Here is a 57,671-nt window from a genome sequence, read left to right as displayed (position 1 = left end):
CTGCTTGGCTCCCTGCTTCTCAGCCTGAACCTGCCATTGCTGCCACTCGGCATCGCCGTAGTTTTTGTTCAGAATGTATTTTGCGTTAAATTCATCCGCTAATTTCTTCAGGGAGGTTTGGACTTCCGCAATCGTTGCGGTTTCGTCATCCGTAAAGTTCACAACCGGATCCAGCGGCTCGAATTTATTGCCGTTCAGCAGCTTATCCTGAGCCTCCTGCTCCTTCTCCGTGTAGTTGAAGTACACGCTGCGCTTATCGGAATTGACATACAGACCTTGCAGCCACAGACCATAACGGTCCTCCAGCACGCTGATATCCACCAGCGGCACGTCGGTCAGCTCCGGATAGACGGCTTTATCGCCTTCCATCTTGAACGTCTCACCTTCCACGCCCATCGTTACCAGCGTTGCGCCGGACGGGCTCGTCAGGTAGTCGAGCAGCTTCAGGGCAGCTTCCTTGTTGTCGTTGTTTGCTACCGCGATGCTGAAGCCGTTCGTGATGCTCTCGATCGTCTTGCCGTTGCCGGTCGGTCCAACCGGATTTCCGTATCTCAGATCATAATTCGGGTTTTGATCCTTAACCTGGTTGTAGAACAGGTCCAAACGTCCGATCCAGTCATAGGTCACAAAAGATTTATTGCCTGACGTCATTTTCGCCGTCCAGGAATCGTCGGTGTCCGTCATGAATTCCGGATCCAGAAGTCCCTCGTTGTACAGCTTCTTCATGAAATCGAGCATTTCTTTGTGCTCTGGCTGTATCGTAGCGTATTTCCACACCTTGGCCGTCTCGTCGTAATACGTCGGATAGTTGGCTCCACCGATTCCCCAGCCGAAGGCCCAGTCGCGGAAAATGTGCTCCTTCGTCTTGGAGGCGTAAGGATAGGAATCCGGATAGGCTTCCTTCAACTTTTTCAGAGCCTGGTAAAACTCATCGGTATTCGTCCATTCCTTGATGCCCAGCTCATCGAAAATATCTTTGCGGTACAGGAAGCCGTGGTTGACGTCACGGTTAATGTTCGCAACCGGCCAAGTATAGATGTTTCCGGATTCGTCTCCGAAGGACGGAATGACCCATGGGTTCTCGTCCACATACATTTTTTTGAAGTTCGGCAGCATGTCGAGATATTCGTTAATGGCAACAACCGCTTTCTGTTTGCCGATCTTCTTCAGCTCCGGAGGCGTCAGCCCATGGATAATGTCCGGAAGCTTGCCGGATGCAACGGTTACTTTCAGTTTGTCTTGAAACGTAGCCGAGGAATAAGCCTGGAAATTCACTTTGATTCCGGTTCGCTTCTCGATTTCCTTGGCAAGCAAGGAATCGTTCAGGTTGGTTTTCTCGCTAACGACCATCCAGTTGATCGTTGTCGGTTTATCGACCAATGGAAGCGCGAGGCCGCCTGTATCTCCATATTGATCGGGATCTGCCGGTGCCGTTGGAGGTGCTGTGTCTCCGTCCGCTTCGGGAGCTGCCTCTTTATCTCCTCCGCTGCATGCGGCCAGGATCGAAATGATTAATGTAAATACGAGTGCCATGCGAAACCACTTATTTGTCATGTTCGTTCCTCCTCTTAATCCATCATTTTGAATGCGGCTGACTGAATCTGTGCGATCGCTACTCTACCCCCGTCATTTCCACTCATCTGTGTATGTTTGCTTACTTATCCAGTCTGCGCTGCTGATGCAAGTCGCTTCCTACCACTCCTCCTTGTTGGCGAAGATTCCCAGCTGAGCGCAGGGAATATTCTAAAATCATTCGGGCAGCCGATGCCGATCCCCGGTACGGATTTTTCTACCCATCCACATCATAAAAACGCTTCCACGATTCGTAAAGAAGCGTATTTCTGCGAGATGGTGTTTTTTCTCGATCAAGCGAATAAAAGGCCAAAAACCCGCATGATATCAGGCTTTTTGGGCAGGTGGAAAATGCTAAAGCGGTAGAAATAGATAAAAAAAGTGAGGAATTTCATAACGAAATCCCTCACGGAGTATGTTAAATTTCTTCTCTTCCTCATCGTATATTAGAGAAGCTGACGCCTTAGGCGTTATAAGAAAATGGGAGTGAATTCATTCATCCGTTTCGTCTTTCTTGGCTTTGGCACCCTTCTCCCGCAATTTCTTGCCTTCCTTGCCGTACAAATCCTTCAGGATTTTTTTGCCTGTCGGCGTCTGTGCAAGTCCGCCCTTCGCCGTTTCCCTGTGCTTGGACGGCATGGCTGTGCCGACTTCCAGCATCACGTCAATCACTTCATCCGATGGAATGACACTGCGTACTCCGGCAAGCGCCATATCCGATGCCGCCAGCGCGGTCACGGCGCCGAAGCCGTTGCGCACGATGCAAGGAATCTCGACCAGTCCGCCAACCGGGTCGCAGATGAGCCCTAAGGAATTTTTCAGTGCAAGTCCAACGGCATGAACCGCTTGCTCCGGCGTACCGCCCCGCAGCTCTGTCAGAGCGCCTGCCGCCATGCCGATGGCTGAGCCCACTTCGGCTTGACAGCCGCCCTCCGCACCGGAAATAAACGAATTGTTGGCGATCACGTAGCCGATCGCGCCTGCGCTGAACAGCCCCATCACCAGATGCTCGTCTTCCCAGCCGAAGCGCTCCTGCGTGCTGACGAATACGCCGGGGATAATACCGCAGGAGCCTGCTGTCGGCGTGGCCACGATGCGCCCCATGGAGGCATTCACTTCGGACACGGACAGGGCGTAGGCCAGTGCCGTGCAAGCGTCGGTACCGAGCGCAGGCACCCCGCTGCTCATATATTGATGGACGCGCACGGCATCCCCGCCGGTCAAGCCGCTTTTGGAAGGAACGGGTTCATGGATTCCCCGGTGCACCGCTTCCTTCATGATACCGTAATAATCGGCCATTTGTTTAAATGTCTCTTCCTTACTCTTGCCGGTTTCCTTGATCTGCTCATTCAGCATCAGCTGGCCGATCGTAACCTGGTCCTCCCGGCAGCATACGATGATTTGCTCCAGCGTAGAAAACTTCATGACTGCGCCTCCTCTACTGTCAAATCCGCAACGACGACGCGATGCACGCTCGGCAGCCCTTCGATATGCTTCATCAACTCAGCCGGGACCGCTTCATCCGACTCCACCACCGTCATGGCATCGCCGCCTCTTCCCTTGCGGTCCACGTCCATATAAGCAATGTTGACGCCGCCGGCCTCCAGGAGCCGGGTGATATGCGCGACCATGCCCGGCGTATCATCATGAAAGACCAGCAGCACCGGGTAATTCATCGTAAACTTGACGTCGAAACCGTTCACGCGCAGCATTTCAACACTGCCTCCGCCAATGGAAGCGCCTGCAATGACATCGGTATGATCGCCGTCCGTTAGCCTCAGCTCCACGGTATTCGGGTGAAAGGCCACATTCTGCGCCGTTTTGAAATTAAGTTCGATGCCTGCCGCCTCCGCAAGCTCGATCGAATTCCGGATACGCATATCATCCGTGGCAAAATCGAGCAATCCGCCTACGACAGCCAGATCGGTGCCGTGGCCGCGGTAGGTTTCAGCAAAAGAACCGTAGAACACAATTTCCGCTTGATCGGGGAATGCTCCAAATATGCGCCGCGCAGCCCTTCCGATCCGCACGGCCCCAGCGGTATGAGAGCTCGACGGCCCCACCATACTGGGCCCAATAATAGAAAACACATCTTTAAACCGCATGCGCGATTCCCCACTTTCAACTATTCTGCCCTCATTGTATCAGTCCGCCAGCCAACTTTCCAAGTGCTCTTGAATAAATTCGTCATCGTTCAAATGCGGATAATCGCGGTAGACTCTGTCAATCTCTTCAGATTGCCCGGGAGACAGCGTTTCATGCGGATTCAGGCACCATGTTCCTTGCAGCAGCCCCTGCCTGCGAAGCACCTCATGGATGCCCGGAATACAGCCTGCAAACTGATGTGCGGGATCGAAAAAGGCTGCATTGGAGTCGGTAATCTCCACATTGCGTGTGAGCCACTCCTTCGCGAATCGCTCCTCTGTACGCGCCTCCTTGATTTCTTCCAGCAGCTCTACCGCTTTCTTGGTCCAGACCGCCCAATGACCGAGCAGACCGCCGACGATAGGCTTGGTGACCGGCGTCCCATCCACTTGGAATTGATACGTCGTCAGCAAATCGTTGACGATATTATCATCATTCCCCGTATAGAGCGCAATGTCATCTCTGCGGCTCGAATAACAGACGGCACGGACGACGTCAATCGTCTGATAGCGGTTGAAGGGAGCCATCTTGATTGCAACGATATTCGGAATTTCGGCGAAGGCGCGCCAAAAGTCGAAGGAGAAGATGTTGCCCCCAACCGACGGCTGAAGGTAGAACCCGATCACCGGCATCCTCTGCGCAATCGTCTCCGTGCGCCTTAGAATGTCTTCTTCACTCCAGCCGCTTAAACCGCCCATGCTGAGGAGGACGGCGTCATAGCCGAGCTTGCGGGCGATCTCCGTTTCCTCTACAGCCTGCTCCGTGGGGCCGCAGACGCCGGCCACCATAATGAACGGCCGATCTAGATCCGCCTTGCGAACCTCTTCTGCCGCAAGTCGCAGCACGGGTTCATACAAGTCGATGCCCTTGTCGCGGATCTCGAATTGGGTTGAATGAACGCCGACGGCAACACCGCCCGCACCGGATGCCGCATAATAGCGCGTTAATGCCCGCTGGCGTCGTTCGTCCAGCTTTCGGTTCTCATCCAAAGCAAGCGGGTGAGCCGGTATGACAAGCCCTTCATGCAGAGCTTTAAGCTTCTCGGGGGCTAAACGTTGAGTTGCAGGAACCTGTCCGCTCATTAGAATTTCCCCTTTCTCTCTTGGAAGTGAGTCGGCTTATTCCAGCTCTCGCCGCCCGATTGCACCCATGCTGCGGTCCAGTCCAGCATCTGCAGCAGAGTCACCTTCGGATAACCGAACAGCTGGTGGGATTTCGCAGCATTGTTCAGGAGCGCGGTCTCGGATTCCGTACCCGTAAAGGTCACTTCCTTGCCCATCCGTGCCGCCAATTCCTGTGCCGCCCAGCGGATCGACATCGTCTCCGGTCCGGTAATGTTGATAGTTTCCGGAGGAGAGCTGCAGTGCAGGAGCGAACGGAGCGCCATCTCGTTGGCATCTCCTTGCCATATGATATTCGCATGCCCCATCGCCAGGTGAATCGGCCGGTCCTCGTGGATCGATCTGGCCAGCTCATGCAGAACGCCGTACCGCATGTCGATGGCATAATTCAGGCGGTAAATCGCCATCGGCGTACCATTCTGGTGGGAGAAATATTCAAAGACGCGCTCTCTGCCGAGACAGGACTGCGCATACTCTCCGACCGGCTCCGGCGCTACCGATTCGTTGACTCCGCCGCTGCCCACCGGCGAGAACGGGTACACATTTCCTGATGAAAATACGACCATTCTGGATTGCTTAAATTTCTCGGCCACCCGGCCCGGCAAGTACGAGTTCATCGCCCATGTAAAATATTCACGGCCGGTCGTGCCGAATTTATTGCCCGCCATGTAGATCACATTTGGAGCCTCGGGCAGTTGCTGCAGTTCCCCATCGTTCAGCAGGTCGCACGAAATCGTCTGAACGCCCGCCTCCTCCAGCTCACGTCTAGCCTCCTGGTTCGAGAACCGCGATACGCCGATGATCCGTTTGCCGCCACCGCCTTCCCGAACGGCGTTGGCCGCCAGCCTTGCAAGGCTGGGACCCATTTTCCCGCCGACGCCCAGCACAAGAATATCCCCCTCCAAAGATGCCAGATCGGCAACAAGCTGTGCTGAAGGCTCCGCCAGCTTCGCTTCTAATTCTGCAACGGTTAACATGAACAATCTCCTCCTCCGATTGATGATTCTTCTTCATCATACGGCCCCAATTGATATAAAGACAAATCTTTAAATCGTCTTTAAATAGGTAGACAGACCGAGTTTAGAGGAAGTTTTTCTTGCGAGATAAAGATGCTAAGCCTCGGATGTTTATACTTTCTTATCTCTAAAAAAAAGCTCCCTGGTCTCAGGGAGCAAACGAAACGTTCAGCACGATGTGTCGAAGCACGAGGAAGGCAATGATAAAGGAGGCTGCCAGCCCCAGCATCGTGAAGATGACAATTTTCTCAACGCGGGTAAATTTGACCTTCGTTTTATTCATCACGATCACCTCGCACTCCATTATAATACATATTTGATATCCTATTCCAGAAAGGTGGTTCTGAAGATTTGCCTTGCCCTTCCTCTGGATTTTATGATCGTTCTTTGACGTATTCGAATCTGCTCCTGCCGTTACTCGTCTTTCAATCGTTTTTCCTCGTCCTTGTCGCCTTCCGGATGCCCTTGCTCAGATGTCGGTCCGTTATTGAGCAGCTTTCGTATTCGGGCTGCCTCTTCCCGTTTCCGCTGCCCCGATCTTCGCACCAGCCATAGGATGAGCAGAACGAAGGCCGCGATGACCAATAAGGGAAGCGAGCCGGAAAGGATAACGATAACCCATTGGATGATGATGGTGATCACATCGATGCTGCCCTGAAAAGCTTGGGAAACCCGCTGTCCGAGCGGCGCTTGAATGGTGGACGCTTTGGGATCATCCTTTTTTTGGGGCGACTCGTAAAGCCTGATTTCTACCGTGGAGTAAGACACGTTTTGGTCAATGTAACGCATCCGGCCTTTCATCTGCTCGATTTCGGATTGAATGCGCTCCAGCTCGTTGGCAAAAGCGACAAGATCGGTCGTTTTGGTCGCTTTTTTCATGAAGGCGACGTACTGCTCCTCCATGATTTGCTTGGCCTTGAGCCTGGATTCCAAATCGATGTATTCCTCAGTCACGTCCTGCCCTTCGATGCTTCGCTGCAAGCTTTCATGCGCTATGTTCTCCAAACGGTCTATAAAGGAGGAGAAACCGTTCGCAGGAACTTTCACAATAAACGTGCCGCCTTTTTCGCTGCTGGACTGGGTTTCGCTGAAATTAACAATATAACCGCCGGAAAGCGTCACTGTGTTCCGGACTTCCGACTGCGCTTTTCCATAGTCCTGAATCTCCATCACGATATTCGCTTTGTACATCAGCTTTTGGTTAAGGCCGCTTGACAAATCCTGCGGGTTAAACCCTGCGCCGGAAGTCTGGGCAGGCGATGGCATATTCGGAAGCTCCGCATCCGCCGATGCCGGCTCCTCGGCGCTGTTCTTGCTCTTATCCGCCGTTTCGCTTTCGGCTTTCGCCGCACCTCCATCTGTTTTGTTTGAGGATTGATCCGTCGATGTTACTTGCTTTTCGACGGGCGCGGCACCTCCGGCGCTTTTGTCTTGAGAACCCGATGAGCAGCCGCTGACTAGCAATACGATAAGCATCAAAGCAGCAATCCATGAACCCCGCTTTCCCATACTTCAACCCCCTGTAGACAAATATATTCCATTTTATCTACTAACGGTTCCATCATCTGGAAGGTTGCAGACGCGCTAAAAAAACTCTCCAAGCGGGACCATACCGGAAAGGCGCCTCCTCCGTCGCATAACGGAAGAGGCGCCAGTGTTCCCAAAGTTATTTCACAACGCTACTCCAAAAACGTGAATCTGAATATCTGCCTTGGCCTTCCCCTCGGCACCTTCTCGATTCCGGCTATCTCAACCAAGTCGTTGTCGGTCCACAATTGGAGCAGCCGATGTGCACTGCGGACGGTAATGTCCAGCAGGTAAGCGAGCTCATGGACCTTGTATTCATATTTACCCGAACGAGCACGCTGGTTCAGCAGCTTGCTCAAGTAGGCGCTCGTCATCCCTGCGTCCTCTGCCCGCTTGATCAGCCCTGCATCCGTAAAGGACAGCACCTCCTGCACAGGGTCGGACATCTCCAGCGGTCCGATCAGCGTGCCATCCTCACGCACGATAAAGCAGGCGTTGCCGCCCACCTCCTTGGATTTCCGCATCGCGATTCGCGCATTGGTTCCCGCCGTGCTGGCCGACTGGCCAAAGCCCATGCCGATGCTGAGCGAAATACCGTAGGTTTTATTTACGTCTTTAGCCAAGGGGATCGTTTTATAGCCGCCGGTTTCCCGTTCAAAGATGCCGCGTGTCGTGAAGAACAAATACTCGTCCCCGCCCAGATGGGTCAGATAGCCGTCCAGCGATTCCACATAATCGAGCACCATCCGGTGAATGTCCAGCTTCAGCTTCTGCACCTCATGCTCATTATTCCGTCTTAACGCCTGAGTTCCAAAATCATCTATATTAATCATCCCGACCACGATCTGGCCTTCCCTGCTGCGGCGGGATGCCGTAGACAGCAAAGCCCGCTCCAGCGATACCACGATATCCTGATCGGAAGGCAGCAGCCACTCATTAGGGACCCCGAGCCTCGTCAGCTCATGGGCCACCGCTTCCACACCCGTGAACGCAACGGAGCACGCGCCAGATTCATATTGTAGACGGTGAAAAGCAATCAGGTTCTCCTTCGGGGCATAAGCCGGTCCATCGTAAATGGCGGCCTGTACGGCCGGGATACCCAGATCCCTTATCGTCCGGACCACCATCGTCTCGGTTAAAGTATCCACCGATATGCCGCCAGCCAGTCTTCCCCGCTGCCCGGCATGGAACAACGCTTTATATAAACCCGCGTCCGTGACGGGGACATAATGGACAGGGATCGAGAACTGTCCGAGCTCTTTCACCTTGCGCTGGGTCAGCGGATCCGAGAGGAACAACACCTCAACCTCGCCTCCGATCCGCTCAGCCAGTGCCGGCGCTTCGCCATCATCCTGAAAAACAAGCGGTACGGGGTCAAAGGAAGGAAAGGTTTCAATGATCTTCATAATTTTATCAACGATCGTCTGGGTTCCGATAATACCGATACGAATTTGCTGGACAGAGAGTTGCCTCCGCTCCGTCATGTTTCATTCACTCCCATCTTTCCCATTGCCGGGAAGCCGCTTATCGGCAAACCGGCATGGATACCTAAATCATACCCGCTATCGGAAATTTGGCAAGTGAAAGAACCAAAAGCGAAGCAACTCCCACTTTTGGTTCTCAACCGATTCGTCATTTCATTCCAGTTCTAATTACTGCCATTTCTCCGGCACTTTCGACTGATGGCCGTTCTTGATTTCAGAGAAGAGGCTGGCAGTGGAGCTGGTCTCCGATTGAGGTGTGGCAGGGACAGGTACAATCTGGCGAATGAGCGCCATAAGCTGGTTAATATCCTCTTTTGTAGCCGGTTGCTTATGGCTCTTCAAAGAGTATCCCAGATTTCCGCTGACCTCCAGCGTAGCCCACTCCACGTCCGAAATATTGGCGATTCCCGCCTGTCTTAGCCTCATCTCCAGCTTATCCACCGTGAGTCTCAGCTTGTCGAGGTTGGCCTCATGAAGTTTGCCGTGTTCAATGACCACCACCGATTTACCGGAGATTAACGTCTCCAGCCCGTCAGCCTTATACTCGATGTACTCCATAATAACCATAGAGAGAATGAGGACGGTAGCAACCCCGATCGTAACCCAATAGCCCTGACCGCTTAGAGGCTGTACGAGCAATGAACCAATCCCGATCATAATGACAACCTGCGTAATGGTCATCTGTGAGATGGATTTCCTGCCGCCGATCCGGAATAGGATGGTTCCGGCAACAATAATTCCCACCGCCTTCAAAATCATGATCCAGCTCACCCTTGGACCTCCCTTCCTTTTTAGGTATAGAGTTTCCCTTATTGGTACAATCTATCCATCTGCTGGTACACACCGTAAATAGGCTTCTGACTGCTCAGACTCCAAACCTCCTATAAAAACACACGGTGAAGGAATTAACGACTTATACGCCTGCTGCCTGCCTCTATAAACCCCCGCAAAAAAAGAGCCATTACGGCTCTTTAATCGACTTTCTTTCTTGGGCATATAACGATTCCATACATCATGCGTACGGTACAGTCCAGCCGGATGCTTGGATGCTGTCGGCCATATGCGATTATTCACCATGTGGCTACCAGCCTAAATCCAGGGTTTCCCCCGTCTCCGCATAGGTCTTAAGAATGCTCATGGTCATCCACCAGCCGTCCGCTGCCTTGGCACGGGACGGGTGATTTGGCGTGTATTGATCATTGACGAGCGTCAGCTTGGTACAGTTCCCTACCGGCTCGAGAGTGAATGTAATCCGAGACTCCAGCTCCTCATGATTGGCATAATACGACGGCCCCGGATGCTCGGACAGACTCAGTGTCTTCTGCGGCTCATAAGCCAGAACCTTCCCATAGACATGAACCGTCTCCTCCCCGTCATTCCCCGGACCCACATAAGCATAAGGCTCCCCGACTTCAAATGAAGATCTCAGTTCGCTCCCGAAAAAGGTGGCCCGCGTACCCTCCGGCGAAATTAAGACATCCCATACCTTCTCCGGCGAAGCACCGATATAGAACTCATATTGCAACGGCTCCATGCAGCTTCCTCCTACCCTCTATAAAATGCGCAGGAAGACCGACTTGTCCTCCTGTGATATGATGATGTTATCAAGCAGCTGTGATCCAAGTATTGTAAAAATGCGACAGGCTGCAACCTATGGAATCACTTCAAATCATTTCAAGCACAAGTCCCGTATGAGGCCAGTGATCAGTGGTCTATCGATCCAGCCTGTTACGGATAATTGGAGGTGTTTATATCCATGATTCAGCATCCTCATCAGTCCAGCCTTGGCATTTTGAACATGAAAAGGGCCGGAGAGAAGTTCCAGCTCCTGCGAGTTCCCCCATCCAGCGACCTTTCCTATTTCATCAAGCATTACTGGATCATTCATTGGGATTTAACCGGCCAGGAGCCTCATCTGCAGGATGTTGTTCCTAATCCTTGCGTAAACTTGGTCGTTCAGCCTCATCGAACCGCTTTTTACGGCGTATCCAGCACCAGGCATTCCCACCGTCTGGAGGGGAGGGGCCAAGTATTCGGAATCAAGTTCAGACCCGGCGGATTCTATCCGTTCGTGAACACATCCATGGACCGTCTGACGGATTCCTCCATAGGGACCATGGAGATTCTCCGAGTCGACCCCCATGCGCTGGAACAGCAGCTATTGACCGCAGAAGAACCGGAGCAAAAAGTCAGGTACATAGAGGAGCTTATCCGCCGTGTTCTCCCCGAAGAAGACGAAGAAATCGAACGGATTCATACCATCATCGATCACATTCATCACAACCGGGACATCATCCGGGTCGAGCAGGTTAGCGAATGGTTCCAGATGAGCCCGAGATCACTTCAGCGCCTGTTCAAGCAGTACGTCGGGGTAAGCCCTAAGTGGGTGATCCGCCTGTACCGGCTGCAAAATGCCGCCGAAATGCTTGAAGGCCTTGATCAACAGGATGTACTGCAATTGGCCATGGACATGGGCTATTACGACCAGTCGCATTTTATCCGGGATTTTAAAGCGGTGATCGGTAAAACGCCGGAAGTTTATATGAAGGAACGATAACCTGAAGGAGGTTAATGCATGTATACGATACAGGCGATCGGAATGGTCCATAACGAAAGAAAGGCGATTCAGGATGATTACTGGGGGGATGTCATCTCGGAGATCAAGCTGGGCGAAGCGTGGGATGAAAGCTCCCTGGATGGGATTGAAACGTTCAGCCACCTTGAAATCATCTATGTATTCCATCTCGTCCAGGACGACAGCATCCAGTACGCGGCGAGACATCCGCGAAATAATCCGAGCTTTCCCAAGGTCGGTATCTTCGCCCAGCGGGGCAAGAACCGGCCCAACAGATTAGGAGCCACCATGGTGGAGTTGGTAAGCAGAGAGGGCAGGTCCGTTTTCGTAAAAGGGCTGGATGCCATAGACGGGACTCCCGTCGTTGATATCAAACCTGTCATGGAGGAGTTTTTGCCGAAGACGCAGACCAAGCAGCCCGAATGGGCTACGGACATTATGTCCCGTTACTGGGAATAAGGATGAAGTACTTTATCCTATAACAAACAGCGCTGGCATGCCCTGTCCCTGAGTTCTAAGGACTGGCTTGGCCAGCGCTGTTTCTATGGAATCCATATCGATTAAGCTTACTCCTCGTGCATGACGAACTGAGCGATGTTCTTACTGTGGTCTCCGACACGTTCCAAGTTGCTCAGAATATCGAGATAGACCGCTCCAGAGTTCCCTGTGCACAGATTCTGGTTCAACCGCTGGATATGACTCTTGCGGAACCTAACTTCCATCTCGTCTAATTGCCGCTCATAGTCCAGCACCTCTTGAGCCGCGGCCACGTCATTATGCTCTAACGCAGTCAGCGCCCGTTCCACTGCCTTATCAGCCAGGGATAACATTTCCTTCAACTCACGCCCGGCTTCCTCTGAGAACTCAACCTTTTTATTGATGCTGAATTCGGAGAGCTCCACGATATTTTCCGCGTGATCGCCGATCCGCTCAATATCGTTCACCAGTTGGAACCAACCGGAGGCTTTTTCGGACTCCCCTTCCGGCAATCCGTTCTGCTGCTGGATTTTCACCATATAATCCGTAATCTTCCGATTCAATTCGTTGATAAGCTCTTCCTTCTGCAGGGCGAGTTCCCCTACCCGAGATTCCTTGGTAAAAAAGAAGGTAGATGCATCATTGAGTGTCTCGCGAGCATATTGCCCCATACGCAATATTTCATGCTGGGCTTGTCCAAAAGCAACCGCCGGCGTTGCCAGTAAACGCTCATCCAGATAGATCGCCTTGAATTCAATTTCCTGCAATTTGCCCGGAATGATCTTGGTTACGAACCATGCCAGCGCCGGAATTAGAGGCAGGAAGATCAGGGCATTGGTCGTATTGAAGATGCCGTGAGCGTACGCGATTTGCATACGGATATTAACGCCTTCACCCAGCCACGCCACCAGAGAATGCACGGGAATCAGCAGAATCATGAAGATAATGGCACCGATGACGTTAAAGATGACGTGCACCAAGGCTGTTCGCTTTGCGGCGACTGTTGCGCCAATCGAAGCAAGCACTGCCGTAATGGTGGTCCCGATGTTATCGCCAAACAGGATCGGTAGCGATCCTTGCAGGCTGATCATGCCTTCGTCTGCAATCGTCTGCAATATACCAATGGTCGCGCTTGAGCTTTGCACAATCACCGTGAACAAAGTACCAACAATAAGAGCCAGGATCGGTTGGTCCTTTAGCTGGATCATAAAATCCGTGAAGGCAGGAAGCTGACTAAGCGGCTTCACCCCACTGCCCATAGTCGACAACCCCAGGAACAGGGTACCAAAGCCAAAAATCACTTGGCCAATATATTGGAATCTTTTCTTGTTAAAGAAAAATAAAAAGAACGCTCCTACCGCAATAATGGGCAGTGCATATTCTTCAATTTTGATCCCCACGATAAATGCAGTCATGGTTGTGCCAATGTTGGCGCCCATAATAACGCCTATGGCTTGTCGAAGTGTCATCAGTCCCGCATTGACCAGTCCGATCGCCATCACGGTCGTTCCTGATGAGGATTGAATCAGAATCGTGACACCGACACCGACCAGCACGCCCAGCACCGGGTTGGACGTGTATTTCTCCAGCAACCCGCGCATTTTGTCTCCTGCTGACTTCTGCAGTCCGTCCGACATATACTTGATGCCGAACAGAAAAATGCCCAAGCCGCCTACAAACTTAAATAGGATATCCTGCCAATCCAAGAAAAAAATCCTCCTTTAGATGTCAACCTCGTAGTGTGGATATAAAAACCCTCTAATAATTTAGCATAATATCACAACAAGTTACACCTATCTAAGTATCGACATATTACGAGATCGGCAGACTTATTTCGACCGATGTCCCTCGCTCTTCCTCGCTCCGGATGACAATCCGGCCATTATGGCTCTCCATGATCCGGTGGACGATCATAATGCCAAGGCCATTGCCGTCCGGCTTGGTCGTATGAAATGGCTCCCCAATCCGCTGAAGCACATCGTCCGTCATGCCGGAGCCGTTATCCGTAAAGATCACGCGTTGATATCCTTCCTGCACATCCAGATGAATGTGAATGTTCCCGCCATGCGGCAAGGCTTCCATCGCATTCTTCAGAATATTAAGAAAAACTTGCTTAATCTGGTTCCGGTCGCATAGAATCGTAGCATTCTGCCCGATGTTTCGGGTCATCTCGATCCCGCTAAGCTCCGCCTGGATCGCAAACAAGTGGAGCACCTCATCCAGAATTTGGCCGCAGTCCTCAAGCTTAAAGACCGCAGCCTGGGGCTTGCCCAAAATCATAAATTCCCCTACCATCAGATTGGCCCGTTCCAGTTCGGACATGATCAGGTCATAGTGCCGAAGACAGCCCTCCTTATTCGCCAACTGGAGCATTCCCTTCACCGTGGTGAGCGGGTTACGCACTTCATGGGCGATGCTTACGGCAACCTGACCGGCAAACACCAGCTTTTCCGTATTCCGAAGCACTTCCTCCGTACGCTTCAACTCCGTAATATCACGAAGAAAACCTACCACCCGCATGAGCTGTCCCTCACGGTCGTAAGCAGGCTGAACATCCAGTATATAGTGATTCATGTTTCCGGATATCTCAAGCGAAAGCTCTTCTCCGATGCAGATTTGCTGCCTGTGTATCACACGCTCATAGTACTCACCAATCGGTTTAATACCAAACACCGAGCGACCCACATATTGGGTTCGTCTCCTATCACTGCCCCCGTCCGGGCACAGCAGGCTTAAGCTGGTTTCGTTCATCTCCAGAATCTGACCCTTTGCATCGGTAATGATCACGCCATAATGATTTGTTCCGAGAAGCACCTGATTCAAGGTTTGCAGCTGCGTGTTCTGTTTGCGGGTAACCATCTCCCGTTCCAGGGAATCGGCCATCGTGCACAACAAAGCATGCAAATGCGGGTGAACAAACTCCCTGTTCGTCATTAGAGAGATCGTTCCTAGGATCGCCTTCCCATCCTCGCCGTAAAAGGGAGCCGAATAACATGCCATACGGTGAAGAATGTGATGAAAATGGTCCTCTCCTATCAACGTAAACGGCCGTTCGTACCGGAGACACAGATCAATTGAGCTTGGACCGTCTTCTTGGGAATAGCCGTTGCCCTCGGTGATACCCAAATACCGGGCTGTTTCTATGATGGTCGGGTCCCCTTCCATATCAAGAATGAATCCCTCGTTATCCGTAATCGTAATCACGACAGGGTTCCCTGATCCGGAAGAAAGGAACTTATTCACGAAAACCTGTATCACTTCGATGTATTCTTTATATTTTGCACGTCTTGCGGCCAATACTTCGTCATTCAATCGATTCGTATGTGTTGGAACCAGCTCCGGGTTCATCCCCTTGTCTATACACTGCTGCTTCGTTTGCCGAATGATCTCCTGATCGGTTATTTCAACACATCGATTATCCAAAACCACATACCCCTTTTTATCATACTGCCACATTATTAATGTAACCTAACGTTTATTCTATCACTTTTATCGGCAAATGGAGCCTGCCAGTAATACTTAATGCGAATGTAAACATGGCAGCTTTCATCTTAACATTTATCAAGGTATACGGGATAAGCAGATATTTGGAAACATATTCTTATATTCTCCTCCTGTTGATGTAACAAATTTACAGCAAAGATCCGTTTAGGATGTAAAGGAGATGAGAATCCATGTTCAAACCCAATATGGCTTACTTGTTCCTCATGGCCGTTCTATTTCTTGTAACAGCCTGTTCCAGCAATCAAGCTGAAGCCCCGGCCCCATCATCTGATCCTCCGACAACTGCAGTGACGGACTACAACAGTACGGCGGAAAACGTATTTTCATTATATGTAGGAGAAGACATGAGTACCGAGGATTAGGTCACGAACATGCTTGCTCAATTGGAAGGCATGGACTGGACAGAATACAACCGCCTGAGCAATGGCAAAACATTGGAGACTCTTGAGCTGCTGTATACTCACCGGTCCCATATCAAACCCGAACATTACAGGAGCCTGTTTCTGGCAACCACCAATCTGGACGGTGCCTCTGCCGAGCAATATGCTGCCATCGCAGGAGAATGGTTTACCAGGGACACGGAGGGCGTAGTTCGAGCACTCGCTGATTTGAGTGACAACGATATTAGGCAAAGCGTCATATCCAGTATTGCTTACCATCTTGGTTATCAGAATGTTGCACAGGTGAAAGAAGAGCTCGAGCAATGGCAAACGAACAAGGAGCTGGATGATCCCGAGAAGAACCACATCGCCTCTCTTATAGCCGCACTCAACAATCCATAACACCCATCACACCCTTGCTCTGCGGGTCATTTGTTGCAAATAGCTAACACGGTTTCATAAGCCTTTATCTACAACATCTGTCAGAGATAATTGACAGCACCAAAAAAGAGCCGATCCAAGATGACATCTTGGTCGGCTCTTCGTATCGATCAAACGAGGGTACACCTTATTGGTTCAGCAGGAACTCTTCTCCGGCAATACCTGGGGATGTCATATGATAAGGGTCCAGAATGACCTGGATCTGTTCCTCTGTCAAAAGACCCTGCTCCAGAATAATCTCCCTGATGCTTTGGCCTGTCTTCTGCGCTTCCTTCACGAGTCTGGAGGCTACGTCATAACCCAGATGCGGGTTCAATGCCGTAATAATGCCGTAGCTGTTATCCACGAAGTACTTGCAGCGTTCCTTATTCGCCGTAAGATCGACCATCAGATTCTTGTAGAACACATCCATGCCGTTCTTCAGGATTTTGAGGGAATGCATCAAGTTGTTCGCTGCGACAGGAACCATGACGTTAAGCTCGAATTGCCCGGCTTCGCATGCCAAACTGATCGTATGGTCATTGCCGATAACCTGGAACGACACCTGGTTCATGACCTCGGCCATCACCGGATTGACCTTGCCCGGCATAATCGACGAACCCGGTTGTCTTGCAGGTACGTTCAATTCGTTCAAGCCCGCTCTCGGGCCGGAAGCCATCAAGCGGATATCGTTGCACATTTTCGAGAAGTTCACGGCACACACTTTGAGCGCAGCCGACAATTCCATATACGCATCGGTATTTTGGGTGGCATCGACCAAATCTTCAGCTTGCTTCAAGGAGAAGCCTGTCTGCTCAATTAAATGCTGGACGACACTGTGCATATAGTCCGGTGTTGCATTAAGCCCCGTACCCACCGCGGTCGCCCCCATATTAACGACTAACAAGCCTTGCGCGGCCCGCTCGATCCGGTTGATGTCACGAGTCAGAACATTGGCATAAGCCCCGAACTCTTGTCCGAGTCGAATCGGTACCGCATCCTGCAGATGCGTGCGCCCCATCTTGATGACATCATCAAATTCCTTGGCCTTCTCCTGAATGCCGGCAACCAAGGTCCGGAACACCTCAAGCAAATCCTGTGTCAGACGGTAAGACGCGATTCGGATCGCCGTCGGAATGGCATCGTTCGTGGACTGCGACATATTAACATGATTATTAGGATTGCAGTAGAAATACTCGGCCTTCTGTTTCCCCAAAATCTCCAGCGCTCGGTTCGCTAATACCTCATTCATATTCATATTGATCGAAGTGCCTGCTCCGCCCTGAATGGAATCGACAATGAATTCGGAACGGAGATTGCCCGCGATGATCTCGTCTGCCGCCTCTATTATGGCACTGCCTATCTTTTTCGGCAGCAGGCCAAGCTCCATGTTCGCCAGGGCTGCGGCTTTCTTAACTTCGCCCAGTGCAGATATCAATTCTGCATGGATGGGTACCCCGCTGATCGGAAAATTCTCTACCGCCCTAACCGTATTAATTCCGTAATAGGCTTCCACAGGAAGCTGTTTTTCCCCCAGAAAATCTTTTTCAATTCGATACTGCATATCCATGGACAACATCACCATCGCCTTTTGATTATTTTGTATCATGCTTGTCACCTGTTATCATCCAGCTTGCCCGGATATATACAGAATTCTGCCTTCCCACTTGAAATCCTCTATAGCTTACGCGTTTTGTTAGAGAATATTGAATAATATGTGCGAATGCGCAAAAAAAAGAGGCCTTACCTAAGTATAATTACCCAGAAAAGCCCCCCCTTACCCCATCGTGATGATTCTGTCTGTAGCCCATGATGGGGACACACCTGAACTAGAAGACGGCGGTCTTCCTATGCGGAGGGAAACCTACCGAGATGACGGCCCCTCCCTCCGTTCGATTCCCTGCCGTGATCAGACCTCCGCAGCGCTCCACAATGGCCCGAGCAATGGCCAGACCCAGACCGGACTCCCCATTCTTGCCCTTCACAAACCGGTGGAACAAATACGGCAGCAGTTCCTCGGATATGCCTTCGCCATCATCGGAAACGGTGAGGAATACCCGGCTATTTTGGATTCCGGCTTGAATGTATATATGCTTGCTCGCGTGCCTTGCTCCATTCGAAACGATGTTCAGCAGCGCTTGCAGCAGCTTATCCCGGTCAGCATACACCATTAACGATTCGTTATCGCCATAGGAAAGATGCACGAACAGTCCTTTTTTCACCAAGACCGGATTGACTCTTTCGATCGCTTCCTCCACCAGCTCCTTCAAATTGACCGCTGTTGCCTTAAAGATATCATCCTCGCTGTCCAGCTTCGCGAGCAGCGTCATCTCGGTCACGATATTGGTCATGCGGCTGCTCTCACTCATAATGATATCCAGCCCTTTGCGGATCTCCTCCCCTTCGAATACCCCGTCCCGAATTCCCTCCGCATACCCGGAGATGGACATAAGCGGCGACTTCAGCTCGTGGGATGCGTTCTGGAAGAATTGCTTCTGCACATGATTGTACCGCTCCAGCTCACCCGCCATTTCGTACACGGACTCTGCAACTACGCCGATCTCTCCGCTTGCCGACACCCGCTGAACTTCGGAGAACTGACGCTCTTTCACCTTCTTCAATTCCTCCCGCAGCAGCATGAGCGGCTTAATCAATCTCTTGGTGATGAACAAGCTTAAGATAACCATGATTACGCCTCCCACAGCAAATACGAGCATCAAACGCCCCATCAGCGCCTGCTCAATGGCCTTAATCTTGCTGATCGGAGTGATCAGTGTCATCGTCCCTTGAGGAACCGCCGTCACCTCGGTGAGGAATTGACCACTCCCCGCTGCGGATGAGTATGAAGCCACAAAGTCCGGACGAATCGCCTGACTTACCATGGATTGTGCGGAGGGAGTTACCGGACTCGAGCTGACCACATTCCCTTCGTTATCCTGGATGATTACGCCTACCTCCATAACCTGTGCCGAGGTCAAGCCGCTAACGGCCAAAGGCGCACTCTCGATAGGAATGCTCTGGGCGGCGGCAGTTTCGAGTTTAGCCGTCAGCTCAGCCCCTATGGTCTGCATGTCCTTTCTCTGCGTCCCGATAAAATGGTCCATCAGCACATAATGAATCACAACCGCCGTCACGGAAAGTACGAGTATTAACGACAAGGCAAACGCAAGATTGATCTGATGCACCAGCTTCATATCGATGATTCCTCCCCATCCACTCTCATTCGGTAACCATGCCCCCAGATGGCCTCGATCGGCAGCTGCTCCACCTTCTTGCGAAGCCGTTTAATGAGATGATCGACCGCACGGTCGCTTCCAAAATAGTCTTCGCCCCATACGGAGGTTAGCAGCTCATCCCTTGTAAACGCACGGTTCGGATGCTCGGCAAACACTTTCAGCATCTCGAATTCTTTGTTGGTCATATCCACTTCTTCCCCATCCCAGAACACGCGCCGCTCCTCGAGCATTAACTGAAGGCGTCCGTTGCTGAGCTCCGGAGAAGCCGCCGCAAGCCGCGGAACACGCTCCTCATGATGGAATTTGTACCATCGGTTCAGCTGTCGCTTGATTCGGGCAACCAACTCGCGGGGACTGAAGGGCTTGACCATGTAGTCATCGCTTCCCAGCTCAAGCCCCAGTATTTTATCCACTTCGCTATCCTTGGCAGAGATCATAATGATCGGGACCTCGGCCTCTGCACGGATCCGTCGGCACAATTCGAAGCCGTCCATACCGGGCAGCATAATATCCAGCACCCACATATCCGGCGGATTCGTTCTCCACATCTCCCAGCCCTCCTCTGCCGTGCCAAGGCCAACCGTCTTGTAGCCCTCCTTGCGCAAATAAGCTTCCACCAAATTTCGTATATGCTGATCATCGTCAACCACGGCGATGAGATAATTTTGGTTCATATATATAGACCTCCGGGCTTCATCTCCTCTCAGTATACCAAGCTGTAGGAAGATGAAGGGGATTGCCATTATTTTTCCACAAATACACCAATGTTCTGCCAATGCTGACTCGTACACTGGGTACTGTAAGACAAACCAACCCCACAAGGAGTGTTAATCGATGAAACACAAACTGTTTGGCAAGCTCGCCCTGTCCGCCGCCCTGCTTGGAACCGCAGCCGTCCCCGTACATGCATCAGGAGCTGACACAAGTGATGTACCAAAACAACCAGGCAAAAGCGCACCTATACAAGCCGCCACTACCATCTCCATTCTGCCGAACCCGCTGGAATTGGCAGAGAGATATGCACCGGAAACGGTACAGGATTGGAAAGAAACGCTTGAGAAGTACGGCAAGCTTGCCGGAGCCGAGGGAACCTTCTTCTTCTCGGAGGCTGCAGCTGTCGATGGAGACAACGGTGATGCACATCCGGTTACGGGAGATGGCGAATTCGGAATTACAATTGCCGTAGAGGCTACTCCGGCTGTTGATATCAACGAGTCCCCGGGCAGCGGGGATATCAAGGAATTCAAAGCGATCCAGATCAAGGAGTTTACTCCACTAGAAGGTACGGCAATAGAAGTAGCCGAAGCTGTTAAAACCGATCCTGGCATAGTGAAACACGACGTGATCCATAGCGAGGCAGCAGGTATGGAGGCAGTGAAGCTCAGCGATGCAGCAAATTTGGAAGGAGTAAAAATCAGCGATGAAGATCTGGCTTTCATCCATGCCAGAATCGACCTCTTCAAAGCCGTAGGTTCCAAGGACTCGGATGCCATTAAAGAAGCATTGGCGAAGCTGCTGGACCAATACAAGGAACAGATCGCTAAGCTGGAAGCTGAAGCGAAGTAAACTTATACGTCAGCAGCAGCTAGCATCGGTCGGCGAAAGCCAATCGTACTTAACAGAAAAACAAGCCCTGCCGGTGCCGCGGCAGGGCTTGTTTTGGCATAGACTTACGTTTTTTTGGCCATTGCCTTCATCAGCTTCATGGCCGAGCGCACGCGCGGCTTCTTTAAATGCTCCTCAACATAACGGTAATCCGTCAGAATTACCTTGGCATCCCGCAGTCCGTAAGCAAAATCGTCATCGAACAGCAGCCGGTACTCCCACACCCGCTTCTCCCAATGCGGGATATTCGCCAGCATCCATTCATCTTCCGCTCCGGGATGGACGTAGGTTTCACTGACTCCTTCAGGGAGTCTGTACAGCTTATCAATCAGCGATTGCTTGAAGCTCTCGTAGGTCTCTCCCTCAACAACGGGAAACGGATGAGAGAGCAGATAATCCGGGATCGGCACGCCAAACGTGTCAGCAAGGCCTGAAGCGAGCGCGACCGGACGCTCGATATTCGGCAGCGAGCTGAGCAGCGGATCCTCCGGGTAGATATAGCGGAATAGTCGCGCGGGGAGGCGCCAACGCGAAGTCTTCCACAGCATCTGCGGAATGAGGCTTCGCCCCGTTTCCATCCCGTACAGGCTGCCCATGTGATTATCCACATGGCTGATGCGGATGCCGGCCTTGCTCGCCAGCCTATACTGCGCCTCCAACTCTTTTAGCACGGCACCCGTCTCTGCCCCTCGTTCAAACTCCTGAACGGTCCGGTATTGATGGCCGCTGGCATCATGAAGGGAGGAATGCCCTGTTAAGCTGCTCCATCGCAGAGCCTCAAATTCGCTCGTCATGGTGAGGTGCAGCCCCACATTCGGTTGGCGTCGGCGTGCCGCCCAGGAGGCCGCCTCTTCAAAGCCGGGAGCCACGGTCATAATGGTTGCCGAAGAGACTTTGTTCTCCTCCAGCAGATGCCGGATCGCCTCATTCATGGCCTTGCTCTGCCCGAAATCGTCACAGTTGATGATCAGTCTTCGCTCCATGGTCGTGCCCGCCTCCTATGGTTTTTGAGAATTCGATTTTGGTGGCAAACGATAACAGGAAGGAAATCACCAGCAAACACAATGGAACGACACTAATCAAATACCTGAAGGTCAATTCCGGATCGCTCCCCGGATTGTCACCGCTTTCATACCCGAATATCATGCCTACCACAAAAAATGCCAGGGCAGAGATCAATCCGCTGGAACGCGTAATAAATCCGCTGACAGCCGTATAGATCCCCTCTCTGCGCAGCCCCGTCCGCTCCGCATCTTCGTCGATAATGTTGCCGCTAACCATGGCCGGCGTTACCAGAAATCCCGCAAGACCGAATCCTACGCCAATGCCTGCCAGAATCCCGCTGATCAGATCATAGCCAAACCACAGAGGGATAACGGATAACCCATATACCCCTAGCGACAAACGCCATGCCTTAACGCCGTCCATCCGGCGGATCATCCAGTACCAGACGAATACCAGCGGAATGACCGATACAAACACGGCTGCCAGCAGAATAGATACTTGATTATCCGGGATATTGAGCACATATTTTGCGTAAAAAGGGATCGTCGAGCTTATTAGTCCATTTACCGTTTGGGCGAATGAATTGGAGATGTTAAACACCCAGAACTTCTTGTTGCGCAAGGTTTCGCGGAATGCTTGGACGAGCTTGAGCGGCTCGCTGGCGCTGTACGCCTCCTGCTCCCGCACGCTCATCATGCAGAGGAACATAAACACGCCGAACAGCAGCGCGTACAGAATTGCCATACTCGAAAAACCCATGGCGTCATAAATAATCGGGGTCAGCGCGGTACCGATCAATAACGCCACAACCTGGTAGCCCTGCTGGATGGCCGAGGCTTTCGCCCGGATGCGGTCTCCGCGGAACAGCTCAGGGAACAGCGCTCCGTAATTGACCCATAATACGGTCGCTACCGCTTCATACAGGATAAGGGCAACTAAGAACCACATGAACAGTCCGTTCTCAGACAATCCTTCCGGCGGCGAGAACACCAGCACGAAGGTCAGCATAAACAGCGGAATGGCGCCGAATACCCACGGCCTGCGCCGCCCCAGCCGGGTCTTCGTACGGTCGGACCAATACCCCATCAGCGGATTGTTAACCGCATCCCAGATCAGGAATACGGTTCGTGCCAGGGATGCCAGCCCTATGCCAAGACCCAATGTATCCACGTAGAAAAAGATGTAAAAGGAACTGAACGCCTGGCTCGGAACCATCATGGCAAACATGCCAAGCGAATATGAATACGGCGAATTCACCCAACTGCGCTTCATCCGTTTCCCTCCATCCGTCATGGACGATTTTGTTGTACAGTATTCTGCGCATGGCACGAATATACCTGCTCCTGCCGGGGTTAGAGGGATTTCCATAATTGAGCTATGGCAAGCAGCCATACTGTGACTTCTACGATGGCGTGATCTTCCGAAGGGGTCAATGCCATGGAATCCCTCAAATCCCCATTCCCCCGCTTTACATTAACGACTAAGAAGCCCGGCGTTATCCGCCAGGCTTCTTGTTTACATTTCTTATTGAAGAACGATTTTGATTGCCTTGCCGATCGGCGGCAGGCTCTTGGTGAGCACCGGACTGTAGTAACCGATAATCTCTGCATCATCAGCCAAATCGCTTGCTTTCAGGGTTTTTCCGTCTTTATTCACGACAACCGTCTCAGGCGTCAAATTTAGGACCACTTCATTCGGCGATTGTTCCGTTAATCCCTTACCCTTAATCGTTACGCGCAGGCTGCCACCATCCGCATTGATGTCTGTGATGGCACCGGCTGTAGCGAGCTGCTCCGTCTCTTCCTTGTCCGACTTCACGCTGATTTCATAAGCATAGGTCTGCGGAGGCAGGCTCATGGTCATCGCCAGGCTGTGAACGGCTTCAATCTTCATCCCTTTCGCAAGATCCTTAAACTCGATCCCCTTGCCTTCTTCATCGCGGATAACGGTGTTCTGATCCACGTTCAGAACGATTCCTTCCGTTCCCGTTCCGTTTATGTGAATGGCTTGGCGATCTTCGTTATTGATAATTTCGGTGATTTTGCCAGTGACGGTTTCCTTCTTCACTTCTTCTTCGGACGAAATGCTCACTTTCGTGCCATCGGCTGAGACGTTAGCATGGAGCACTTCGCTGAAGAAGTTAGCCGGAACATAGAGGGTGCCCTTCACATTCGCCGGCGCAGCGCCGAGAGACTTATACATTTTGTTAACCGCATACTGGTCTTTGCCCGTTTGCACGAGAGTCCAGATCGGGGATCCCGGTTTAGTCAGCTCCGCAGATCGGTCCTGTTGATTCCAACCCAGTTCAAATCCGAGCGCCTCGGATACACTCCGCAGCGGAATCATGACCTGCTTCGCATCGGCGTTCATATAACCGGTGCCAGCCACTTCCTTACCGTTAACCAGAACACCATAATCCATTACAGCCGAAATTACGACCGGTTTCTGTTCCTGGCTGCCTCCAGTCAGGGGTGCTGCAGAAGCCGCTGCGCCACCGGAGACAGCGATGGCCGCAACCATCAGTGTCGCTGCTTGCTTCTTCCATTGTTTGTTCATGCTCATCATCCTTTCTAGGTGCCTTAAATTATCATGTACTACTATACTGACGGGTGTATTTGCCAAATGTTGCAATGAATTGATAAGTGAATGTGGAAGATAGCACGCAAAAAGGCCGTTCCGGGTTAGACTTATCAAGTCTTCCGAAACGGCCTCTATTATCTGACTTAGCGATGGATAAACAGTGGGTCAACAAAGCTTCTGCAGTATTCCTCCGCTATCTGCTCCGCGCTGTATCCCATATCACGCATGTATAGAATGATATCCGCGCGCGGCAGAGATGCGAGCATCACAGAGGTAAACTGAGGGTCAAGCGGCATCAGTACTCCCTGCTCCGCCGCACGCTCCAGCAGGCGCTTGATCTGAAACCGCAAAAACGTGAAGGGCGGGTTCTCACACATAATGTTCTTGGTGTCCTCCAGCCGGTCAGAGGTCAGCATTACCCTTAGCCACTCCAAGTCTTCATTGAAATGCAGAATGACCTTGGTCATCACCGTTCGCAGCCGATGAGCCACCGGTTCACCTTCGCTGCTCTGAAGGTAAACCTCCAGCCCCTCCATAAACCGATCGATCTTGGCTTCCATCAGCGTAAAGCAAATCTTGCTCTTGCTGGGGTAACGGCGGTACAAGGTGCCTTGCCCGATCCCGGCCGTTTTTGCCACTTGATGCATGGAGACGTCCTCGACTCCGTATTTATTAAATAAAGCCTGAGCCGTATCCAAAATCTTTTGACCCAACTCGTCATACTCTTTCGGCAATGCACGCATCCCTTTCTAATTTGAACACACGGGAACCTTATGCAGCAGACTGTTCTTCTTCAACGGGTGAAGTTGTGCGTTTAACAAATAACCCCAGTACTAAGGCGATGATTGCAAGAACAAGTCCGATTACGAAAGCATTATGAAGACCGGCAACCATGCTCTCTACCGGATTGAGATCCCCGGTTGTTTCAACGTAATTTTTAGCACCTGCTGTCATGATGCTGATAAAGAGCGCCATACCTACGGCTCCTGCTACCTGCTGCAGTGTATTCATGATGGCTGTTCCATGCGGATACAGCAAGCGCGGCAACTGATTCAAGGCTGTAGTCTGGGCCGGCATCATAACCATCGAAATCCCTATCATCATCATAACATGAAGGAAGATAACATAACCACCGGTCCATGAAGCGTCGATGCGCGAAAACAGGAAAATAGCGATACTCAAGAGAGCAAGACCAGGGATAATCAGAACCCTCGGTCCGAATTTATCGAACAGCTTCCCTGTAATCGGCGCCATCAATCCGTTGATGATACCACCAGGCATCATGACCAGGCCTGCCGCAAGCGCAGTTAAGCCCAGTGCGTTCTGCAGGAACAAAGGCAGCATGATCATGGTGGAGAACATGCTCATCATCAGTACCAACATTAGTACGGTCACGAGTGAGAACATCGGGAATTTGAAGGTACGCAGATCCAGCATCGGTTCCTTCATCTTCAGTTGGCGCCATACAAAGAACAGCAAGCTGATGGCCCCTGCCGCAATGCACCATATCACCTTCGGATCAGACCAGGTGCCTTCTCCGGCGCTGCTGAATCCATATACGATACCCCCGAAACCGATGGTAGACAGAATAATCGAAATATAATCGACCTTCGGCTTGGTCAGTACGGATACGTTCTTCAGGAAAACCGCAGCAAATATGATGGAGAACGCAGCCAATGGAATGACCAGATAGAACAACCAGCGCCAGTTCAGCGCGTCCACGATCAAGCCCGAAAGCGTCGGTCCGATCGCCGGGGCCGTCATGATGACAAGACCGATCATGCCCATGGCAGCTCCGCGATTCTGAGGCGGATAAATACTAAGTATGGTGTTCATCAGAACCGGCAGCATGAGCCCCGTTCCGACCGCTTGCAGGATACGCCCTACCAGCAGCACCCCGAATACCGGTGAGAAGCCGCAAATAATCGTACCTATAAGAAATAGCGTCATAGCGCCTATAAACATCTGTCTTGTCGTGAACCACAGCTGCAGCAGCGCCGTGACCGGCACCAGAATACCGACAACCAGCATATAGGATGTTGAAAGCCACTGAACCGTCGACTCTCCAATACCAAACTGCTCCATCAAGCTTGGGAAAGCGATGTTCAGCAGTGTCTCATTCAAGATGGAAACGAACGCGCCGATAATCAGTGCGGCAACAATCGGCCCTCTCTTTATTTTGCTTAAATCAATCTTGGCCGAACTTGGCCCCACTCCCATATCCAAGACCTTATCCTCCCTTATCTCTGTATACGGACAATTGTCCGGTAATGCGTTTTTTATTCTAACGGACAATTGTCCGCAGGTCAACTGAAAATTTTCATTAAATTTTCAAATTCGGCAATCCGAATGAAGTCCGCCGCATTGTCCGCTAGTATAAGCAGCAGAAACACGCAGGATATCAGGTATTTAGCCCATTATTAAAAACAGGACCTGCCCCCGCTCCACGACCAAGGACAGATCCTTTGATACATACACCTGCCGACTTCAGGGACCGTCAACGGGCGTTTCCCCTAACCTTATAAATGCAAGCGACGCTTTGTACATGTCATCTCAGCAAGCGCATCAGTTTTCTGGAGCGTTACGCGTTCAGCGCAATCTTCTCCTTGTATACTCTGGCCCAGCCCTCCAAATTGTTCGTAACGATCAAGAGCTCAGGGTATTGGGCAAGAGATGTCAGTACATCCTCATCGTCCGGCGTCCAGACAATGAGCTGGATACCCCGATTGCGCGCCTCCTCCATAAATGAAGGAGTCACGTACACATATTTGACGGACACATAACGAGCCCCGATCTTCTCCAGATATGGGAACACCGATGGCGTAGCTCCATATATCACAAGGCCCAGCTCAATGTCAGGATCCAGGGAGCGTGCCCGTTCAATGGAATAATGATCGAAGGAGGTGAGGAACACCTGCTTCTCCATGCCCGTATCCTTAATCACGTCAATGACCTTCTGTTCCAGGCCGGGGTAGGTATCCCCCATCTGTTTCAGCTCAATGTCAACGATCATCCGATCCTTTGCAAAACGCAGTGCTTCCTCCAGCGTGGGAATCACTTCTCCTGAACCTGCATCCAGCTTGCGTATTTCCTCCAGCGTGAAGTCATTAATTGGCCCTGTTCCGTTGGTCGTCCGGTTTACCGTCGCATCATGAATCACAACAGGCACGCCGTCCTTCGTCAGCTGGACATCCAGCTCCAGGTGCGAGAAGCCAAGCTCCAATGCTTTCTGAAAGCCCAGCATCGTGTTCTCCGGGTATTTCAGCGGATACCCTCTATGAGCCAATCCACGTACTTCCATGTGCAATTCCTCCATATCTAGTCGATTGATGGCCTCGATCACGCCAGTATCTTACGGTAACGGACTGACTTACGTAATCGGGGTGCTATTTATAGCTCTATAGGACTGTTCGCCATGAACTTTCCGATCCCTTCTGTCTGCAGCAGATCATAACCTTCGGGAGAATACAGAGAGACGGCATAGCGGTGCATCCTTGCCCACCGTTTCCATGCCGTCTTGAATACCGCATCATTCGGTTATGATGTTATTTAAACGTTGAATTCGCCATCGCGGCCACAATATGCTTCTGCATGACCGTAAAGACCAGCACGATCGGGATAATCGCCATGACGCTGGACGCCATAATGACATTGAAAAACATCGCTTCATTGCCGGCAATGGAATCCCGCAGCATCGCAATACCTACCGTAAGCACGCGCATGTCGTTGTTGTTGGTCATGATCAGCGGCCAGAAATACGAGTTCCAGGACGAGATGAAGATCAGCACGCCCATGGTGACGATCGTCGGCATCGCCATCGGGAACAACAGCCTGTAAAGAATGGAGAACCGACCGGCTCCATCCACGCGTGCCGCTTCCAGCACGTCGTTGTTAATCGATTTGAACGCCTGCCTGAGCAGGAATATCGCATAGGCGGACGCCCCGTGAGGTACGATAAGCGCCCAGAAGGTGTTCAGCCAATCGAGCTTGGACATCATGACGTACACGGGAACGAAAATCACCTGCTCCGGCACGATCAACGCGGCAAGCACTAACAGAAACAGCGCGTCCCGTCCCCAGAACTTCCCCTTCGCGAATGCATAAGCGGCCATGAGCGCCACGTTCAGCTGCAGAATAATGGTGCCGACCGCCATGAGCAAGGTATTGCCGAAGAACCGGGCGTAAGGGATAACCCGGAAGGCTTCGGCAAAGTTCTGCCAGGCAAAGGTTTCCGGCCAGAATGTAGGAACGGCCATCCGCATCTCGGACTGCGTCTTGAGCGCGCTGACCAGCAGCCAGTACACCGGAAAGAACATGACGAGGGTCACGATCACGGCTCCGATCACGCGGAGCGTCATCATGGCTTTCCGGTTCTTGGCGGATCCAGCCATATAATTATCCTTCATAGTGCACCTTCTTCCTGCTGACCACCCATTGTACCAATGTTAACAGCAATATGATTACAAACAGAATCATGACAAGCGCCGAGGCTCTTCCTGTTTTGAATTCATCAAAGGCCATCGTATAAATCCAGTACACAATCGCATTCGTTGCCTTGAGCGGACCGCCGCCCGTCATGACGTCGATCGACTGGAACACCTGCATGGAGGAGATAAAGCTGGTGATGACCAAAAACAGGGTCATAGGCGACAAGAGCGGCAGCGTAATGTTGCGGAACTGCCGCAGCTTGCTGGCTCCATCAATCGAAGCTGCCTCATAATACTCGGCCGGAATCCCGCGCATGCCTGCAATAAAGAGGATCATCGCAAAGCCGACGCCCTTCCAGACCGAAACGGCAACCAGCGCCGGCAGTGCCGTCGAAGGGTTGGTCAGCCATTCGACCGGCTCCATGCCGAACCAGGAAACAATGGAATTCAATAGCCCGTATTGTCCATTGTAAATCCATGTAAATACCATGGCCGCGACAACCATCGAGATGTAATAGGGCATAAAAATGACGCCGCGCATGAATCCGAACAACCGTGACGACGACACGTTGAGCAGCAACGCCAGCAGCAGTCCGATGACAAGCGTGAATACAACGTCCATCACGGTATACAAGAACGTGACCTTCAAGGAGTGATAGAAATCCGAGTTCGACAGCAAGCGCGTATAGTTATCGACGCCTACGAACTTCTTCACGGGCCGCGTCATGTTCCAGTTCGTAAAGCTAATGTACACGGAATAGCCTAGGGGATAATACAAAAACACGCCCATGAATAACAACGCCGGAACCGCGAACGAAAAGTCCTTCCACTTCTCGATCAACGTATGAGACATCCGTTTAGAGACCGAAGCGGTCGCCCGATTGGACGCCGCCTTTGTCACTTGTTTATTGGTCTCCATAGGCATCACTCATAGTCAGCCAGAATATCGTTGATCTTCTTGGCTGCATCCTGCATAAGTGGTGTCGGATCTTTTTTGTTCAGCACCATTTCCCCTACGACTTCTTTGTAAACTTCGCTGAATTCAGGGTAAGCCGGGTGCTGCAGGCGCGGCGTTACTTCGTCGAAATGCTCGTATACCGCTCTGTATTGCGGCCATCTTTCGAAATATTGATTGCCTTCCTCAGACTCGATTGCGGATTTTCTTGTCGGCAGGTATCCAACGGATTCAGCCCACTTAATGTTTTGCTCCGCCGAAGTCATGAACTCGATAAATTTCCAAGCCGCTTCTTTCTCCAGATCCTCGGCACCGTCCATCATGACGATCCCCGCGCCGCCAATGTTGGAGGTCCGCACTTTATCGCCAGGGATAAAGGATACGCCAACCTCAAAGTCCGCATTCTCGCGGTACATCTTGAGCAAAGCCGATGAATGCTGAACCATGGCGATCTCGCCGCCCAGGAACATTTGACGCATATTATCGGACGCGCCTTTCCCGAAGCCCATATGCATGTGGCCTTCATTTTGCCATTTGTAGAAGTTCTGAAGATAACGAAGCGACTCTTCATTCTCAACGGCCGAAGCACTCAGGTCCTCGGTCAGGATTTGTCCGCCGCCGTTAATGTTCCACGGATCGTAATACCACGTATCCCAGCCTGGAACGGAGAAGGCATAACGCGTCGTTTTGTCGCCTTCTTTTTTCGTTACCTTCGCATTAAAGTCATCGATCTCATCCCACTTCTGCGGCGGCTCTACACCCAGCTCGTCCAGCATCGTTTTGTTGTATACAAACACACTGGTACTAACGATCAGAGGGAACCCATATTGCTTGCCATTGTATGCATAGGCATTCAGCATCCCTTTGGCGAAATCGTCCATCTTCACTTCATCGCGCTTAATCCATGGGCCCAAATCAGAGAACACACCGCTGTCCGCAAAGTTAGGCAGGGACGCGACCTCAACATTCGTTACAGCCGGCACGTCATTCGCAGCCACTGCAGCCGATAGTTTTTTGTGAAGATCAGGATAGCCGCCCTGGAACACCGGCTCTACCGTAATATGCGGATACTTCTTCTGGAATTCTGCGATCATGTAGTTCAAGCCTTCCAGTTGAGCATCCGCGTGGGCATGCCAGTACTGGATTTTGACAGGTGTTGTATCATTCTTCATATCCATCGAAGCGGCTTCCACATCGTCGAGCGAAACCTCTCCTCCGGCACTTTCACTTCCACCGCCGCCTCCGCAAGCCGTGGTAATAACCATAAATATGGTCAGTAACATTAACAACCATGATTTCTTTTTCATAGATGATCAATTGTCCCCTTTCGAATCTACTCATCATTCATCTTCATCACTGCTGTCTATCCACTTCAACCCGTCTACCCCTTAAAAAGCGCACAAAAATAGAGACGTCAAAAAGAGCGCAACCTAAGAGCCACCACCTCCTATAAAAGCTAAAGTAGCTGCTACTCGGGTTATCTCATCGTCTCCACCCCTAGCAAATATGTAATTATAGTTAATCCATCACCGTACAGGGAACCTTACGTCCAAAAACGCGTATCTCCTGTAGATACGAGGTCTGCACCGTTTTCCAGCGCCTCATCGATTTCTTCCTCGCTTCGTAAAAAACCTCCCACAATAAGCGGACAGTGAATTTCCTTCTTCAGGTCGCGGATTACGCGGGGCATGAGTCCCGGCATTAATTCCACCTCATCCGGACGGGCTTGTCCGATCATTTTCACTGCGGTCCTTAAAGCTGTCGTATCAATGGCAAACACTCGCTGTATTGAGCTAATGCCCGCTTGGCGCGAAGCCAATACCGTATTCGTCTTCGTCGTAATGATCCCGTCGATCTTGTACGAATCGGCCAAATACTGCACCGCCGAATTATCCCGGCCAATGCCGCTTACCATCTCCAGATGAACAAACACTTTTTTGCCTGAGGAGTGAAGTCGATTCACGATATCCCTGAGTTTCAAGATATCGCCTGTCATCAGGTTCACCCGTTCCACCGTGCTGTTCACAGCCGCATCGATCTGTTCCAGCTTGGTAATCGAAGCGATTACGGGAAGACGCCGTGTCCTTTGTTCTGCCATAAGTGCGTGTCCCCCTTTTACCGAACACTCTTATGGTAAGGCGATAGGATCATGAGAGTATTAACGATATGTAAAATCTGTGTTAACGGCACTCATCAAGGCTTCGATACATCATGTATGCGCTTACCATTCAGTTAACAGATTCTGCTATGTCCCCTGGTTTGGTGGATTCCCCCCTAGACTTAGGATCATTCGGTTCAGCGAAGATCAGGATAGCGCTTTCAGAATAGCTTGCAAAGCTATTTAATATCTATCATAGAGGAATGATTTAGCCGTAGTCTATAGCGAATTTTGTATTATTTTGTCGAATTTAAAAGAATATCAATTCAATGTAACAAATATCATGGCGAAACCCCCGATTCTATGATAGCGCTACCACTCAAAGAGCCTGCGATCACTATCTGCAGATTTCGTGTGAAATGACTGCTCTTACTTGTTCCGAAGCTGTAATCGTCCGTCCTATTGGCACAACTGCACAGCTGGGGTGGATGCTCATTGGAAAACGGAATATGCTGCAGGCCGTCTTGAAAAAGCTAGGCCTGCAGCTTGCCGTGAGATTAAACCTCATACGGTATTTAGTTACTTCAGATAATACCGCCGCTTACCTCTCGAAGCGTGTAATGACGGACATCGGTATGAGAAAAGAAGTCAAAGACTCGTCGGAAAACGCGCTGTGCTCGGCGCCTCGAATGCTTATAAAAACAAGGGCCTTATTTGCTGAGGAGATGCACAATCATCTTAAGGGTTTCTGCCCTTGATGCCGTTCTGTCCGGACGGAAGGTATCGTCGCTGTAACCGTTCACGAAGCCTAATTGGACCGCCTTCAGAATCGGCTCTCTGGACCAGTCCCGTATCTCGTTCGCATCCTTAAAAGAAAGTACATCCTCGTATCCAGCCAGCGGGCCATGCACATACTCGTAAGCACGGATTATCATCGCAGCCAGTTCCGCACGGCTAATGGGACCTTGTGGATCAAAGATGCCGTCATTCCGTCCGCTGACGATGCCGGAAGAATAAGCCGCTGCCACATCGGCGGAATACCACCTATCCCCGCGAACGTCCCTGAATTGAGGAGAGACCAGGGCGGGCTCCAGTTGAAGGGATCGAACAAGTATGGAGGTCACCTCTGCACGACTGATTGGGCGCTCGGGCGCGAAGGTCGTATCCGAGGTTCCCTTCACCAAGGAAGCCGTCGCCGCCCCCTCAATATAAGGCGCTGCCCAGTGATCCTCCGGCACATCCGTGAACGTCATCTCGTATTCCAGCGCTTCATAAACAGCCTTCGCAATCTCTTGCACCACAGGATTTCCGATAGCCTGGGCTTCATCAAAACTGCTGGTCGTCGTGACCTCGGTCAGTACCGAAATCGCGATTTCCCTGCCGGGCAGTAGAAAATATCCGGCATCATGAGTCACATTGGCATTCTCCCCGGTTTTATGGGCAATCGGCGCATCGGGCAGAGCCGCACCGAACTTGGTGTCCACCTCCTGGGCTTTCATCCAGTCGATGATCTGATCACGAGAGTTATCCGACAAGAATTCGCCTGAATGAATGCTGGCAAGCAGATGGACCAAATCCTCCGCATTAATATAGTTGTCCTGCTCCGGCGTAGGGGCAGCCGCGAACATTTTGCGCCCCAGATGCATGACATCAAGGCCGAGTTCATCCATCAGGGCCTGGACCTTATTCAATCCAACCACGTCAATCAGTACGTTCGTAGCCGTATTATCCGACTGGGTGATCATCAGCCTTGCCAATCGTTCTATGGTTACATCCTGCGGAAAGTTTTCCTTTTGCAAGGAGCCTGTTCCGCCAACTACATCTTCCTGCTCAACTTTCACCTTCTGTTCCAAGGTTAACCTGCCGGCGTCCACTTCCTTCATCAAAGCCGATACAAGGGCCATCTTGATGGTGCTCGCAGGCATATAGGATTGGCGAGATCCCAGGAGCAGCTCCCGGTCGTCAGGCTTACCGCTTAGATCCTTCAAGCCTACGGATACCCTAATTCCCTTTTCTTCGGCTTCTTGAATGATGGGATTTACGACTAACGACAAGGCCGGCCATGCGTCCGCCGATACGGATTCAGCCGGCGTATCCAGCAAGAAGTTATACACCCCCTTGGCCGCGCGCTGGACAACCGGGTTGCCCAGTTCCTGGGCTTTGCCCGCATCCTCCGGCTTGGTGACTTTGGTTAATACCGTGACGGCAACCTCGCGTCCGGGTACGAGAAAATATCCGATGTCATGGCTCACATCGCCCAGTTCCCCCGTTTTGTGGGCAATCGGCTTGCCGGGCAGAGCTGCGCCGAATTTGGTCTTCACTTCCTGCGCCTTCATCCAGGCCAGGATCTGATCCCGCGATTGGGCGGATACGATCTCACCAGCATAGATTCTCTCCAGGAGCGTCAGCAACTCCTCCCCGTTGACATAATTATCAGCAGCAGGGGATTTTGCGGGCGTCATCATTTTCCGGCCCAGCTGCATGGTTTCAAATCCCTGTTCATCTATTAAAGTATTAATACGCTCGAACCCAAGGAGATCAATCAGGGCATTGGTTGCCGTATTATCGGATTGCGTAATCATCAGCCCCGCTAAACGCTCGATCGTGATCTCCTGAGGGAACTTTCCATCCTTGAGCGTACCGGCTCCGCCTACAACCTGCTCCGGTTTAACCTGGACGGTTTGCTCCAGCGCGTATTTCCCTGCTTCAATATCCTGCATCAGTGCTGTTACGATGGCCATTTTGATGGTGCTGGCCGCATAGTAAACATTCGATGATCCCGCCTGAATCTTCCCTCCGCCATATGTACCGCTAAGATCCTGGACTCCGACGTACAGCTCGATTCCGTCTTCCGCTGCGGCTTTCACAATGGGCTGGAGAACGGATTCCAACCGGCTCAGGTTGCCGCTTTGTCCCCCGGCTGCCCAAGCTCGGGGGACTTGCCCCAAGGAGACAAACCAAGTCGTCGTTATTAGGATAATGGCAAGCGTGCTTTTGAAAAAAACTCCGGTTAATCTGGACATGCCGAATCACTCCTCATCGACTTAAATGTTAACTATATTAACACAAAAAACATAATATTGAGGATTATTATATATTAATGTAAATAATATTAACACTACTTAAATATATTTAATGGAATTATATTAATAATTTCGATTTTGAGTCAGATATAATAACATGTAAATCTATAAACAAACAAAACCCGAATTCCGGAAAACAGAATTCGGGTCGGGAAAGATAGAGAGCTTATGGCTATTCGAATAACGGAACCTTCGGATCCTTCCCGTTACAGTGAACCAGCATCGCATGCAGTTGTCCTCGATGGTGATACAGATGGGCGACGATTTCAAGCAGCCATTCATACCTTGAATAGGTGACGCCCCAGTAGGAAGTCGTCTCTTGATGGAGCTCTTCTTCCGTCATGTCTCTGAATGCCTGCTCCAAATGTGAATAGCTGCTTAACAATTCGGCCTGTATATCCTTCAGGTTATTTAACGACACGCCCTCATAATAAGCGTCCATCTCCTCTTGCGTGGCCCCGCCCGATATGTAAAAATCAGCCCGGCAGATCACTGCAATATGCTTGAGCAGCTCTCCAACGGAATGCTTGTCTTCTGTCGGTTGAACGAGCAAATCCGATTCATCCAGCCTGTCGATAATCGCAACAACAGAGATGACAGCCACCTCGATTTGATGCAATGCATATGTACAATAGGAATTCATAGGTTCTCTCCAATCTAGAATGTATAAAACACGAATAGGTTCAAACTCGCTTCATCATTATAGAACATACGTTCCTAATATTTCAACAAAAAACAACCTGATCTTAAAAGCTAAGAGACAGGTTGTTACGCCATACATCGTATGACCGATCAGCCAACGAGATGAAATCCGGTTGCATTCTCAAGAACTGACGCCGCAACCGGTTTTTTCTCCAGACTTAAGTGCAGCATTGTCTGATTTAATTTCTTCATGGGTGTTGTCGCTCTCTTCTCGTTGCTAGATATAATCGTCCTTTATCGCGCCGTCCCGCTGATCCGGAATTTTCTCGGCGTCATCCCCGTAAAATTCTTGAATAATTGCGTATAATAACTCTGGCTGCAGAACTTGAACGTAAACGCGATTTCCGATATCGACTGATTCGTGTTGGCCAGCAAATGCTTGGACTCCTCAATCTTCCGCCGATTAATAAAGGTTGTAATGGGTACACCCGTCTCCCGCTTAAAACGGTCGGATAAGTAGCTCGGGTGGACTTTCAAATACTCCGCAACCCTCTGCAGGGACAGTTCCTCGAAAATATGCTCCCGGATGTAATAGATCGCCAGGTTCACAATGTGAGAGTACGACACGTCTTCCTTCTCGGAGCGAATCATCGACACAAACTGCACCAGCATCTCATATTCAAAATGAACCAGCCGCTCCACATCGGTCATTTTCTCAATTTCAAGGATCATCGTATCACTTAAATGAAAGGCAATCTCAGGGTCTACGCCGCCTTTGATGATCGCCCGGGTAAATAAGGTACAGGACGCAATCAGGGCATTCTTCTTCGACCGAAGCGGATACGTCGCAAGCACAGCCGCTTCCAGCTCGTTAATCTTACGAAGCATATCCATGGCTCTATTCTCATCGCCGAAGCGGATCGCTTCCAGCAGTTCGTGCTCATAATCAAACGGGGGATGGATAAAATTCTCGCGCAAATAATGCATACGGGAGGACAGATAAAACGGACGGTTTCCCGAGCGTGAAGGCCCTTTCATTATTTCCACACCACCTAAAAATATTGATAAAAACCTTGATATTTTAGTATAAGATAACCCCGATTGGCTCTAAAATTCAAGCATAACCTTGCTAGGAAGGAAGTGTAGAACATGACCTGGAATATATCAAATCCTGATTTGTCGCAGCAAGCCCTGCTGAATATGGAAAGTATTTTTGCACTTGGAAACGGTTACTTGGGTGTACGCGGCAATTTCGAAGAAGGCTACGGAGAGAGCATGTCCACCATCCGTGGTACCTATCTGAACGCTTTCCACGACGTGATTGAAATCCCTTACGGCGAGAAGCTCTTCGCCTTTCCTGATACACAGCAAAAACTCGTTAACAATATTGATGCCCAAACGGTCCTGATCTATCTAGGCGACGAAAAAGAACCTTTCCGCCTCGATCATGGAACGATCACTGCCCAGGAACGCCGCTTGCATATGGACAAGGGGTATTCGGAGCGAATCGTACAGTGGAAATCGCCCGAGGGCAAAGAGATCAAGCTGACCTTCCGCCGTCTGGTGTCCTTCGCGCACCGGGAGCTGTTCGCCATCGACGTACGAATCGAGCCGGTCAATTTCAACGGCCAGGTTCGCATACTTTCCACCGTGAACGGCAAGGTGAAGAACTACACCAATGCCAACGATCCCCGGGTAGGCGCAGGGCATGCGGAACGAATGACCGTCATCGATGCCGGTGTGAAGGGCAGCGATGCCTATGTCGTTGATGAGACGATGGCGTCCAAGCTGCGTGCCGCTTGCGTGACCCGTCACCGCTTGAATGACGATGCGGACATTAGGCTCGAAGCCGGAACCGGAGAGGTTACCTTCACGGCTGTCCTTCCATTGACCGGACCGATCCAGTTTACGAAATACAATCTGTATACCGACAGTCTTCGTCATGGGCAAGACATGATCGAGCGCGGCATTCAGCTGCAGGAGGAGTTGAAGGATACTACGTTCGAGGACTTGCTTGCCGAGCAGACCGAGTATCTGAACACCTACTGGAAATCGGCCGATGTGGTGATTCAGAACGATGACCAACTGCAAGAAGGTATCCGTTTCAATCTATTCCAGCTGCTGCAATCCGCCGGTCGGGACAAGCACAGCAACATTTCCGCCAAAGGACTGAGCGGCGAAGGGTATGAAGGCCATTATTTCTGGGACACGGAGATATACATGTTCCCTGTATTTCTAATGACGCAGCCGGACATTGCGCGCCAGCTGCTGCTGTATCGCTATTCCACGCTGGAGCAGGCGAGAGACAGAGCCCGGGAAATGGGGCACCGGCAAGGCGCACTGTTCCCGTGGCGCACGATCTCGGGAACGGAATGCTCCTCCTTCTTCCCTTCGGGAACGGCGCAATACCATATCAGCGCAGATATCGCCTACAGCTATATTCAGTATTATCTCGCCGAGCAGGACCGGGATTTTCTCTTGTCCTACGGGGCCGAGGTGCTGATCGAAACCGCCCGCCTTTGGGCCGACATCGGGCACTATTATAACGGGGCCTTCCATATTGATGAGGTTACGGGGCCGGATGAATATACCTGCTGCGTGAATAACAACTATTACACCAACGTCATGGCAAAGCATAACCTGAAGTGGGCTGCCAAGAGCTGCTCCATTCTGGAATCTTACGATCCTCAAGGCTTCAAATCCCTGTGTGACCGGCTTGGCGTAACCACGGTTGAAATTTCGGCTTGGGCGAAAGCGGCGGACGCCATGCTGCTCCCGTATGATGAAGCACTCGGCATTAACCCGCAGGACGATACGTTCCTCCGCAAAGCGGTATGGGATTTCGAGAACACGCCGGAGGACAAATATCCGCTGCTGCTGAACTACCATCCGCTCACCATTTACCGTTACCAAGTGTGCAAACAGGCGGATACGGTGCTCGCCCACTTCCTGCTGGAAGACGAGCAAAGCTTGGAAACGATTCAGCGTTCGTATGACTACTATGAAGGCATCACGACGCATGATTCGTCGCTGTCCTCCTGCATCTTCAGCATCATGGCCTCGAAGATCGGGAATATGGACAAGGCGTATGAGTATTTCATCGAGACAGCACGCCTGGACCTGGACAACACGCACGGCAACACGAAGGACGGCCTGCACATGGCCAACATGGGCGGCACCTGGATGTCGATCGTCTACGGTTTTGCCGGCATGCGCCTGAAGGAAAACGGACTTTCCCTCTCCCCGGCCATTCCGAAGGACTGGGAGAAGTATGCGTTCCGCCTGAACTTCCGCGACCGCCTCATCGGCGTATCCATCGAGAAGGAAGGCATCACCTTGGAGATCGTCGAAGGCGAATCCATCGAGATCAAACTGTACGACGAGGTGGTAACGCTTGAAGCCGGGAAACCTGTGAAACATTCATTGCAGAGCAAATAACGATGTTTAGGCATTAGGTGCTTGCCCTCCCTACGCGCAGGGCAACGCCGCCCGGTTTACGAGGAATACGATCGATCGACACATTTCCCGACAAGTTTTCTACGAAAACAGACTGCGATAAACCGTCATTTTTCTTGCGATATCCGGAAGGTCCCTGTTTCGGGTTTATACTTTCCGATATCTCAAAAAGGAGCTATAAGATATGAATGAAACACGCAAGCTGAAGGCTGTCATCTTTGACTTGGACGGCGTCATTACCGATACCGCGGAGTACCATTATCAGGCATGGAAAGCCACCGCAACCGAGCTGGGCATTCCCTTCACGAGAGAGTTCAACGAGAATCTCAAAGGCGTATCCCGCATGGATTCCCTGAAGCTCCTGTTAAGTCAGGCGGAGACGCCTGTAAACTATTCCGATGAAGAGCTGGTACAGCTGGCCGACCGCAAAAACAAGCTGTACGTCGAGCTGATCGAAACGATCACGCCAGCTGACCTGCTGCCCGGCATTACGGAGTTTGTGGGAGACATCCGGTCGACCGGCCTGAAGACCGGCATCGCGTCCGCCAGCAAGAACGCTATTGCAGTGCTCACACGGCTTGGCGTCATGGACCAGTTCGACGTGATTGTCGACGTGACCAAGCTGAAGAACAACAAGCCGGACCCGGAGATCTTCCTCACCGCTGCCGCACAGCTCGGCGTGGAGCCTGCCGACTGCATCGGGGTGGAGGATGCCGCCTCCGGCGTTGATGCCATCAAGGGCGCCGGCATGTTCGCCGTCGCAATCGGCAACGCCGCGCATTTCCCGCATGCGGATGTCGTGCTGTCCAGCACGGCGGAGCTAAATTTCCGTGAGCTGGCGCAGAAATTCGAAGGTTGATAAAGAAATTGTAAGGGCGCTCCTAAGGGATCGCCCTTTTTCGTATGTCCCCCCATTTTTTGCAACCACCCGAGATCTTCGATAGACTGTAGTTGGTAGTGAGTACAGTAACTGAGTGCAGTAACTTTCCGGTATGTAAGCATGAGCATCATATCGAGAATACGATAAAGGGGACTTTTCATGGAACAGGCTGTCTTGGATCAAGGGGCCGAACGATTCGGCCGAGGTTCTTATTCGCTGAAGTTGCTTGGGGGATTCGATCAGAATGTATTTGAATACAACGGCGAAGACGGACGCCGATTCATTATTAAATTTTTGGACGCGTCCAAATACCGCAAAGCCTCGATCATTCGCGAGCTGACGTGGATGGCCTATCTAGCCGAGCAGGGTCTGAACATGGCGGTGTCCATTCGATCTACACAGGATCTTCTTATTGAAGAGGTAATCCACGATTCCAAGCGATACCATGTCATTGCCTTTACGAAGGCTCCCGGCGGCCCGTTAACGGATGTAACATCGGATTTTGCGATAATCAAGCAGTGGGGACGCGGGATGGGCCGTATGCATAAGCTCGGCAAAAAAGACACCACCGCTTCGTCACTCGTGCACCGTATGGCGTTTCCCCAATGGAATGATCATGTGATTTTTACCGATGCGTTCCCGGAGGCCGCAGGTGAAAGAGTCCATACGCAGTGGAAACAGTATCTTAAGGAATTGGAGTCCCTCCCGCAGGACGAGGAAGGCTACGGCATCGTCCACAATGACCTCCACCATCACAACTTTCACGTACATAACGGGGAGATTATCTTTTTTGATTTTGGGGATGTCTCGTACCATTGGTTCGCCTACGATATCGCCATCGCTATCTATCATGCGGTTCAGACGGTTCCGGAAAACTGGAAAGCCGAGTTTGTGGCCCGATTCTTCGATTCGTTTTTATCCGGCTACCTTCAAGAGAATACGCTGAGTGAAGATTGGATCGAGCGAATTCCATTTTTCATCGACTTCCGCAATATCTACTCCTTTGTCTATTTCTCCAAATTCGTAAATTGGAATGGGATGGATGAACGCTCCAGGAAGTATCTGTTGGCGATGAAAGCGGATATTGAGGAAGGCAAATCCGTTGTAAAGCTGTCTATTTAATAAGAGAAGGAAGATTGCTCTGCCATGAAACCAAGATCCAAACCTCTCCGCAGACTCTTATATATGGGCCTGGGGCTGCTCCTTTCATCCATCCTTCTATACCTGCTGTTCCTTCGCCCCACGCCCATCAAGGTGGGTGGATTTACATCCTTTACAGATGAAAATACCATGATCTTTGAAGTGATCAATAAAGGATTCGCCGATGTGGAACTGCTGGACGTGCGGGTGAATAATGGCATGAAGCCTGCCAAGTCCGAGCTGGGCGTCAGTTATTCCCTTCATCTGGTCGGCGGCGGAGGCCTTGATGAAGATCCCGATATCGAATTCGTCGATATTGGGGAGGTGCCGTTAAAGCCCGAGCTCTTGCCGGACGGGAAGAGAGCCGCGCTCAATCAAGGTTCGCGCATTCCGCTTAATTACGGCGTCCGTCTTTATAACGATGAGCCCATCACCCAAATTGAAGTGAAATATAGGTATTGGGGGATCACTTTTACGAGAGAGATGCCGATGGGGCGATTTTTCAATAAGCCTTAATACTCAAAGATATGTTTGCTTTTGGAAGTAAATAAGTAAACCAAAGCCTCTATCCGTGTCGGATAGAGGCTAATATGATAACAACTCCTCAAATTAAGATGACACAACACAATTATTCAAAAAATCCCGCAGTGCAGCCTCCATATCAGGCTCCCCATCGTCTTCGAGCCATGAATCCTGAAGAACAAGATAACGGCAGGCGCTGCTCTGCAAATAGCTGTAGATGATTTGTGCAGCGTCGATATCTTCCCGGGTAACCTCGGCAGCATCACATTCCGTATCCCTCGTGAAATAGCTGAGAATCAAGGCTTTGACCCTCCGCCTCAACGATTCAATTTCCACTGTTGCAGCCACAGAGCATCGCTCGCTGTGCAGCACAACGTTCCTCTTAATCAGGAATAACTTAATCGTATCTTCGTCTAGATACTCGTAGACAACGATGCTGTGATTCTCTTCGGCGAACTCGATCACATCCCGTTTACTTAAGAGCAGGTTCACCGCCTCCATGCCGTCCCTGTATTTTGCAGCCTGTTCAAAATCGAAACGCGCTGCGGCGCCCCGCATGTTTCGCTCCATCTCATCATATAAACGTCGGTCGTCCCCTTGAAGCAGAGCAATGAATCGATCCATGATTTCATCAAATTGCCGCGCGCTTTCGCCGCCAAGACATTTGCCAAGGCAGAGGCCAATCGAATAATTCAAGCAGGGAGTATTTGCCGAAGAAGCGGCAGGTGTATGATTGCAGGCGATTTTACAGCATTCCTTAACCTTCTGCACTGCATGTTCAAGACTATGTCTACTGGCTGTATAGGGGCCGAAAAAACGAGATCGGTCAGGGCCGCCTTCATCCAGTGTATCCGTAAATTCCAGCCATCGCCAATCTCGCTTTTGCCGCAATACGATATAACTATAACCTAGCGGATTTTTCATCTTGCGGTTATACATCGGCTTTATGTCCTGAATAAGCCTGCATTCCAGCATGAACGCCTCAAACTCCGTGTCGGTGACGATATGCTCCAGGTCTTTGACATGCTGAACCAGCCTCTTCACTTTTGGGGAGTGCGATTTATTGTTGTAAAAATACGATTGTACTCTCTTCTTGAGACTTTTGGATTTGCCAACGTAAATGACCGTTCCCCGCGAATCTCTCATGAGATATACGCCCGGCGACAGCGGCAGCTCTTGTATTTTTGTTTTCATTTTTAACTGTCGATCCTCTCAACGAATCTATCAAATATGGCGTTTTCGTTCACTTCCAAGATACCATATGCACACCAAAAAGCACCACAGTCACGAGCTGATCCAACTCGATGAACGTGGTGCCTATCATTTCAATACAGCTTTTTCTAGTGAACCAGAAAGAAGACACAGCCATATCCCTCTAGCTTCGCATTCGATACTGCTGCCGGTATGCCCTCGGCGACAGCTGAACCGTCCGCTTGAACATCTTCCCGAAATGGGAGAAGTTGCTGAAGCCTGATCGCCAGGCGATATCCGTGATGGAATCATCGGTCTCCCGCAGGAGGCGCTGCGCTTCCTTAATCCGAAGCAGGTTCAGATAATCGCTAAAGGTAAACCCCGTTGTCTGCTTGAACAGCCGGCTGAGATAGTGCGGGCTGATTCGGAACGCCTCCGCTACCTCGGGCAGCGTGAAGGCCTTCCGGTAGTTGTCGTTTAGATACCGGACGACCGCCTGGGTCTTCGGATGAAGAATGGGCTCGGTATCGGCGGATTGAACCGTGCCCAGATGCCGGCTGCGGTAGGCGAAGAGCAGCAATTCAACCGTCCGGTGCCGCAGCAGCCAGCCGCTTCCCTCTTGGGGCTGGATCATCTCATTCACCATTTCGCCGACCATTCGCTCCACCGCTTCACTCGCTGGCGAAGGAAGCCTTAGAATCGGAAGATCCCAGCCGAACGGCTCCTTCAGCCCTTCAGCCAGCTCAGGCGGTACGGCCAGATCCGCGAACAACTCCGGGCTTATATAAAGGACAAGCCGATCATGATCGGGCCTCCCGCTGTCCAGTGTCTTATGAACGGCATTCCGGTCCACGAAGACAAGATCACCGGCCCGAACCCTGTAGGAGCGATCCTTGATGAAGTAGATTCGCTCGCCCGATAACAGGTAGTACAGCTCATAATGATCGTGGAGATGATCGACCGTCATTGAGAAATAGCCAATGCGGCGGTCATACTCCATGTTCAAATATCCGGTGGGATCGTGGTAATCTGCTCGAAACGGCTTGGTCATGCGGCTGCCCCCTTTCCTAGGATTATAGCAAAATATGCGGCATTTGAAAGCGATTACGCATGAAATGCGGCGAAAGCAGTGCTCCCTTGTTATAGGCTAGAGCTATATTCAAGGAGGCGATAGAGATGAGTGACAAGAAACGTTATGTATTGGTCGGTACCGGCGGCCGCGCCGAATTCTTTTATGGCGCACTGGCGCAGAATTTTCGCGACAAATCCGAGCTTGCTGCCTTTTGCGATATCAATCAAACCCGCATGAATTATGCGAATCAGCTGCTGCGGGAAAAATATAAATACACCGAGGTGCCTACCTACCCCGCGGACCAATTTGACCGGATGATCGAGAACGAGAAGCCCGACTTCGTTATCGTGACCAGCATCGACCGGACGCATCACAAGTACATCATTCGCGCAATGGAGCTTGGGTGCGACGTCGTGACCGAGAAGCCGATGACGATCGACGAGGAAAAATGCCAGGCCATTCTGGATGCCGCCAAGCGGACCGGACAAAATATCAGGGTCACCTTTAACTACCGTTACGCCCCCCATCATACCAAGGTCCGGGAATTGATCATGAATGACACCATCGGCCAGGTGACCTCGGTTCACTTCGAATGGCTGCTGAATACCCGCCACGGCGCAGACTACTTCCGGCGCTGGCACCGGGACAAGCGGAACAGCGGCGGATTGCTCGTCCATAAATCCACCCATCACTTCGACCTGGTTAACTTCTGGATCGGTTCCCATCCTGAAACCGTTTTCGCATTTGGAGATCTCATGTATTATGGTAGAGAGAATGCCGAAGCGCGGGGCGTTACGCAATTCTACAATCGCGCAACCGGGAACCCCATTGCCAAAGAGGACCCGTTCGCGCTCCATCTGGATTCGGATGCGCATCTCAAAGCCATGTACCTGGATGCCGAGCCGGAGGATGGCTACCAGCGGGATCAAAGCGTATTCGGGGACGGCATCAACATTGAGGATACAATGGGCGTCCTCGTGCGGTATCAGAACAAGGCCATTTTAACGTATTCGCTGGTCGCCTATCAGCCGTGGGAAGGCTATCGCATCGCCATCAACGGCACCAAAGGCCGGATCGAGATGAACATCGTTGAACAATCCTACGTCAATTCACTGGGCGACAAAAGCCAAGAAGGCGCGTTAATCGGGAAAACGCTGCGGGTGCTTCCGATGTTCGATGCCCCGTACGAGGTTCACGTCGAGGAGCAAAAAGGCGGACATGGCGGAGGCGACCCTGTGCTGCTGAATGATCTGTTCGGGGAACCGGTGGAAGATCCGTATGCCCGTGCGGCCAACCATATCGATGGGGCGAGATCCATACTGACAGGAATTGCAGCCAACCGCGCCATCGCCACCGGCATGCCTGTACGAATCGACAATCTGGTTCGTTTCTAAGCCGTACACGGCTGCTTCAAGCAATTTTCCCTTCAAAGGCTGCGTATTTGCGCAGCCTTTTTTCACATGTCGCAGACCGCCTAGAAATCCGCTTTTCGTAATGGAGGAAATGGATGTTCTTCTCATTAAAGAGCCGTTTGATCGCCTTTATCGTCGCACTCTTCGTCCTCTCTTTCGGCACGCTCTCCTTCCTGCTGTTTACGGAATCGCGCACCGTGATCCGCTCCTACATCGAATCCTCTGCCCTTGAGAAGATGGAGGAATACGGCTCCTACGTCGATATGGTCCAGATGCAGATTTATGATGTCGCTTCCCTCGTGTTCAACAGCGACACGGCCAAGAACTGGGATAACGCCATCAGTGACCCGCTGCTGCCCGAAGGGGAGAAAATGCTGGCCAATCTTGCCATGAGCCGATTTCTGACCCAGGCGACCAACAGCTACACCAGTATCTCCGATGTGTCCATCTACCGGCGCAGCGGACTTCGGATCGGCGGCGAGAACCAAGTCGAAAGCGACCCGGCCTTTTTGCGGGAATCGTGGTACACGAACTTCTTTACGTCCGGAGACCGCTGGCTGCCAGCGCATACGGACCAGCATGAACGTGTCCGGGATCACGGCAATCCCGTCGTCAGCCTGCTGATGCCCATCGGGACCTTCCATCATGCCACGGCGCAGAACGTGATGAAGGTGAACGTCAGCGAGTCTTATTTTCTGGAGCCGCTCACCCGGATCCATCTGGCCAAGAACAGCACGATTTTTCTGTTGAACGAGCAAGGAAGCCCGATTCTATCCCAGCAGGCGCATGAACTTGGCACCGAAGCCCTATCGGAGATCGATCGCATTCGAAACGGCCCGCTGAAATCGGGCGTTGTCTATCTGACCAACGATGAAGGGCAGCGGGACATTCTGGTTTACAAGAAGCTGGGGCGCACCGGCTGGATGCTGGCTGGACTAGCGCCGGAAAAGGAGCTGTACTCCTCTCTTCACAAGCTTCAGAGCACGATTCTGGTGGTTACGGTCGTTCTGATCCTGGCCTCCCTGTTTGCCGCCGCATGGCTCTCCTATGGCGTCACCAAGCCTTTAACGCGTCTGGTGCTGGCGATGAGGCAGGTGCAGCGCGGAGCATTCGACCAGGCCGAGTCCGTGCTGCCTCCCGACAAAAACGTAAAGAGCGAGGTCAGTTACGTCATCTCCACCTTCCGCTATATGGTCAGCCGCCTGCGGCAGCATATCCAGAACGAATTCGAGCTGAAGCTGCTCCGCCAGCAAGCCGAATATAAAGCGCTGCTCATGCAGATCAATCCCCACTTCATGTTTAACACCCTGGAGCTGGTGAGCAGTCTTGCCATGCAGCGCCGAACGGACGACACCGTGCAGGTGATCGAGGACCTGGGCAAAATGATGCGCTTCTCCATGAATACCAGTGACGACCGGGTCCTCTTAGCCGAAGAACTGGCTTATGTCCGCCACTATATCTCCATTCTGCAAACCCGCTTCGGGCATAAACTCGACATCTCCATCCACGAGGAAGGCCGGCTGGATTCACTGGTGATGATCAAGTTCATTCTGCAGCCGCTGATCGAGAATGCGGTCAAGTACAGCTTTCAGCATCAAACCACGGCACAGGTGGACATCCGGATCAGCAGGCAGGGCAATTGCCTGCACCTCCACGTCGCGGATAACGGTCCAGGCATGCCCTCCGAGATCATCCGCAAACTCCAGGATCCCGCGGCGGCCTCTCAATTAGAGCCGATCCTCCGAAGCGAGAGCTGGCACATTGGACTCGGCAACGTGATTGCACGCTGCCGCTTGCATTACGGCGACTTATTTGCCGTTCATATTCGGAACGGGAGCGAAGTCGGCACATGCATCGAACTGATTCTACCGGTACAGGAGGAATATCATGTACAACGTATTGATCGCAGATGACGAGATCGAGGTTCGTGAAGGGCTAAAGCTGAAAGTCGACTGGGAAAGTATGGGCTTTGCCATTTCGGGGGAGGCCGGGAACGGCCTGGAAGCTGAAGAGCTCTTGAAATCCCATTCGTATGACCTGCTCATTACCGACATGAACATGCCCGTCATGGACGGCGTCCAGTTGCTCGATGTTTGCCGGAGCCACAATCCGACCATCCAGATCATCATCATTACAGGATACGAGGATTTTCAATACGCCAGAGCGGGCGTCCGCAGCCAGGCCATGGACTACTTGCTGAAGCCCGTAGCCCGGGGCGACCTGAAATCCGCCTTAAGCAAAATCAAACAGGAATTGGATAAGAACCGCAAGGTACGGGATGATTCGGAAATGATGCAATGGCGGCTATCCCAATATTACAAAGAAATGAAGGAACGCTTCCTGCTGGATCTCGTGCGCGGCAATCGTCTGCCCCCCGCCTCCCTGCCGGAACGGATTCGACTGTTCCACCTGGAGGACTGGCAGGACGGGTGCGTTTGCTTCATCACCGCGGGCATGAGGGAATCCGGCATGCAGAAAGCACCCGAAGGCCGCGCGCCCGAATATCTCCGCCTTCCGTTTCAAATGGTCTGCCATGAAATCGCCGAGTCTTATCCGGGCGGCGTTCAAGTGTTTCATGATACAGCTCATCCCGGCATCATGCATTTCATTGCGCTTGACGGCATTCAGCATGAATTCGCGGATAAACTCGCCGCGCAGGCATCATCGTATTTAATCGTGGAGGTGCAGGTGGGACTCGGGCTGCCCGTATCGGGACTTGAGCGATGGAAAGAGGGTTATATCCACTCCCTCCTGGCCTGGAATCTGGCAGGACGCCAGAACGGACCGGATCAGGCACCCGTAACCGACCAAAGTCCGCTGCTGCCGGAGGAAACAAGCCGCGCGCTTCATCGCTGCCTGATCCGGGGCGAATTGGAATCCTTCCGCAGCATCATCCGGAGGGAACTGGGCGAGGCATTCCGGCTATCGCCTTCCCGCTTGGTACGGAGCCTTTTTCAAATTACGCTGATTATGGAATCGGCCGCCGTCGACAACATACGGCATTCACAGGGAGGGGGGCCTCTATGGATTTCACCCGAATGGGTTTTATGGCTGGAGACCCCGGAGCAGGCGGAACGCCTGCTGATGCAGTGGGCACAGGATTTTGTGGACCACCACCTGGAATCCGGAGACAAAGACGCTACCCTGATTGAATCCGCCAAGCGGTATATCGAGGAAAATTACATGCAGGAATTATCGCTGACCTCGCTGGCCGAGCAGTATAACTACCACCCTACCTACTTCTCGGAGATGTTCAAGGAAGGGGCTGGAGTCTCGTTCATCCAGTACGTTACGGAAGTTCGGATGAAACACGCCGTACGCCTGCTGCAGGAGACCCGGTTGACGGTATGGGACATAGCCGAGCTGACGGGCTTCTCTTCTCCCGGCTATTTCAGCTCCAAATTCAAAAAAATGTTCAATCAGAGCCCTTCCGAGTTCCGACTGTCGCAATCCGAAAAAATCGAACACGATGATCCGAAGAAATGAGATTCCGCCCTTTCTCCTCCCCCGGTATGATGAGTTTACCAGGCGCACCGACATCCCGATTGTAAGCGGCTTCAAGCCGTCAGGTAACCGCCCATGCTCATCCATCCTGAAGGGAGGTACATTATGAGAAAGCTGTCCAGGCCCTTATACGGCCAGCAGAATAAGACAGCCTACTTGTTTCTTCTGCCTTGGCTCATCGGCTTCTTCTGTCTGACGCTGGGGCCGATGATTGCATCGCTGTACTTATCCATGACCAAATTCAACCTGCTCTCATCGCCGACTTGGACGGGACTCAGCAACTATGTCCAGATTTTTACCGAGGACGATACGTTTCAAAGATCCTTGTGGCTAACGTTCTACTATGTGTTCTTATCCGTACCGCTGAGACTTGCGTTCGCGCTGCTGGTCGCCATGGCCTTGAACAAGGGCATCCGCGGACTCGGCATTTACCGGACCGTGTACTATATCCCTTCCTTGTTGGGAGGCAGCGTTGCCATTGCCATCGTCTGGCGCCAAATCTTTGACGGCAGCGGTCTGGTCAACCAGTTCCTCGGCTGGTTCGGCATCTCGGGCCCCTCGTGGATCGCCCACCCCGACTATGTGGTGTATACGATCATCACGCTGTCCGTCTGGCAGTTCGGATCGGCCATGGTCATCTTCCTTGCCGGTCTGAAACAGATTCCGATTGATTTATATGAAGCCTCCGGCGTAGACGGTGCCGGAAAGATTCGTCAGTTCTTCGGCATCACGCTGCCCATGCTGTCACCCGTTATCTTTTTCAATCTAATCATGAGCATGATCAATTCGTTCCAAGCCTTCACGCCGGCCTATGTCATCGGAGACGGGCGGGGAGGACCGCTCGACGCCACAATGTTCTACACCTTGTACCTGTATCTGAAAGGCTTCTCGTTCTTCGATATGGGTTATGCCTCGGCGCTGGCATGGATCATGCTGGTCATCATCGGGGTGTTCACCGGAATCGTTTTTCTTACATCAAAATTCTGGGTCTTCTACGGGGATAACCAGGAAGGGAGGTAATGGATATGCCGCTTAAGCGACAATTGGTTCAAGCCGGGAGGCATGCCGCCATTATCCTCCTCGGCCTGCTCATGCTGTATCCGGTGCTGTGGCTCGTCTTCAGCTCGTTTAAACCGAATCATCTTATCTTCACCAACAGCAGCCTCATTCCGACGGCCTTCACGCTGGATCATTACGTGAACGGCTGGAGCGGGCTTCAGGGCATTTCCTTCGGCCGATTCTTCGGCAACTCCGTGCTGATCTCGGTCATGAGCGTCATCGGGAACATCGTCTCCTGCTCCCTGGCAGCCTACGCCTTCTCGCGATTGAAGTTCAAATTCAAAGGCTTTTGGTTCAGCATCATGCTGGTGACGATTATGCTGCCTTACCACGTAACGCTCGTGCCTCAATACATTCTGTATAACGAGCTGCATTGGATCAATACGTATTTCCCGCTCATCCTGCCCAAATGGCTGGCGCATGACTCTTTCTTCATTCTGCTGATGGTTCAGTTCATCCGGGGCATTCCGCGGGAGCTGGACGAGAGCGCGACCATCGACGGCTGCGGACAATCGCAGATCTTCTTCCGCATCGTGGTGCCGCTTCTCGTCCCTGCGCTGATTACGACGGCCATCTTCACCTTCATCTGGAGCTGGGACGACTTCTTCAGCCAGATGATCTATTTAAGCAAGATTGATTTGTTTACTGTACAGCTGGGGATCCGATCCCTGTTCGATCCTTCGGGGCAATCGGATTGGGGGGCCCTGCTCGCCATGTCCACGCTGTCGCTGCTGCCTGTGACGATCATCTTTCTGGTGTTTCAACGCTATTTTCTCGAAGGCATTGCCACGACCGGCCTGAAGTAGTCTCAGAAGCTGCCTGTCGTGATGCGAAAGCGCGCTGCAAATGAACCAATAATGATTAGACTGGAGGATTATCCATGTTGAAGAAATGTTTCGTTGGCATGTTAGCTTCGCTCCTGTTATTCGTTACCGCCTGTTCCGGAACGGATCACACGGGAGAAGGCGGGAGTACGAACGCAGGGGCTGAGCCGAGCGGCCAAGTCGAGCTGCGCATGATGTGGTGGGGTGATCAAAAACGGGCCGATATTACGAACGAAGCCCTGAAGGTGTTCCAGAGCAAACATCCGAACATCAAAATCGTCGGCGAATTCTCGCCTTCCTCCGGATATTTCGATAAGCTGAACACCCAGCTCGCTTCCGGCACCGCACCGGATATCTTCTTCCTGGGCGGAAACGTGGTGGACTACGCCAAAAAAGATGTGCTGCTGAACCTGGATCCGTATGTCGGCAGCGAACTGAAGCTGGACGGCATGGATGCCACCATGGTGGAATACGGACGCCTGGATGGGAAGCTGCAGCATATTTCTGCAGGCGCAAACGCCCGGGGAATCGTTATCAACAAGGCACTGTTCGAAAAGGCAGGCATTCCTCTGCCGAAGCAGGATTGGGATTGGGAGGAATATGCCGCCATCAGCAAAGAATTGTCCGACAAGCTTGGCGACGGCGTATACGGTACTTATAATTTCACCGTCGACGGAATGGATATCTTTCTGAAGCAGCGCGGAAAACAGCTATATGACATGGAGAACGGAAAGCTTGGTTTTGCCCAGGAAGACATTCAGGAATGGTTCGAGTATTGGGAGGAGGCTTCGAAAGCCGGCGGTGTCGTTACGCCTGAACTTCAGGTGTCCAATCCGCACGATGATACCAGCAAATCCTTGTTAATTACGGGCAAAGCGGCCATGAGCCTTCTCCCTTCCAATCAACTGGCCGCATTCCAGAGCCTGACGGAAGATCCGCTCATCCTCCACCCGGTACCTAGAGGTCCGAAGGGAACGGGCGTAGTATTCGAGTCCAGCCAAGGACTATCCGGATATGCCAACACCAAGCATCCGAAGGAGGTCGCCACGCTCATGGACTTCTGGATCAATGATCCCGAAGCGGCCAAAATCCTCGGTAACGACCGCGGCGTGCCGGTAACGGAAGCCAACCGCAACCTTCTCCAGGAGGAAGCAGGCCCCGTGGAAGAGATTGTGTACAATTACACGAGTCTCGTATCAGAAGCCACGAAAACCGAGCCTTTTGACGTAAGTTATAATCCGCCGGGATTCGCCGAGTTCTCCAAGCTGGCCCAGACGACGACCCAGGAGATCGGTTTCGGCCGGAAAAACGTCGAGCAGGCCGTTGCGGACTTCTATAACGGCACCGTGCGCATATTTGAATCGAATCAATAACAAGCTTTCAAGGAGGCGGACATGACAGAAGTTATGCTGGACCGGCTGCGCCGGATTTCGATGCCGGACCGGGTGCAGCCAGGTAAACGGGAAGATCGGAAACTGCTGCAGGAGTGGCAGGCAACAGGCGTCCGATTCGCGGCATCGGGCGGACGGCTGGAAACGGCTTATTATACCGGGCTGGAGAAGCTGCTGGCCTGCATCGTGCCGATGAACGGCACCGATCCGATTCTGCAGGAGGGCGGTATCTATCTCGGCTGCTGGCTGGAGAGCACCGGCACCATCAATGCCGAACTGCTATCGCGACTGATTCCTTCGGTCTCGGAAACCACCTACCTCGCTTTTGCGGATCAGCAAAGGGAGGATGGGCTGCTCCCTTATAAACTGACGGAGAGCGGCCCTTCGTTCCGCCAGATCCAGCTCGTCACGCCGCTGGCGCGCTGCGTCTGGAACCACTATGAGCTTCATGGAAGGGACATCTCCTTCCTGAAGACCATGTACCAAGCCATGTCGCGTTACGACGATTGGATCGCGCGTTTTGCAGCACCCGGGGGACCGGCTGCGTGGAGGCTTTCAGCACCTTTGATACCGGGCATGATCTGTCGCCCAGGTTCTGGCATGTTCCGGACACGCCCTATAGGAACGATGCTGCCGCCTCCCACCCGGACTCCCCGGTACTGCCTTTCCTGGCACCGGACTTGACGGCCAACATCTACTGCCAACGCAAGTATTTAGCCCGCATAGCCGAAGAGCTCGGTGAATCCGGAGCCGATTGGAGGGTCAAAGCCGAAGCCAGCCTGAACAGCCTCTTCCGTTATTGTTATGACGAGGAGGATCAATTCTTCTACGACCGAGATCGGAACGACGAACTGGTCCGGGTCCAATCCGACGTGCTGCTGCGCGTGATGGCCTGCGAGGTGGGCGACCGCGAGCTGTTTGACAACATGCTGCGTCGCTATTTGCTGAATACCCGCAAATTCTTCGCCAAATATCCGTTTACGTCCATCGCAATGGACGATCCGCGGTTCGATCCGTCCTCCTCTTACAACAGCTGGGGCGGGCCATCCAATTTCCTGAGCTTGATCCGGGCGCCGCATGCCTTTGAACATCACCACCGCTATGTCGAGCTGACCTGGGTGCTGCAGCCCATTCTGTCCGCCTTGTCCAAGGCGAAGCGCTTCCCGCAAACCTTGAGCCCTTGGACCGGTGAAGAGGGTTTTACCGAGGCGTATTCCCCTTCCATTCTGTGCCTGCTGGATTACGTGGAACGGCTCTGCGGCATCATGCCGATCGGATCGGATCGGCTATGGTTTACCGGTCTTCTACCCGTCGACATGGATCATGGCGAAGAAGTCGCCGGCAACACGGCCTATAGCCGAACCGTGAACGGACTGCAGTACGAATTGGTGAATACCCCGGACAACGTTACCGTATATCGGGAAGGCCGCGTTCATATTCAAGGCCCCGCCGGGATTCGGCTGGTCACGGACCGCAGTGGACAATTGGAGGGCGTGATCGGCATGAGCGTGCGTACCATTGAAGGCGAGCTCCGCTATCAAGGCACATCCATACCGATCCGGATCAAAGGCAATGAGATGCAGCTGTATTCAGACGGAGATTTAAAGACGGAGAGGGATATCGGCATCATCTACCCTGCCTATCGTTAATTGAAGGAGGTGAACGCTTAAGCGTGAAAACTCAAGACATTCAGCTTCGGGACCCCTACGTACTGCCTGACCTGGCACAGCGAATATACTACATGTACGGCAGCACCGACAAAAATATTTGGAAGGAAGGGACCGGCTTCGATGTCTATATCAGCCGTGATCTCGACGATTGGGAAGGCCCTTACACAGTCTTTCGCAAACCGGACGGTTTCTTTGCTGACGTGAACTTCTGGGCACCCGAAGTCTACTATTACCATGGGCGTTACATCATGTTTGCCACCTTCCGCCGAAAAGATAACGATCGGCTGGGCACTGCAGTGCTGTCGGCAGAGGAGCCGACGGGGCCCTTCTCCCTCCATAGCGAAGGGCCCGTGACCCCAGCCGACTGGAGTTCCCTGGACGGCACGCTCTATATCGACGAAACGGATCAGCCGTGGATGGTGTTCTGCCATGAATGGCAGCAGGTCGGGGACGGCGAGATCTGCGCCATGCGCCTGAGTCCCGATCTCATGGAAGCAGCCTCGGAGCCCGTGACCCTGTTCAGTGCCTCCGAAGCCGCTTGGGCCACGCCGTTCCACTCGCCCCGCTTTCCCGGATCGGGCAACTACGTGACGGACGGACCGTTTCTGTTTCGGACAACGTCAGGGAGTCTGCTCCTATTATGGGCCAGCTTTGTGAATGGCCGATACGCGCTCGGCGTGGCCAAGTCGACAACCGGCAAGCTGACGGGTCCCTGGCTTCAAGAGCCAGAACCCTTATACGCCAGCGACGGCGGGCACGGCATGGTGTTCCGTACCTGGAACGGGCAGCTGATGCTGACCGTGCATACCCCCAACCGCACGCCGGATGAACGGCCGATCTTCATCCCCGTCACAGAGGATGGAGACAGCATCAAGATGGATGGGATGTATCGGACAACACGTATGCCCAAGTAAAATCTCTATACGCGAAAAGGCCGCTCTCCATGAACATGGCAGAGCGGCTCTTTTTATATGCTTAACTTCCCGAAGCTATGCGTTACTGTCCCGTAGAAACAAAAGGAGGCCGTACGCGTACGGCCTCCTTCTACACTCATTTATTACAGTTTCACGATTTTACCGGTCTCTTGGGATTCGAATGCACCCAGGATCACGTTCAAGGAACGCAGTCCTTCCTCACCGGAAATGCTAGGCGGCGTGTTCGTGAGAATGGATTCGACGAACGCGTCGATGACGCCGCTCGGAACCTGCTTCTCATTGGTTGCCATGGCGCCAACCTTGTAGGTCTCCACCGTACCGTCGGTCAGCTCCACAACCACCTCGTCGCCGTTAACGGTACCGATCTTCATGGCACCCTTCTCGCACCATAACACTGTTCCGTTATCGCCGGATCTGTAATGCGTCCAGCTTGCCATCAGCGTGCCCACGGCCCCGCTCTTCATGCGAACGATGCAAGTCGCGTTGTCGTCCACATCGGTTCCTTCTTTATGGACCGTACCGATGAAACCTGCCACTTCCACGATTTCATCGTTCAGCAAATAACGGATAAAGTCGGATTTGTGCACGCCGAGATCGCCCATGGCGCCCATAATCGCTTCTTCTTTGCGGAAGAACCAGCTGTCCCGTCCATCCAGGCTCCAGCTCTCCGGACCGCCGTGGCCAAAGGAAGTACGGAAGGTAAGCACTTTACCGAGCTTGCCGGAATCCAGAATTTCCTTCGCTTTTACGTGCGGAGGCATGAGGCGCTGATTGTGGCCTACCATCAGGTACACCCCGTTCTTGCGGGCGGACTCGATCATTTGCTCCCCTTCTTCAGCCGTTGTAGCCATCGGCTTCTCCACCAGCACATGAAGGCCGGCATTTGCAGCCGCGATGCTCATCGGAGCATGCAGATAGTTTGGCGTACATACACTAACGGCGTCGAGCTTCTCGTTCTTCAACAGTTCTTGGTAGTCTGTATAGGCTTTACCGCCATACTGGGCTGCCATCTCTTCGGCGCGTTCTTTTACCGGATCGGCAAAAGCTACCAGCTCCACGTTAGCATTGTTCGCGTATTCAGGAATATGTCTGCGCTGGGCGATCGCGCCGCAGCCAAACACAGCCACTTTAATTTTACTCATCGAAAGTCTCCTTTGTGCTCATAAATTAAAATTGGTTCAGGTAGTTCTGCTTCAGCCAGTTCATGCTGTTCTCCACGCTTTGCAGCGGCGGATTCTGACATACGTCCTGCTCGACGATCAGCCATTCCGTACCTGCATCGGATGCAGCCTGAATGACGCCCGGCAGGTTAACCGAGCCTTGGCTCAGCTCCAGCGTCTTCATGTTGCCTTCCGCATCCTTGCTGAAATCTTTCAGGTGAAGCAGCGGAAGACGTCCTGCGTATTTCGGAATGTAGGCAAGCGGATCTTGTCCGGCGAATTGTACCCAGCATACGTCCATCTCCACTTGCACGGCTTCCGGCGTCGTTGCGGAATACATTGCGTCAAAGACGAACTGGCCATCAACCTCGGCTTCGAACTCGAATGCATGGTTATGGTATCCAAAGATCAGTCCCTGCTTGCGGGCTTCAGCCCCTACTTCCTCCAAGAAGGAGAAGAGGTTCTTCCAATCCTCAGCATCTTTACGATCTTCTTCGGCCACATATGGACACATCATATATTTAGCGCCAATGGTTTTCAGGTAATCAATTTCCTTCTGCAGATCTGCGCGAAGCAGATGCAGGCCCACGTGACTGCCAATTGCTTTCAGGCCAAGCTCTTGAAGAAGCGTTTTCATTTCCTCGGCCGGAATGTCTCCATAACCTGCGAATTCCACGCCTTCATAACCCAATTCAGCGACTTTGCGGAGCGTACCGCGGAAATCCTGTGCCGTTTCATCGCGCAGCGTATACATTTGCAAACCAATGTTCATTCTTCTCATTATAGCGCACCTCGATTCCAAAAATGAGTTACTGCTCTATCTGCTACTATCATACATGCAAATAGGCTAAAATGAACATAAACAATATTGCTGCAACATGAACTATCTGCTTATATTTTTACTGGGGGTTGTTACCATTATGGAAGCAAGGCTGCTCATCTGCGACTATTCCTATCACTTTCAGCAATTCAGCAACAGCCATCGGGGCGGCTTGACAACCTATCTGTTCCGACTCCAAACCGAAGGCTCCTGCGAAATCTACTGCAACGGCATCGAGCACCACGTGCAGGCAGGCGACCTGCTGCTGTTGAAGCCCGGCGATGAATACGAGCTGCGGGTGAAGGAAGACGGTGAGGATGGCCGGGTATCCAGCGGGGATTATTTTATATTCTGCGACGGCTCCTGGATTGATGACTGGTGGAACCGTATCCCCCGCCCTGTCGTCAGTCACGTGGGGCTCGACGATTATTTGCTGGGTTTGTGGAGACAAATGCTGCTGGAGAAGCGGCGCGGCCTTGAAGGGGAAATCGGGGAACTGACCGACTACCTGCTGCGCAGTCTCTGCCTCTGCCTGGACCGCGCCATTACCGAGATCAAGCCGACCGATCGCCTTGCCTTCACTGCCCTGCGGCTGAAGCGATTCGTGGAGGAGCATGCCACCCTTACCTTTAAGCTGGAAGAGGCCGCTTCCCATGTCGGGCTCAGCTTATCCCGGGCGGTTAAGCTGTTTAAGGAGTATTACGGAAAAACCATGATCCAATACGCCCTCGAGATCAGGCTGAACGCAGCCGTCGAGCGCATCAAATACAGCACGATGACATT

Annotated in this window: 49 protein-coding genes and 1 pseudogene (2 of these 50 cut by a window edge); 18 read left to right on the top strand and 32 right to left on the bottom strand. The window is 52.0% G+C overall.

Going from position 1 to position 57,671, the window contains the following annotated elements; genetic code table 11:
• From AC0VZ8_RS02750 to AC0VZ8_RS02705, 10 genes are all read right to left on the bottom strand, one after another.
• Positions 1 to 1,554, bottom strand: partial view of an ABC transporter substrate-binding protein gene (locus AC0VZ8_RS02750; RefSeq protein ID WP_475485985.1) — the 5' portion only. It extends 54 nt beyond the left edge of the window; only the first 1,554 of its 1,608 coding nucleotides appear in the window; its start codon is at positions 1,552 to 1,554; its stop codon lies beyond the left edge, outside the window.
• A 510-nt stretch (positions 1,555 to 2,064) separates the two neighbouring features.
• The gene (gene sdaAA / locus AC0VZ8_RS02745) at positions 2,065 to 2,997 is read right to left on the bottom strand and encodes an L-serine ammonia-lyase, iron-sulfur-dependent, subunit alpha (protein ID WP_071222254.1); all 933 of its coding nucleotides are present in this window, start codon (positions 2,995 to 2,997) and stop codon (positions 2,065 to 2,067) included.
• Positions 2,994 to 3,677, bottom strand: a complete 684-nt coding sequence (gene sdaAB / locus AC0VZ8_RS02740) for an L-serine ammonia-lyase, iron-sulfur-dependent subunit beta (RefSeq protein WP_071222255.1) — start codon at positions 3,675 to 3,677, stop codon at positions 2,994 to 2,996. The genes sdaAA and sdaAB overlap by 4 nt, the downstream gene beginning before the upstream one ends.
• Positions 3,678 to 3,716: 39 nt before the next feature.
• Positions 3,717 to 4,799 carry a dihydrodipicolinate synthase family protein gene (locus AC0VZ8_RS02735; RefSeq protein WP_475485984.1) on the bottom strand — a complete coding sequence of 361 codons (1,083 nt, stop codon included), beginning with the start codon at positions 4,797 to 4,799 and terminating at the stop codon, positions 3,717 to 3,719.
• Entirely contained in the window at positions 4,799 to 5,815 is a 1,017-nt protein-coding gene (locus tag AC0VZ8_RS02730; RefSeq protein ID WP_071222257.1) for an NAD-dependent epimerase/dehydratase family protein, read from the bottom strand. Before AC0VZ8_RS02730 ends, AC0VZ8_RS02735 begins: the two co-directional genes overlap by 1 nt.
• A gap of 187 nt (positions 5,816 to 6,002) precedes the next feature.
• Positions 6,003 to 6,137 carry a hypothetical protein gene (locus tag AC0VZ8_RS02725; protein WP_256720511.1) on the bottom strand — a complete coding sequence of 45 codons (135 nt, stop codon included), beginning with the start codon at positions 6,135 to 6,137 and terminating at the stop codon, positions 6,003 to 6,005.
• Positions 6,138 to 6,268: 131 nt separating this feature from the next.
• Positions 6,269 to 7,363: a DUF4349 domain-containing protein gene (locus AC0VZ8_RS02720; RefSeq protein WP_475485983.1), complete on the bottom strand. Its 1,095-nt coding sequence runs from the start codon at positions 7,361 to 7,363 to the stop codon at positions 6,269 to 6,271.
• Positions 7,364 to 7,533: 170 nt separating this feature from the next.
• On the bottom strand, positions 7,534 to 8,865 hold the full coding sequence (locus AC0VZ8_RS02715; RefSeq protein ID WP_475485982.1) for a hypothetical protein: 1,332 nt from the start codon (positions 8,863 to 8,865) through the stop codon (positions 7,534 to 7,536).
• 168 nt (positions 8,866 to 9,033) lie between these two features.
• On the bottom strand, positions 9,034 to 9,636 hold the full coding sequence (locus AC0VZ8_RS02710) for a DUF421 domain-containing protein (RefSeq protein WP_475485981.1): 603 nt from the start codon (positions 9,634 to 9,636) through the stop codon (positions 9,034 to 9,036).
• 310 nt (positions 9,637 to 9,946) lie between these two features.
• The gene (locus tag AC0VZ8_RS02705) at positions 9,947 to 10,399 is read right to left on the bottom strand and encodes an SRPBCC family protein (protein WP_475485980.1); all 453 of its coding nucleotides are present in this window, start codon (positions 10,397 to 10,399) and stop codon (positions 9,947 to 9,949) included.
• A 222-nt stretch (positions 10,400 to 10,621) separates the two neighbouring features.
• On the opposite strand from AC0VZ8_RS02705, the gene AC0VZ8_RS02700 reads away from it, so the two are divergent.
• Together AC0VZ8_RS02700 and AC0VZ8_RS02695 are read left to right on the top strand one after the other, a co-directional pair.
• Positions 10,622 to 11,422: a DUF6597 domain-containing transcriptional factor gene (locus AC0VZ8_RS02700; protein WP_475485979.1), complete on the top strand. Its 801-nt coding sequence runs from the start codon at positions 10,622 to 10,624 to the stop codon at positions 11,420 to 11,422.
• An 18-nt stretch (positions 11,423 to 11,440) separates the two neighbouring features.
• Entirely contained in the window at positions 11,441 to 11,899 is a 459-nt protein-coding gene (locus tag AC0VZ8_RS02695; protein ID WP_194540653.1) for an SAM-dependent methyltransferase, read from the top strand.
• A gap of 107 nt (positions 11,900 to 12,006) precedes the next feature.
• Here AC0VZ8_RS02695 and AC0VZ8_RS02690 read toward each other — a convergent pair whose 3' ends face one another.
• Both AC0VZ8_RS02690 and AC0VZ8_RS02685 read right to left on the bottom strand, forming a co-directional pair.
• The gene (locus tag AC0VZ8_RS02690) at positions 12,007 to 13,623 is read right to left on the bottom strand and encodes a Na/Pi cotransporter family protein (RefSeq protein WP_071222264.1); all 1,617 of its coding nucleotides are present in this window, start codon (positions 13,621 to 13,623) and stop codon (positions 12,007 to 12,009) included.
• 106 nt (positions 13,624 to 13,729) lie between these two features.
• Positions 13,730 to 15,346 (bottom strand): ATP-binding protein, encoded by a 1,617-nt coding sequence (locus tag AC0VZ8_RS02685; protein ID WP_235613216.1) that lies wholly within the window; start codon positions 15,344 to 15,346, stop codon positions 13,730 to 13,732.
• A gap of 245 nt (positions 15,347 to 15,591) precedes the next feature.
• Here AC0VZ8_RS02685 and AC0VZ8_RS02680 point away from each other — a divergent pair, with 245 nt between their 5' ends.
• The gene (locus AC0VZ8_RS02680) at positions 15,592 to 15,783 is read left to right on the top strand and encodes a hypothetical protein (RefSeq protein ID WP_475485978.1); all 192 of its coding nucleotides are present in this window, start codon (positions 15,592 to 15,594) and stop codon (positions 15,781 to 15,783) included.
• A gap of 9 nt (positions 15,784 to 15,792) precedes the next feature.
• On the top strand, positions 15,793 to 16,203 hold the full coding sequence (locus tag AC0VZ8_RS02675; protein WP_475485977.1) for a hypothetical protein: 411 nt from the start codon (positions 15,793 to 15,795) through the stop codon (positions 16,201 to 16,203).
• A 166-nt stretch (positions 16,204 to 16,369) separates the two neighbouring features.
• Here the strand turns inward: AC0VZ8_RS02675 and aspA are convergent, their stop codons facing one another.
• From aspA to AC0VZ8_RS02660, 3 genes are all read right to left on the bottom strand, one after another.
• On the bottom strand, positions 16,370 to 17,830 hold the full coding sequence (gene aspA, locus AC0VZ8_RS02670) for an aspartate ammonia-lyase (RefSeq protein ID WP_235613212.1): 1,461 nt from the start codon (positions 17,828 to 17,830) through the stop codon (positions 16,370 to 16,372).
• A 220-nt stretch (positions 17,831 to 18,050) separates the two neighbouring features.
• Positions 18,051 to 19,415 (bottom strand): sensor histidine kinase, encoded by a 1,365-nt coding sequence (locus AC0VZ8_RS02665; RefSeq protein WP_071222266.1) that lies wholly within the window; start codon positions 19,413 to 19,415, stop codon positions 18,051 to 18,053.
• Positions 19,412 to 20,131, bottom strand: a complete 720-nt coding sequence (locus AC0VZ8_RS02660; protein ID WP_071222267.1) for a response regulator transcription factor — start codon at positions 20,129 to 20,131, stop codon at positions 19,412 to 19,414. The genes AC0VZ8_RS02665 and AC0VZ8_RS02660 overlap by 4 nt, the downstream gene beginning before the upstream one ends.
• Positions 20,132 to 20,291: 160 nt before the next feature.
• Between AC0VZ8_RS02660 and AC0VZ8_RS02655 the strand changes: the two genes are divergently transcribed.
• On the top strand, positions 20,292 to 21,023 hold the full coding sequence (locus tag AC0VZ8_RS02655; protein ID WP_475485976.1) for a hypothetical protein: 732 nt from the start codon (positions 20,292 to 20,294) through the stop codon (positions 21,021 to 21,023).
• A gap of 104 nt (positions 21,024 to 21,127) precedes the next feature.
• Here the strand turns inward: AC0VZ8_RS02655 and AC0VZ8_RS02650 are convergent, their stop codons facing one another.
• The 13 genes from AC0VZ8_RS02650 to AC0VZ8_RS02590 all read right to left on the bottom strand — a co-directional run bounded on the left by AC0VZ8_RS02650 (position 21,128) and on the right by AC0VZ8_RS02590 (position 36,890).
• On the bottom strand, positions 21,128 to 22,045 hold the full coding sequence (locus AC0VZ8_RS02650) for a polysaccharide deacetylase family protein (protein ID WP_113059328.1): 918 nt from the start codon (positions 22,043 to 22,045) through the stop codon (positions 21,128 to 21,130).
• Positions 22,017 to 23,339, bottom strand: coding sequence for an MFS transporter (locus tag AC0VZ8_RS02645; RefSeq protein ID WP_071222270.1), 1,323 nt, complete (start codon positions 23,337 to 23,339; stop codon positions 22,017 to 22,019). The genes AC0VZ8_RS02650 and AC0VZ8_RS02645 overlap by 29 nt, the downstream gene beginning before the upstream one ends.
• 252 nt (positions 23,340 to 23,591) lie before the next feature.
• Positions 23,592 to 24,623: a copper amine oxidase N-terminal domain-containing protein gene (locus tag AC0VZ8_RS02640; RefSeq protein WP_475485975.1), complete on the bottom strand. Its 1,032-nt coding sequence runs from the start codon at positions 24,621 to 24,623 to the stop codon at positions 23,592 to 23,594.
• Between the two features lie 167 nt (positions 24,624 to 24,790).
• Positions 24,791 to 25,390: a TetR/AcrR family transcriptional regulator gene (locus tag AC0VZ8_RS02635; RefSeq protein WP_397376681.1), complete on the bottom strand. Its 600-nt coding sequence runs from the start codon at positions 25,388 to 25,390 to the stop codon at positions 24,791 to 24,793.
• A 28-nt stretch (positions 25,391 to 25,418) separates the two neighbouring features.
• A complete protein-coding gene (locus AC0VZ8_RS02630; RefSeq protein WP_374198255.1) occupies positions 25,419 to 26,867 on the bottom strand; it encodes an MDR family MFS transporter in 1,449 nt (482 codons plus the stop codon).
• A 361-nt stretch (positions 26,868 to 27,228) separates the two neighbouring features.
• Positions 27,229 to 27,948: a glycerophosphodiester phosphodiesterase gene (locus tag AC0VZ8_RS02625; protein ID WP_475485974.1), complete on the bottom strand. Its 720-nt coding sequence runs from the start codon at positions 27,946 to 27,948 to the stop codon at positions 27,229 to 27,231.
• 244 nt (positions 27,949 to 28,192) lie between these two features.
• The gene (locus tag AC0VZ8_RS02620; RefSeq protein WP_475485973.1) at positions 28,193 to 29,053 is read right to left on the bottom strand and encodes a carbohydrate ABC transporter permease; all 861 of its coding nucleotides are present in this window, start codon (positions 29,051 to 29,053) and stop codon (positions 28,193 to 28,195) included.
• On the bottom strand, positions 29,043 to 29,999 hold the full coding sequence (locus AC0VZ8_RS02615; protein ID WP_426198261.1) for a carbohydrate ABC transporter permease: 957 nt from the start codon (positions 29,997 to 29,999) through the stop codon (positions 29,043 to 29,045). Before AC0VZ8_RS02615 ends, AC0VZ8_RS02620 begins: the two co-directional genes overlap by 11 nt.
• The gene (locus tag AC0VZ8_RS02610; protein WP_071222276.1) at positions 29,999 to 31,336 is read right to left on the bottom strand and encodes an ABC transporter substrate-binding protein; all 1,338 of its coding nucleotides are present in this window, start codon (positions 31,334 to 31,336) and stop codon (positions 29,999 to 30,001) included. The genes AC0VZ8_RS02615 and AC0VZ8_RS02610 overlap by 1 nt, the downstream gene beginning before the upstream one ends.
• Positions 31,337 to 31,572: 236 nt before the next feature.
• Positions 31,573 to 32,127 carry a glycerol-3-phosphate responsive antiterminator gene (locus AC0VZ8_RS02605; RefSeq protein WP_475485972.1) on the bottom strand — a complete coding sequence of 185 codons (555 nt, stop codon included), beginning with the start codon at positions 32,125 to 32,127 and terminating at the stop codon, positions 31,573 to 31,575.
• A gap of 710 nt (positions 32,128 to 32,837) precedes the next feature.
• Positions 32,838 to 35,150: a serine hydrolase gene (locus tag AC0VZ8_RS02600; RefSeq protein WP_475485971.1), complete on the bottom strand. Its 2,313-nt coding sequence runs from the start codon at positions 35,148 to 35,150 to the stop codon at positions 32,838 to 32,840.
• A gap of 232 nt (positions 35,151 to 35,382) precedes the next feature.
• Positions 35,383 to 35,853, bottom strand: coding sequence for a DinB family protein (locus tag AC0VZ8_RS02595; RefSeq protein ID WP_475485970.1), 471 nt, complete (start codon positions 35,851 to 35,853; stop codon positions 35,383 to 35,385).
• 293 nt (positions 35,854 to 36,146) lie between these two features.
• Positions 36,147 to 36,890, bottom strand: a complete 744-nt coding sequence (locus AC0VZ8_RS02590; RefSeq protein ID WP_071222280.1) for a helix-turn-helix domain-containing protein — start codon at positions 36,888 to 36,890, stop codon at positions 36,147 to 36,149.
• 111 nt (positions 36,891 to 37,001) lie between these two features.
• Here AC0VZ8_RS02590 and AC0VZ8_RS02585 point away from each other — a divergent pair, with 111 nt between their 5' ends.
• The 4 genes from AC0VZ8_RS02585 to AC0VZ8_RS02570 all read left to right on the top strand — a co-directional run bounded on the left by AC0VZ8_RS02585 (position 37,002) and on the right by AC0VZ8_RS02570 (position 41,844).
• Positions 37,002 to 39,290, top strand: coding sequence for a glycoside hydrolase family 65 protein (locus tag AC0VZ8_RS02585; protein ID WP_475485969.1), 2,289 nt, complete (start codon positions 37,002 to 37,004; stop codon positions 39,288 to 39,290).
• Between the two features lie 202 nt (positions 39,291 to 39,492).
• Positions 39,493 to 40,167 carry a beta-phosphoglucomutase gene (gene pgmB, locus AC0VZ8_RS02580; RefSeq protein WP_475485968.1) on the top strand — a complete coding sequence of 225 codons (675 nt, stop codon included), beginning with the start codon at positions 39,493 to 39,495 and terminating at the stop codon, positions 40,165 to 40,167.
• A 180-nt stretch (positions 40,168 to 40,347) separates the two neighbouring features.
• Positions 40,348 to 41,310, top strand: coding sequence for a phosphotransferase enzyme family protein (locus AC0VZ8_RS02575; protein ID WP_475485967.1), 963 nt, complete (start codon positions 40,348 to 40,350; stop codon positions 41,308 to 41,310).
• Positions 41,311 to 41,334: 24 nt separating this feature from the next.
• On the top strand, positions 41,335 to 41,844 hold the full coding sequence (locus AC0VZ8_RS02570) for a hypothetical protein (protein ID WP_475485966.1): 510 nt from the start codon (positions 41,335 to 41,337) through the stop codon (positions 41,842 to 41,844).
• A 93-nt stretch (positions 41,845 to 41,937) separates the two neighbouring features.
• Here the strand turns inward: AC0VZ8_RS02570 and AC0VZ8_RS02565 are convergent, their stop codons facing one another.
• Positions 41,938 to 43,044, bottom strand: a complete 1,107-nt coding sequence (locus tag AC0VZ8_RS02565; RefSeq protein ID WP_475485965.1) for a GIY-YIG nuclease family protein — start codon at positions 43,042 to 43,044, stop codon at positions 41,938 to 41,940.
• A 181-nt stretch (positions 43,045 to 43,225) separates the two neighbouring features.
• Positions 43,226 to 44,092, bottom strand: a complete 867-nt coding sequence (locus AC0VZ8_RS02560) for a helix-turn-helix domain-containing protein (RefSeq protein ID WP_475485964.1) — start codon at positions 44,090 to 44,092, stop codon at positions 43,226 to 43,228.
• A 125-nt stretch (positions 44,093 to 44,217) separates the two neighbouring features.
• Between AC0VZ8_RS02560 and AC0VZ8_RS02555 the strand changes: the two genes are divergently transcribed.
• The 8 genes and pseudogenes from AC0VZ8_RS02555 to AC0VZ8_RS02520 all read left to right on the top strand — a co-directional run bounded on the left by AC0VZ8_RS02555 (position 44,218) and on the right by AC0VZ8_RS02520 (position 54,887).
• Positions 44,218 to 45,507 (top strand): Gfo/Idh/MocA family oxidoreductase, encoded by a 1,290-nt coding sequence (locus AC0VZ8_RS02555; protein WP_260066628.1) that lies wholly within the window; start codon positions 44,218 to 44,220, stop codon positions 45,505 to 45,507.
• 113 nt (positions 45,508 to 45,620) lie between these two features.
• Positions 45,621 to 47,438: a cache domain-containing sensor histidine kinase gene (locus AC0VZ8_RS02550; protein ID WP_475485963.1), complete on the top strand. Its 1,818-nt coding sequence runs from the start codon at positions 45,621 to 45,623 to the stop codon at positions 47,436 to 47,438.
• Positions 47,413 to 49,011 (top strand): response regulator, encoded by a 1,599-nt coding sequence (locus AC0VZ8_RS02545; protein WP_475485962.1) that lies wholly within the window; start codon positions 47,413 to 47,415, stop codon positions 49,009 to 49,011. Before AC0VZ8_RS02550 ends, AC0VZ8_RS02545 begins: the two co-directional genes overlap by 26 nt.
• Before the next feature lie 123 nt (positions 49,012 to 49,134).
• Positions 49,135 to 50,049, top strand: coding sequence for a carbohydrate ABC transporter permease (locus tag AC0VZ8_RS02540; protein ID WP_475485961.1), 915 nt, complete (start codon positions 49,135 to 49,137; stop codon positions 50,047 to 50,049).
• 5 nt (positions 50,050 to 50,054) lie between these two features.
• Positions 50,055 to 50,894 (top strand): carbohydrate ABC transporter permease, encoded by an 840-nt coding sequence (locus AC0VZ8_RS02535; RefSeq protein ID WP_475485960.1) that lies wholly within the window; start codon positions 50,055 to 50,057, stop codon positions 50,892 to 50,894.
• Between the two features lie 74 nt (positions 50,895 to 50,968).
• Positions 50,969 to 52,285 carry an ABC transporter substrate-binding protein gene (locus AC0VZ8_RS02530; protein ID WP_475485959.1) on the top strand — a complete coding sequence of 439 codons (1,317 nt, stop codon included), beginning with the start codon at positions 50,969 to 50,971 and terminating at the stop codon, positions 52,283 to 52,285.
• Between the two features lie 21 nt (positions 52,286 to 52,306).
• Positions 52,307 to 53,952 (top strand): annotated as a pseudogene (locus AC0VZ8_RS02525) (MGH1-like glycoside hydrolase domain-containing protein).
• Positions 53,953 to 53,975: 23 nt separating this feature from the next.
• The gene (locus AC0VZ8_RS02520; protein ID WP_475485958.1) at positions 53,976 to 54,887 is read left to right on the top strand and encodes a glycoside hydrolase family 43 protein; all 912 of its coding nucleotides are present in this window, start codon (positions 53,976 to 53,978) and stop codon (positions 54,885 to 54,887) included.
• 143 nt (positions 54,888 to 55,030) lie between these two features.
• Here the strand turns inward: AC0VZ8_RS02520 and AC0VZ8_RS02515 are convergent, their stop codons facing one another.
• On the bottom strand, positions 55,031 to 56,050 hold the full coding sequence (locus tag AC0VZ8_RS02515; protein ID WP_475485957.1) for a Gfo/Idh/MocA family protein: 1,020 nt from the start codon (positions 56,048 to 56,050) through the stop codon (positions 55,031 to 55,033).
• A 25-nt stretch (positions 56,051 to 56,075) separates the two neighbouring features.
• Complete coding sequence (locus AC0VZ8_RS02510; protein WP_216532801.1) at positions 56,076 to 56,849, bottom strand: sugar phosphate isomerase/epimerase family protein; 774 nt, start codon at positions 56,847 to 56,849, stop codon at positions 56,076 to 56,078.
• Between the two features lie 139 nt (positions 56,850 to 56,988).
• Between AC0VZ8_RS02510 and AC0VZ8_RS02505 the strand changes: the two genes are divergently transcribed.
• Positions 56,989 to 57,671, top strand: partial view of a helix-turn-helix domain-containing protein gene (locus tag AC0VZ8_RS02505; RefSeq protein ID WP_475485956.1) — the 5' portion only. The gene runs 145 nt beyond the window's last position; only the first 683 of its 828 coding nucleotides appear in the window; it begins with the start codon at positions 56,989 to 56,991; its stop codon lies beyond the right edge, outside the window.

It is taken from the genome of Paenibacillus sp. QJM3NY_38, assembly GCF_056173265.1.
Note: the sequence above shows the minus strand (reverse complement) of the source record. Positions and strands in the feature narration are given on the sequence as shown.

Coding starts and splice junctions, on each gene's coding strand:
- sdaAA (WP_071222254.1), bottom strand. CDS start 2,997: ATGAAGTTTTCTACGCTGGAGCAAATCATCGTATGCTGCCGGGAGGAC.
- sdaAB (WP_071222255.1), bottom strand. CDS start 3,677: ATGCGGTTTAAAGATGTGTTTTCTATTATTGGGCCCAGTATGGTGGGG.
- AC0VZ8_RS02735 (WP_475485984.1), bottom strand. CDS start 4,799: ATGAGCGGACAGGTTCCTGCAACTCAACGTTTAGCCCCCGAGAAGCTT.
- AC0VZ8_RS02730 (WP_071222257.1), bottom strand. CDS start 5,815: ATGTTAACCGTTGCAGAATTAGAAGCGAAGCTGGCGGAGCCTTCAGCA.
- AC0VZ8_RS02725 (WP_256720511.1), bottom strand. CDS start 6,137: ATGAATAAAACGAAGGTCAAATTTACCCGCGTTGAGAAAATTGTCATC.
- AC0VZ8_RS02720 (WP_475485983.1), bottom strand. CDS start 7,363: ATGGGAAAGCGGGGTTCATGGATTGCTGCTTTGATGCTTATCGTATTG.
- AC0VZ8_RS02715 (WP_475485982.1), bottom strand. CDS start 8,865: ATGACGGAGCGGAGGCAACTCTCTGTCCAGCAAATTCGTATCGGTATT.
- AC0VZ8_RS02705 (WP_475485980.1), bottom strand. CDS start 10,399: ATGGAGCCGTTGCAATATGAGTTCTATATCGGTGCTTCGCCGGAGAAG.
- AC0VZ8_RS02700 (WP_475485979.1), top strand. CDS start 10,622: ATGATTCAGCATCCTCATCAGTCCAGCCTTGGCATTTTGAACATGAAA.
- AC0VZ8_RS02695 (WP_194540653.1), top strand. CDS start 11,441: ATGTATACGATACAGGCGATCGGAATGGTCCATAACGAAAGAAAGGCG.
- AC0VZ8_RS02680 (WP_475485978.1), top strand. CDS start 15,592: ATGTTCAAACCCAATATGGCTTACTTGTTCCTCATGGCCGTTCTATTT.
- AC0VZ8_RS02675 (WP_475485977.1), top strand. CDS start 15,793: ATGCTTGCTCAATTGGAAGGCATGGACTGGACAGAATACAACCGCCTG.
- aspA (WP_235613212.1), bottom strand. CDS start 17,830: ATGATACAAAATAATCAAAAGGCGATGGTGATGTTGTCCATGGATATG.
- AC0VZ8_RS02665 (WP_071222266.1), bottom strand. CDS start 19,415: ATGAAGCTGGTGCATCAGATCAATCTTGCGTTTGCCTTGTCGTTAATA.
- AC0VZ8_RS02660 (WP_071222267.1), bottom strand. CDS start 20,131: ATGAACCAAAATTATCTCATCGCCGTGGTTGACGATGATCAGCATATA.
- AC0VZ8_RS02655 (WP_475485976.1), top strand. CDS start 20,292: ATGAAACACAAACTGTTTGGCAAGCTCGCCCTGTCCGCCGCCCTGCTT.
- AC0VZ8_RS02650 (WP_113059328.1), bottom strand. CDS start 22,045: ATGGAGCGAAGACTGATCATCAACTGTGACGATTTCGGGCAGAGCAAG.
- AC0VZ8_RS02645 (WP_071222270.1), bottom strand. CDS start 23,339: ATGAAGCGCAGTTGGGTGAATTCGCCGTATTCATATTCGCTTGGCATG.
- AC0VZ8_RS02640 (WP_475485975.1), bottom strand. CDS start 24,623: ATGAACAAACAATGGAAGAAGCAAGCAGCGACACTGATGGTTGCGGCC.
- AC0VZ8_RS02635 (WP_397376681.1), bottom strand. CDS start 25,390: ATGCGTGCATTGCCGAAAGAGTATGACGAGTTGGGTCAAAAGATTTTG.
- AC0VZ8_RS02630 (WP_374198255.1), bottom strand. CDS start 26,867: ATGGGAGTGGGGCCAAGTTCGGCCAAGATTGATTTAAGCAAAATAAAG.
- AC0VZ8_RS02625 (WP_475485974.1), bottom strand. CDS start 27,948: ATGGAAGTACGTGGATTGGCTCATAGAGGGTATCCGCTGAAATACCCG.
- AC0VZ8_RS02620 (WP_475485973.1), bottom strand. CDS start 29,053: ATGAAGGATAATTATATGGCTGGATCCGCCAAGAACCGGAAAGCCATG.
- AC0VZ8_RS02615 (WP_426198261.1), bottom strand. CDS start 29,999: ATGCCTATGGAGACCAATAAACAAGTGACAAAGGCGGCGTCCAATCGG.
- AC0VZ8_RS02610 (WP_071222276.1), bottom strand. CDS start 31,336: ATGAAAAAGAAATCATGGTTGTTAATGTTACTGACCATATTTATGGTT.
- AC0VZ8_RS02605 (WP_475485972.1), bottom strand. CDS start 32,127: ATGGCAGAACAAAGGACACGGCGTCTTCCCGTAATCGCTTCGATTACC.
- AC0VZ8_RS02600 (WP_475485971.1), bottom strand. CDS start 35,150: ATGTCCAGATTAACCGGAGTTTTTTTCAAAAGCACGCTTGCCATTATC.
- AC0VZ8_RS02595 (WP_475485970.1), bottom strand. CDS start 35,853: ATGAATTCCTATTGTACATATGCATTGCATCAAATCGAGGTGGCTGTC.
- AC0VZ8_RS02590 (WP_071222280.1), bottom strand. CDS start 36,890: ATGAAAGGGCCTTCACGCTCGGGAAACCGTCCGTTTTATCTGTCCTCC.
- AC0VZ8_RS02585 (WP_475485969.1), top strand. CDS start 37,002: ATGACCTGGAATATATCAAATCCTGATTTGTCGCAGCAAGCCCTGCTG.
- pgmB (WP_475485968.1), top strand. CDS start 39,493: ATGAATGAAACACGCAAGCTGAAGGCTGTCATCTTTGACTTGGACGGC.
- AC0VZ8_RS02575 (WP_475485967.1), top strand. CDS start 40,348: ATGGAACAGGCTGTCTTGGATCAAGGGGCCGAACGATTCGGCCGAGGT.
- AC0VZ8_RS02570 (WP_475485966.1), top strand. CDS start 41,335: ATGAAACCAAGATCCAAACCTCTCCGCAGACTCTTATATATGGGCCTG.
- AC0VZ8_RS02565 (WP_475485965.1), bottom strand. CDS start 43,044: ATGAAAACAAAAATACAAGAGCTGCCGCTGTCGCCGGGCGTATATCTC.
- AC0VZ8_RS02560 (WP_475485964.1), bottom strand. CDS start 44,092: ATGACCAAGCCGTTTCGAGCAGATTACCACGATCCCACCGGATATTTG.
- AC0VZ8_RS02555 (WP_260066628.1), top strand. CDS start 44,218: ATGAGTGACAAGAAACGTTATGTATTGGTCGGTACCGGCGGCCGCGCC.
- AC0VZ8_RS02550 (WP_475485963.1), top strand. CDS start 45,621: ATGTTCTTCTCATTAAAGAGCCGTTTGATCGCCTTTATCGTCGCACTC.
- AC0VZ8_RS02545 (WP_475485962.1), top strand. CDS start 47,413: ATGTACAACGTATTGATCGCAGATGACGAGATCGAGGTTCGTGAAGGG.
- AC0VZ8_RS02540 (WP_475485961.1), top strand. CDS start 49,135: ATGAGAAAGCTGTCCAGGCCCTTATACGGCCAGCAGAATAAGACAGCC.
- AC0VZ8_RS02535 (WP_475485960.1), top strand. CDS start 50,055: ATGCCGCTTAAGCGACAATTGGTTCAAGCCGGGAGGCATGCCGCCATT.
- AC0VZ8_RS02530 (WP_475485959.1), top strand. CDS start 50,969: ATGTTGAAGAAATGTTTCGTTGGCATGTTAGCTTCGCTCCTGTTATTC.
- AC0VZ8_RS02515 (WP_475485957.1), bottom strand. CDS start 56,050: ATGAGTAAAATTAAAGTGGCTGTGTTTGGCTGCGGCGCGATCGCCCAG.
- AC0VZ8_RS02510 (WP_216532801.1), bottom strand. CDS start 56,849: ATGAGAAGAATGAACATTGGTTTGCAAATGTATACGCTGCGCGATGAA.